Here is a 57,055-nt window from a genome sequence, read left to right on the forward strand (position 1 = left end):
CTTTGGACAGGCAACTGCCTGGAAAGATTGCGGCGGCGTTGGACAAGCAACTGCCCGGGAAGATAGAGGAGGCCTTGGATAGGCAGCTGCCCGCGAAGATTGAAGAGGCCTTGGACAGGCAACTGCCTGGAAAGATTGCGGCGGCGTTGGATGAGCAGCTGCCCGGGAAGATTGAGGCCGCGTTGGACCGTCGGCTGGATGCCGCTCTGGAAGAGAAGTTTGAGAAGGTGTGGCTGCCGCGCATTGAGCGCATGATGGACGCCAGGTTTGCGGAATTCAAGCAGATGTTGGTCGACTTCGCGGAGGGCATCTCACGGCAAATTGAAGACCTGCGGAAGGAAAACTCGCGACTTTGGAGCCAATACTCATCCTTTCGCGACAGCACCGAAGGGAATGTGCTGCGCCATGAAAAGCGCCTGAATGACCACAATTGCCGCTTGGCAACCTTGGAGGAGGAGATGCGCCTGGCGCAGCAGGGCTAGTGCCCAGTCTTGTCGACACGGCGCCGTGTCTGCCCTGTTGTCTCGGGTCTTGCTCCGTCGGTCGAATTGGCTTGGTGCAGCCCCATCTCGACCAGCGGGATGGGGCCGCGATGTATGTTATCGGCCTCGAATCCTTAGGATTCGCCGCCGCTGGCTCGCGAAACAGGGCCCGCCGAGCCTCGCGGCCACACGTGATCCCCTACACAATGCGCACCTTGTAGTCGCGCAGCCAGCGGTCTATCTGCACCAAGTAGTGGAACATCTGGGCGGTCCCCGCGATTTGGCCGTACCAGGGATGGTGCTCGCCCTTCTTATAGCTGGACGCGGCCAGCTGACGGATGGCGTCGGTGTCAATCAGCGGGCGAATCGGAGCGTTTGCGTCCTCCAGCATGGCCAGGGCCAGGGAGCGGGTCGTCTCCAGGTAGCGCGGGTTCGGATCGGACGGGTAGGGACTCTTTTTGCGGGAGAGCACGTCGTCCGGCAGGTAGCCGCGCATCGCCGCGCGCAGCACCCCTTTCACCTGACCGCCGATGGTTTTCAGGTGCCATGGGATGTTGAACACGTATTGCACCAGCCGGTGGTCGCAGAAGGGAACGCGCACCTCAAGGCCGGTCGCCATGCTCATTCTGTCCTTCCTATCCAGCAACGTGGCCAAAAACCGGGTGATGCTCAGGTAGCCAATTTCCCGCACGCGCGCTTCGCGGGTGTTTTCTCCGGGCAGCTTCGGCACCTCGGTGAGCGCGTCCCGGTACCTGTCGGCCACGTATGCGACCGGGCGGATGGTCGTTTGCAGCTCCGGCGACATCACGCGGACGCGTTCGTCCAACTGCAGCGACCAGGGGAAGGTGTGGGCTGTCAAGGCCTCTTCCCGGTGAAACCACGGATATCCGCCAAACACTTCGTCGGCCGCTTCCCCCGACAGCGCGACGGTGGCGTCTTGCTTGATGGCCTTGCAGAACAGGTACAGCGACGTGTCAATGTCGTACATCCCCGGCAGGTCGCGGGCGGCGATGGGCGTGAACAGGTGCTGCAGCTGTTCCTCCATGCCGAACACGACGGGGTGGTGCCGGCTGCCGATGAACTCGCTGACGCGGCGCGCCCACGGGGCGTCGATACCGGTTTGAAAGCTATTGGCCTCGAAGTTTTCCGCCATATCGACGAAGTCGATGGAATAGGTGTCCAACGGCGGCAACCCGCGCCGGCGATAGGCTTCGGCGGCGATGGCTGACACCGCGCTGGAGTCGACCCCTCCCGACAGGAACGTGCACACCGGGACATCGGAGACCAGCTGCCGGTTGACGGTGTCCACCAACAGCTCCCGCACCTTGGCGACAGTCGTCTCGGCGTCGTCGGTGTGGGGCTCTGCGGTCAGTTGCCAGTAGGGATGCTCGCGCGCATAGCCCTCGTTGGCCAAAAGGTAGTGTCCGGCCCGCAGCTCCTTGACACCGTGGAATACGCCGTGTCCGGGCGTGCGGCCCGGTCCGATCAAAAACACCTCCGCCAGCCCTTCCGCGTCCACGACCGGATCGACCAATGGGTTGGCGAGCAGTCCCTTCAGTTCGGAGGCAAACAACAGCCCGCGCCCCCGCTGCGCGTAGAAAAGCGGTTTGACGCCCAGCCTGTCACGGGCCATGAACAGGGTGCGCGCGGCTTCATCCCAAATCGCGTAGGCGAAGATGCCATTGAGCTTTTCCAGCGCGGCGGGCCCCCACTCCACGTAGGAGAGGAGCACTACCTCGGTGTCGGAGTACGATTGAAACCGGTATCCGCGGGCCGTCAGCTCCTGGCGCACCTCGTCGGTGTTGTACAGCTCCCCGTTGTAGGTGATGGTATAGGAGCGTTCTCCAAAGCGGCGCGTCATGGGCTGCCTGCCGCCCTCCGGATCCACCACAATCAGGCGGCGGTGGGCAAATGCGGCCGACTGGCTCAGCCACACGTCCGAAGCATCCGGGCCGCGGCAGGCCATCGTCTCTCCCATCGCGCGGATGGTCTCCAGCTCTCGGGTGAGGTCCCGTTCCCAGTCAACCCAACCAGCGATTCCACACATCGGCAGGCCTCCCCGCTTCGTGTTGTCAAGTCAGGGTAACCTATGCGCGACACGCCCAGGGGGTGCAAACGCCCAGAACGTCACCCGCGCGGAGGCTGGATGTTGTCCGCTCGTGCGGCCGAACCCTGAAAAACAGGGCAGCTGAATGCGGCAAAAAGGTATACACTAGGAGTACAGTCGCGCCCTCACAATTCGGCTGCAGGGCGGGAGGGGTGTACAGTGTCTTTGTACAATGTGACCGAAATGCTCGCCCGCATGGTGTTCGACCAGGCGCTCGCGGGCCACGGCAAGTTGGCCTGCGAGTGTCCGCGCTGCCGGGACGACATCCTTGCCTACGCGCTCAATCGCCTGCCTTCCCGGTATGTGACCAGCGATCTCGGGCAGGCGTACGTGAAGGCCCAATACCTGGATTCGCAGATGCAGCTCGACCTGTTGCGCGAGCTGACCATCGCCGCCCTCGCGGTCGGGGCAAACCCGCACCACGAAATCCCCCGGGAAACACGGACAGAGGCGCTGCCGGAGGCGTGCCGGACGGGGGAGGCGGGCGGATCGTGAAGCGGAGTGGGGATGAACACTACATGTCGTTGGCGGTGGAGGCCGCACGCAGGGCGGCCGCGCTCGGCGAGGTGCCCATTGGCGCCGTCATTGTGCAAGGCGGCGAGGTGGTCGCCACGGCCCACAACCTGCGCGAAACCTGGGCCGATCCGACCGCCCACGCGGAGCTACTGGCGTTGCGCGCGGCGAGCCGGCGCCTCGGAACCTGGCGGCTGGCGGAGTGTGACCTGTATGTGACCCTGGAGCCGTGCCCCATGTGCGCGGGGGCGGTTATGCTGGCGCGGGTGCGGCGCTTGATCTATGGGGCGGCCGATGCAAAGGGCGGGGCTGTCCAGTCGAAGCTGTCTGTGCTTCAGCCGGGGCTGTGGAATCACCAGCCGGAAATTTCCGCTGGCATCCTGGCAGAAGAATGTGGTATGATACTCAAGGACTTTTTCCAAGGCCTGCGCAGGAACAATCGGTCTGCCGCGGTGGCGGACGAGTCCTGCGGATGAGGATGCGCACACAGGTCGAGCATGGAGAGATGTCCGAGTGGTTGAAGGAGCTCGCCTCGAAAGCGAGTAGCCCTGCAAGGGGCTCGTGGGTTCGAATCCCACTCTCTCCGCCAGCCGCGAAAGCGGCAAAGTGACCACCGCGTTTGGCGCAACGCGGGAGCCGTAAGGCTCGGACTCGGCGCAAATGGCTCGTTGCCATTTGCGCTTTCCTCCTGAAATTCTCCCATGACAACCGGACCCAGGCCTATTCAGGCGCGCCTTGTGGTCAGGAACCAAATTGGGTCCCATGCGGCGAAACCTTCCGAACCGTGTCAGGTCCTGGCGGAAGCAGCACTAAGGAAGTGCTTTCGGGCGACGTGGGCGCACCTGGTTTGGTTCCTGGTCAGAGGGCGCGCTTTTGCGTATGGGCTGCATCGTCGAGGTCTGTCGAGTGCATAGAGGTTTTGTCGAGCGTGCAGGAAATCTCCGGCTGGCGGGGAATAGCTACACAACTGCACAGCCAGCAGGAGGGAACCGCGATGCACGACAACACTGAGCCTGGGGCACAATGGCCGGATCAACTGACCAAGCTGCTTGACAGCATGCCGCTGTGGGCGCGCGCGATGAATGCGGGGCTGCTCTATCTGGATGAAGATTTGGACGTATTTGTGCTGAACGATGTGGCCCGGGAACTGCTGGGAGACCGGCTGGAGGTGGGCGTGGCCGCCCGCTTGTCGGACTGCCTCCCGGCGGACCGGGACGCGTATCGTCTGCTGATGGATACGGTGCTGACGCGGGAGCCGTTGCGGGATCGCCTCGTGGCCTGGGAGTCGCACGGGCAGCTGCGCCATCTACTGGTGGACAGCTATCCTCTGCAGAGTTCCGGCAATCGACCGGGTGGCATGCTGGTGATGGCGAAGGACCTCGGCAGCCTGACGGCGATGGAGCAAAACATGCAGCGAACAGAAAAGCTGGCTACGGTAGGAAAAATCGCCGCTGGCGTCGCGCACGAGATCCGCAACCCGTTGACGACGGTCCGGGGATTCCTGCAGATGCTCAGCGAGCGCCTGGGCGCTTGTGGCCTGCAGGAGGAAATCGGATACATCGAACTCATTATGGAAGAGATTCAACGCATTAATAACCTGGTCACCGAGTTGCTGCTGCTGTCCAAACCGCGGCGGATGCGGAAGGAGCGGTGCACGGTTGCGGCGGTGTTGACGGACCTGCAGCCGGTGATAGCCGCCGATGCGCTGTTGCGCGGCGCAGAATTCACGCAACATTTGGAGGATGATGCCCGCCGGGCCTGGATCTGGGCGGACGTGGCGATGCTCAAGCAGCTCATCATGAATCTGGCGAAAAACGCGCTGGAGGCCATGGAGAACGGGGGCCGGTTGGGCATCAGGGCGACGGTGGAGGGAGGATGGCTGCGCCTGGATGTGTCCGACACCGGGCCGGGCATTCCTCCTTACCAGACGGACAAGATATTCGAGGAGTTTTTTACCACCAAGGACAAGGGCACCGGTCTCGGACTGCCCATCTGCCAACGGATTGTCGCCGATCACGGCGGGAGCATCCGCGTCTTTTCCAAAGGCTTTGGCACCACCTTTTCCGTCTTCTTGCCGCTGGAAAGCGACGCGCGCAGCGCCTCGGCGCCGTCAGCCTGTGCATCGGCCGATGCGCGCTCTGCGAGCGCCAGCTGAGCCGCATTGTGGGTTTGTCTGGCCCCTTTTCCTGTGCTACCTTTAAGGGAGTTCTCAAGGCCGATGCCGATAGGGATAGCGGTGTCCTATGCAGTAGGGGGTGGTGGGGTGTCGTACCAGGCCATATACCGGGCGTGGCGCCCGCAGACGTTTTCGGATCTGGTTGGCCAACCGCACGTGCGGCAAACGCTGACGAACGCCATCCTGCGCGGCCAGGTGGCCCACGCCTACCTATTCTGCGGGCCGCGCGGCACGGGCAAGACCAGTGCCGCCAAAGTGCTGGCCAAGGCGGTCAACTGTGAGGCGCTGGTGGGGGCGGATCCCTGCAATCGCTGTGAGGCGTGCGAGAGTATCAATCAGGGGACGAACGTCGACGTGGAGGAGATTGATGCGGCTTCCAACCGCGGTGTGGACGAGATTCGCCAACTGCGCGACAAGGTGCAGTACGCCCCTGCCAGTCTGCGGCGCAAGGTCTACATCGTGGACGAGGTGCACATGCTCACGACCGAGGCGTTCAACGCCCTGCTGAAGACGCTGGAAGAGCCGCCCGCGCATACGCTGTTTGTGTTGGCCACTACCGAGCCGCATAAGATTCCGGCGACCATCATCTCGCGCTGTCAGCGGTTTGACTTTCGCCGCATCGAGCCAGAGGCGATTGTCGAGCGGTTATCCGAGGTGTGCGAGAAGGAAGGCTGGCAGGCGGAGCCGGAAGCCCTGTGGCGGATTGCGCACGCGGCGGACGGAGGCCTGCGGGACGCACTTGGCCTCTTGGAGCAGACGGCCGCGTTTGCTGCCGGGGCCATCCGGGCCGCCGACGCCGCGCACGTGATGGGCGGTGTGGAGACGGAGGGGCTGCTGGGCCTGGTCACGGCGCTGGCGCAAGGCGACGTGGCGAAGGTTTTGGCCGACTTGGCGGGATGGTACCGGGCCGGGAAGGACCCGGGACGGATTGTGCATGACCTGCTGCAGACCCTGCGCGACGTGTTTGTCGTCAAGCTGTCCGGCGGCGATGCGCAGATGGGACCGCTGTTGGGCGCCTATCAACAGGCGGCGGTCGGTTGTTCGCAGGCGTGGCTGTTGACGGCGGTGAAAAAGCTGGGGGAAACGTACACCAGTATGCGCTATGTTGAACAGCCGCGGCTGGCGCTGGAGGCGGCGTTGCTGACGGTGGCCACTGAGCAACCGCCACAGACGGTGCCGGAGCGGGCCGACGGGACGCGGGCTAGGACGGATATGCCGCGCCCGGGAGGAGCAGGCCCAAGCGCCGTGGATGCGGGGGATGCTCCCGCCGGGCGCGCGCCGGTCGCCCGTGCTGGGGACGAATCCGCCGGGCGCGCGCCGGTCGCCCCTGCTGCGGACGCATCCACAGAGGGAGACACGGGTGGCCGCGGCGCCGACAGCGCGCCGGCCCCCAGGCGCTCGGCTGCCGGGCAAAGCCGCAAGATGCAGGTGCTGAAGCAGTTGGCGGCCGCGGCCAACGCGGATGTGCTGACGCGTGTGCAGGCGGCCTGGCCGGACGTGCTTCAGTGGGTGCGCGGGCAGCAGATTCAGGCGCACGCCTGGCTGATGGGCGGCGAACCGGTGCTGGCGACCGAGGACACGGTGGTCATCGCCTTTGCCAGCCGCATCCACCGCGACGCGGTAATGAAGCCCAATGTCCGCACGCTGATTGAACAGGCGCTGTCCGAGGGGTGCGGCGCGCCGCTGCGCTTTCTCGCCCTGCACCGGCCGGATTGGGAGGCGTTTTCGGCCGAACAGAAGCGTGGCCTTGCCCAGGCGGCCGGGGACGACGGCCAGAGCTTGGTGGCCAAGGCGGTGGAAGTGTTCGGCCAAGATGTGTTGGAGATCATCGATGGAGAGTGAATACGCGTGAAGAACATGAATCAGTTGATGCGTCAGGCAAAAAAGCTGCAGGACGAGATGATGAAGGCACAGGCGGCGCTGGCCGAGCGGGAGATTGAGGGCAGCGCGGGCGGCGGCGTGGTCAAGGTGCGCATGAACGGCCACAAGGAGCCGCTGGCGATAGAGATCGCCAAGGACGTGGTCAACCCGGATGACGTGGAAATGCTGCAGGACTTGGTGCTGGCCGCTTTGCAGGACGCGCTCAAACAGGTCGACGAGCTGGCGGAATCGGAGCTGGGGAAATACACGCGCGGTCTCAACCTGCCCGGGTTGTTCTAAGCGATGCAGAGTTACCCGGCGCCGATTACACACCTGGTTGAGCAGTTCATGAAGCTGCCCGGCATTGGCCCGAAGACGGCCAGCCGCTTGGCGTTTCACGTTCTCAGCATGGACCTGGCGGATGTTGAGGAATTCGCGGCGGCGCTGCGCGAAGTCAAGCTGAACCTGAGCGAGTGCTCCGTCTGCTGCAACATCACCGACGTCAATCCCTGCCGCATTTGTTCCGATCCTTCGCGCGACGAAACCGTCCTCTGCGTCGTGCAGGACGCGCGGGATGTGGCGGCGATGGAACGGACCAACGAGTACAACGGCCGCTACCACGTGCTGCACGGCGCCATTTCCCCGATGGACGGCATCGGCCCCGGCGACATCCGGATTCGCGAATTGGTGCAGCGCCTGGCCGACTCCAAGGTGCAGGAGGTCATCCTCGCCACTAATCCGAACGTCGAAGGCGAGGCCACGGCCATGTACATCTCGCGTCTGCTCAAGCCGTTTTCGCTGAACGTCACCCGCATCGCGCACGGCCTGCCGGTCGGCGGCGACCTGGAGTACGCCGACGAGGTCACCCTGGCGAAGGCGCTGGAGGGGCGCCGCCAGGTGTAAAGGCGTGGCCGACCGGCCGCCAGCGTGTGCAGCGGCGCGGATGTTTGCATCCGTCCCCGCTCAGGAGCGAGTCATATTGTCCCACTCTCTTGCCTATGATCTACTAATTCAAGCGACAAGGGAGATGGGAGCGGCATGAAGGGGAACGCCCATCAGCCACAGGTCCATGGGCACCGCATCCGCCAGCTGCAGAGTATGGACGGACAGCTCGATGCCGACCTGCTCATCCAGGAGCTGGTCCTCGCCAAACGCGAGATGGAGATGGCGCGCAGCCAGTTTGACCACGTGGTGGATCCGCGTTTGGTCGACCACACGGTGTTTCGGATGGGGGCGGCGGAGCAGCAGTTCCGATACCTGCTCAACTTGGCGAGGGAGCGGGATATCCGCGTCACCGGGCTGAACTGGCTGTGGGCCGAGTCGGACCCACCCGGGCCGTGAGGGTTGTCCATGCCGCCTCAGCCCCTGAGGGGAGGAGCGCATCCACATGTCGCACACATCGTTGTATCTGTGGGCAGCCCTCGGTCTGATTGCCGTCATCGTGCTGGCCCAGGCCGCCCGTCACCCGGGGCAGGTGCTGGGCAAGCTTATCCGCAGCGCCGCCGCCGGCTGCCTGTTTGTGCTGGTGGTGAATTGGCTGGGCCACTATGTGCAGTTTCACCTGCCGTTCAATCCGTTCACCGCGCTGACGGCCGGGCTGCTTGGCATTCCGGGCGTGTTGGCGCTGGTGGTGCTGCACCTGTGGGTGGTGCCCGGGTGACGCCCGCCCGGGTGCCTGTACTGAGCTGCGGCCTTCGACCACTCGCATCGCCGATGTCTGCCCGCGCCGCCCAGAAAATGGGGCCGGTGCGGGCTGTTTTCATCTGTGTCGATGGGTTGATCTGGACGACGATCCGACCGTCGATCCGGCCGTGACCCGCGCGGGCTGCAGCCGCGCGGCCAGACGGGTGAGGCGAGAGCCCACTAGCGGCAGGCTGCCCAGCTCGTCGGGCGTCACCGCCCGCAGCCGGATGCCGGCCAAGAGATACGCCACCGCGCCCAGTCCCAGCGCCACCACGAGCTCTATCCAGGCCACCAGCACGGTGTGCCGACCGGCCAGCGCCACCCCCAGCAGGTACCCCAGCCAGGAGCCTGGAAGCAGGACCAGGCAGCAGACCAGGGAGGCCGCCAGCGCCGGCGCCATCTCGCGCACCAGCGAGAAACGGATGTCACCGTACTTTTTCACCGCCAGCACGTTCAGGCAGGAGGAACACAGGTAGCCGATGGTGGACGCCACGGCCGCTCCAATGACGCCCAGCGGAAGAATGAGCGCCAGGTTGAACAGCGTCTTGATGGCGACGCCGATAAACATGTTGCGTACCGGCCGATACATCGCGCCCAGCCCTTGCAGCATATAGGTCGAAATCAGCTCCAGGCCGCTAAGGACGCTCATCACCGAGACGCTGGCGATGATCACCCAGCCGCTGTGCGTGCCGTACAGCGCCAGGTCGATGGGGCGGGCCAGGGTCAACAGCACGGCGGCCGTGGGAAACGTGATGAACATCATCGAGCGGATCGTGCCGGCGATGTTGCGCTCGACTTTCCGGCTGTCGCCCAGCGCGCGGGCGTGGGCAATCGCCGGCATGACGGACGCGCCGATGGCGTAGGCAAACGACAGCGGGATGTTGATGAGCGGCAATGCCTGCCGGGTGAGGATGCCGAACTGGCTGGTCGCCTGGTGAAACGTGTCGCCGCCCCACATGAGAAAGTTCTGCACTGTCAGGGAGTCAATCTGCCCGGAGATCGGCACAACCATGGCGCCCAGGCTGACCGGCAGCGCATAGCGGTAGAGAACGGCCAGCGACTGCCGACGCGACTCGCTGACCCGCCAATCGCCCCGCTCTTGACGAAGGCGGCGCCGCAGCGGGATGACGGCCGCGGCCAATAGCACCAGTCCAGCCAGGGCGCCGGTGAACGCCCCGAACGTCGCCGCCGCCGCACCGCCGGCGATGTTGCCCGGATCCCACACGTCGACCACCAACCAAGCCCCGACGACGATGGTCAGGACGCGGACCAGCTGCTCTACCGCCTGGGAATAGGCGGACGGCGCCATCTGTTGAAATCCCTGCATATAGCCGCGCAGGGTACTGAGCGAAGGGAGAATCAACAGACTTGGCGCGAGCGCGCGCACCGACCACACCACCTGCCCGACCCCCACGTCGGCCGCCTTCAGCGCCACCAGGTGAGCGTAGAGCGGCGCCCCAAACCACATGAAAAAAAAGCAGCACACGCCAAATGTGTTCACCACCAGGAGTGTGGTGGAGAACATCTGCTCCACATCCGCGTATCGCTTTTTCGCGCGCAGTTCGGAGATCATGCGGCCAAGGGCGGTTGGGAATCCGGAGGTGGAGACCACAAGCAGGATGTTGTAGAGCGAATAGGCGACGGAGTAGATACCCAGGCCCTCTGGGCCAATCAGATAGTTGAGCGGGATGTTGTAGATAAGGCCCAGAAACTTCGCGAGCGCAACGCACGCCACCATGATGGCGGCGCCTCTTGCCAGGGTCGACGTGGCCGTGGGGACACACCTCCAATCGCAAGGCAACAGCATTATAGCACAAGCCGCTCCCTGCCACGCCTCGTGCAGCCATCCCCGGACGCATCGCCCGGTGAGCAAACGGCCCTTCGGCAGAAACAGCGACAAGCAGGGCGTCATAAGGTGTATCACAGACCGGAGGTGTCGCCCGATTGGATTTGCATCTTGTCACCGTGGCTATGATTGCCGTGGCGTCCAATCTCGACAACGCCGGGGTCGGCATCGCCTACGGCGTGCGCGGGATTCGGATCTCATGGCTGGCGAACCTGGTCATCTCCCTGATGTCCGGCGTGATGACGTGGGCGGCCGGGAGCTTGGGGCACGCGTTCAGTCGCTACCTTCCGGTGCGCGCCGCCGCAGCCCTCGGCGGCAGCATCATCATCTTGGTCGGGCTGTGGGTGCTGTTGGAGCCCATTCGCAGCAGCCGCGTGGACAGCGGCGGACGTACGGTGGTCACGCAGATTCTGCGCGATCCGGTCAAGGCAGACCTGGACCGGTCCCAGACCATCAGTCTGCGCGAGGCGGCGATTCTCGGCGTCGCGCTGGGGCTCAACGCAATTGCCGGCGGGTTTGATGCAGGCATCTCGAATATCGGTGTATGCACCACCGCCGTCGCCGTCGCCGCCGTCGGTTTTCTCCTCTTGGCCGTCTCCGCTTGGGTGGGCCGCCGCTTTGCTGCCCCCTACGTGGGCAACCACGCGGCGTATCTGGCCGGCATCCTGTTGCTGGCGGTCGGGATTCATCAGATTTGGTAGGGTATAGGGCGGACCGCGGCTTCCCATAATGGTAGGAGAAGTAGTGGGAGAGTCCATCTACTGCACAGCTTCTGCAGCGGGCGCCCGCCGCCATTCAGGGCACAGTGCGAGGTTGGTGAGAGACGGTGGCAAAGCGAAAGAGTCCGGGACAGCGCTGCATCATCTGTGACCGGATGCGTGAAATCGGGATTGTGGTGTGGGGGCGGTTTATCTGTGCCGAATGCGAGCAGGAGATTGTCTCCACGGACACCTCTGAACTGCGCTATCAATACTACGTGCAACGGTTGAAGCGGCTGCGCCCAGGCAGCGCGGATGATTCGCTCTCCGAGGCGCAGCGCACCTACCTGTGAACGGCTTATTCGGCGCCCTGCAGTGCCAGCGGCGACTCCCGGCGGGCGACGCCCGACTTGTAGGCCGCCTCGGCCACGGCGCGGCTGACCGCCTTGACGACGTGGCGATTGAAGACGCTGGGGATGATGTACTGCTCGTTTAACTGATCATCCCGCACGCAGCTGGCAATCGCCTTGGCTGCCGCCAGTTTCATCGCTTCGTTGATGTCGCTGGCGCGCGCGTCCAGCGCCCCGCGGAAGATGCCGGGGAAGCACAGGACGTTGTTGATCTGGTTGGGATAGTCCGAGCGTCCGGTCGCCAGGATGCGCACGTAGGGTTCCGCCTCCTCCGGGGCGATCTCCGGCACCGGGTTGGCCATGGCGAACACGATTGGGTCCTTGGCCATGCGCTGGAGGTGCTCCACCTTGAGCACGCCCGGGCCCGAGACGCCGATGAACACATCCGCGCCCGCAATCGCATCGCCCAGGTCTCCCGTGCGCCGCTCTGGGTTTGTGTTTTCGGCGTACCAGTTCCACATCGGGTTGTCGTAACGACGTCCGTATTCAATGATTCCGGCCCTGTCCACGCCGACGATGTTGCTCACGCCGGCTGCTTGCATCATCTTCGTGCAGGCAATGCCGGCCGCCCCTATGCCGACCACCACCACCCGCAGGTCCTCCAGCTTTTTGCCGACCAGCTTGACCGCGTTGAGCAACGCGGCCAACAGCACGACCGCCGTGCCGTGCTGATCATCGTGGAACACCGGAATGTCCAGTTCTTCGCGCAGCCGTGACTCGATTTCAAAGCAGCGCGGCGAGGAGATGTCCTCCAGGTTGATGCCCCCAAAACTCGGTGCAATCGCCTTCACGACGCGGATGATCTCCTCCGGGTCTTTCGTGTTCAGGCAGACCGGGAAGGCGTCCACGTTGGCAAACTGCTTGAACAGCATAGCCTTGCCTTCCATCACCGGCATCGCCGCCTCCGGTCCGATGTCGCCGAGTCCCAGCACGGCTGTGCCGTCGCTGACGACAGCCACCGTGTTGCGCTTGATGGTCAATTGAAACGCTTTGGCCGGGTCTTCATGGATGGCGGTGCAGACGCGGGCCACATCCGGGGTGTACACACGCGAGAGGTCGTCGCGGTTTTTCACCGGCACTTTGGCGTGCACCTCAATCTTGCCGCCCAAGTGCAACAGGAACGTGCGGTCGGACACGTTGATGATAGAGATGCCGTCCTGCGCCGACAACGCGCGAATGACCCGTTCCCGATGAGCCTCGTTGTGGACGTTGACCGTCACGTCACGAATGACGTATTCTTTTCCAACATGAATCACGTCCACGGCGATGATGTCGCCGCCGGCCTCGCCAATCGCCGCCGCGACCTGGCTAAAGCCAGAACTGCTGTGGATCTTCAGCCGCAGGATGAGGCTCAAACCCGCATTCTGCTGGATGGACATGCCCATACCTCGCTTCCCGTTTTCGAAGGTTGTGGTCATCATTGTATCATAACAGTGGATGAGGATTGTCTGATTGTGCGGATTTCAGCGGTTGGGATACGCGGCTTGTTGGATTGGGGGTAGATTGGCATCGCAGAAACGCCGATTTTGGACGCGTTGGTTCAGCACATTCAGTTGGAGTACGCCAGTCTGCACATCCCTGGCCACCAGCAGGGTCGTGTGGGCTGGGAGGCTTTTCTCTCCTTTCTCGATCGCGGCCTCATGCTGGACCTGACCGAGCTGCCGGGGCTTGATGACTTTCACAACGCCAAGGGGTGCATCGCCCGTTCGCAGCAATTGGCGGCTGTGGCGTACGGATCCGACGCGTGTCTGTACAGCGTCAACGGTTCTACCGCCTGTGTCATGGCGGCGCTCAAGGCGGTGGCCTGTCCCGGCGACGCCGTGCTCCTGGCCGGCCCGTTTCACCAAAGCGCCTGGCGCGGGCTCGTCTGGTCCGGCGCGCGGGCGTGTCTGGGGCGGACCGGCTTTGCCTCCGACCGCCAATTGACGCTCCCGCCCACCGCCGACGAGGTGGCCGCCTGGCTGGATGCCGGCGACGCCGTGCAGGCGGTGTTTCTGACCTCGCCCATCTATCAGGGGCTGGCGGCCGACGTGCAGGCCATCGCCCGGGTGGTGCACGCGCGCGGGCTGCCACTGATTGTCGACGAAGCCCACGGCGCCCACTTCGGCTTGGTTCCCGAGTTTCCTCCGCACAGCGTGGCGGCGGGGGCGGACGTGGTCATTCACAGTGTGCACAAGACGCTGCCCGGGCTGACGCAGACTGCCTGGGTGCACGTGCAAGGGCCGCGCGTGGACCGCGAACGGCTGCGGGAGGCGCTCTTGTTCCTGCACTCCACCAGCCCTTCCTACCTGCTCCTGGCCTCCCTGGACGCGGCGCAGGCCTGGCGGGAGGCGGAAGGGCCCGACAGCGCGCGCCGGACGCTGGCCCGGCTCGCCGCCTTTGACCTGTTGCCGGCAGAGGGGGGCGATGGCTTTCGGATCGATCCGCTGCGCCAATGGCTGCCAACGGGCGATAGGGCAGCCAGCCGGCGCCTGGTGCAGGAACTGGCGGCGCGCGGCCTGTTCCCTGAATATGCCGATGGCCAGGGGGTGCTGTCGGTGTTTGGGCTGGGGGTGGGCGAACGCACGCTCGCCCGCTACCAGGAGGCGGTGGCGCGCTGGCGGACGGATTTTCAGCCCCAGCCCGATGCGTCCGAAAGCGGGCTGTGGCAGGCTCTGGCCCGGGCGCATGCGGTATTGGATGTGGCGCCGGCGGAAGCGGACTCGGCTGGCTGCGAGTGGGTTCCCATTGCCGCCGCGGTCGGTCGTCTTGCCCAGCGCATGGTCACCCCATACCCGCCCGGCGTGCCGCTCATCCTGCCTGGCCAGCGGATTGGGCCCGAGCATCGCGACCTGCTGGCGGCGGTCTGGGGAAGCGGGTACGATGTACAGGGAGTGACGGATGACGGGGAGATTGCGGTCATCTGTTGACGATGGAGGAGGTGGACGCCGGTGTTCATCAGCTTTGAAGGTATCGACGGGGCGGGCAAGACGACCCAGTGCGACCGTTTGGCGGCGAGGCTGCAATCGCTGGGGAAGCCGCTCACGCGGGTGCGAGAACCGGGCGGGACGCCGCTCGGGGAACGGATTCGCGCCCTGCTGCTGGACGTGAACGAGGCGCCGGCGGCGGCGACCGAGGTGCTTCTGTACGCGGCCTCCCGCGCCCAGCTGGTACAGCAGGTGATTCGGCCGGCCCTGGCCGAGGGGCGCGTCGTCCTGTGCGACCGGTTTGTCGACGCGAGCCTCGCCTACCAGGGGGCTGGGCTTGGCCTCGGCGTGGAGCCGGTGCGCGCCGTCAATGAGATGGCCACCGGCGGTTTGCTACCCGACGTAACTTTCCTGCTGGACCTGCCGGTTGCCGTCGGGCGGGCGCGGTTGGCGGCGTCCGGGCAACCGCGCGACCGCATGGAGCAGCGGGATGAGGCGTACTTTGAGCGGGTGCGTGCAGCGCTGCTCGACATCGCCGGCGCGGACAGCCGCCGTGTGCGGGTGGTCGATGCCACTCAACCCGAAGACGCGATAGAGAAGGAGATATGGAACCATATCGCGAATTGGTTTATATAGCTGAGTATTGCCGGAAACCTCGGCACAGGCCTGGATGCCAAGCACCCTGAGCCATGCGCCCCAAGCGGGCTGGCGGGAGACGGCGGCCGCGCATCCGGGCGCATCGGACAGGGGGGACAGCGACGATGAAGATGGTCATCGCGGTCGTGCAAGACAAGGACAGCCCCAAACTAGCGCAGAACCTGGTCAAACATGACTTTCGGGCGACCAAACTGGCCAGCACCGGGGGCTTTTTGCACGCGGGCAACACCACCTTCCTCATCGGCGTGGAGGACGAGCAGGTGCAGGACGTGCTCGACGTCATTCGGCACAGTTGCCGCTCGCGCGACCAGGTGGTTACGCCGATGGCGACACTGGGCAGCCAGTTGGAGTCGTACGTTCCATATCCGGTCTCGGTCCAGGTTGGTGGGGCGACAGTGTTTGTTCTCGACGTGGAGCGCTTTGAGCAGTTTTGACCGCGCGCTCCGGGAACACCGGCAGACAAATGGGGAGTGGGCGATGGGAGTGCTTGCGCCGTTTTCGGCTTGGCCCTTCCAGAACGAGGGGCTGGCGAGCTTGTACGAGCGGATCGCCGACGGGCGGGTGCCACACGCCATTCTCTTGACCGGTTGGAGGGAGGCCACGGCGCCGTTGTCGGAATTTTTGGCAAAGACTCTGCTGTGCTCGGGGGAACCGGCGCCTTGCGGAGTCTGCGACTCCTGTCAGCAGTTCGCGGCCGGCAGCCACCCGGACTATGCGCTGCTGGACGGCGCCCGGGAGGGCATTCGCACTGGTCATGTGGAGGCGTTGCAGCAGCAGCTGATGGTGCGCGGACACGGGCAGCGGGTGATATACGTGCTGCGCGAGGTGGACCTGGCGACGCCGATAGCGGCCAACCGGCTGCTGAAGACCCTGGAGGAACCGGCCGCCCCGATTGTCGCCATCCTCACCACCGCGTATCCGGAGCGGGTGCTGTCCACGATTCGGTCCCGCTGCTTCGCCTTTCCGGTGGCGGGCGCGGAGGCAGGCCAGGACCCGTGGCCGCGGGCGCTGACGGCGGGGGATGGGGAGAATCCGGAGGCGGGAGCGGTTGCCAGCGATGCCCAGTCGCCGGAGGAAGACAATCCGGAGGCGGGCGGCCCGGGTGCGATGGGGCACGCCGCCGACAACCCGGCGGAAAAGGGGTTTGCCACGCTTCTGCCGCCAGTGATACAATGGACGCAAGCTTGGCTGGATGGCGAGGAGCCGGCCTTGCTGTTGGCAGAACGCTTACAGAACATGGCGGCCGATGCGCCCGGCGAGGACGCATGGTCGCACGTTTTATGGATTCTTTCGGCCTGGTGGCAGGACCTCCTGCACACCAAGGTCGGCCAAGGCCCCATCCGGTTTGCGGACCACCCCGGCGCGCTGAAGCGGCAGGCGGAGTCCGCGGATATCGGGCAGTTGACCGAGGGCATCCAGTTGTTGTTGGACGCCCAAACGCGGCTGCGGTCGCACGTGGCGGCCGCGCTCAATGCGGAGCAGTTGTGCATCCGATTGCGGCGCCTGCGGCCGTGACCCGCCACAACCAGGGTTGGCCCGCGGCCGGGTGACGGCACCGGGGGGCGAATGGAGTGTACACCGTTGTCGGCGTTCGGTTTAAATCGGCCGGAAAGATTTATTACTTTGACCCCGGGGATTATCAGGTCGCGAAGCATGATCACGTCATCGTCGAGACGGCGCGTGGCGTCGAGTACGGAGAAGTGGTGGTGGGGCCACAGCAGGTCAGCGCAGACGATGTGGTGTTGCCGCTGAAAAAGGTCGGCCGTGTCGCCACCGCGGCGGACGCCGAGCAGGTGGTGGAGAATCAGCGGCGGGCGAAGGAGGCCATCGCGGTCTTCAAGCAGAAGATTGCGGCGCATCGCCTGCAGATGAAATCGGTCGACGCGGAGTACACGTTTGACCGCGCCAAACTCATCTTCTACTTCACCGCCGACGGGCGTGTGGATTTTCGCGAACTGGTGAAGGACCTGGCGTCCGTCTTTCGGGTTCGGATAGAATTGCGCCAGATTGGCGTCCGCGACGAAGCCAAGATGCTCGGAGGCATCGGGCCCTGCGGACGGCTGTTGTGTTGCAGCACCTGGATGGGCGAATTTGATCCCGTTTCCATTCGGATGGCGAAGGACCAAGGCCTTTCGCTCAACCCGACGAAGATTTCAGGCCTATGCGGCCGGCTGATGTGTTGTCTGAAGTTCGAGAACGATGTCTACCAGGAACAGGGGACGTTGATCTAACCGTCATGGACAAACAGTCGCTGTTTGTGCAGGTCGCAAACCTGGAGGAACGGATCGGCGAGCTGTATGTGGAGCTGGGATCGCTCAAACAGAAAATCCAGACCCTGATTGAGGAAAACCAGCAGCTGGAGCAGGAAAAGGAGCGCTGGAAGCGGCTGGCGACCGGCGAAGAGTTGGAGACCGTATCCGGGCTGGATAACCTGTACCGAATTTATAAGGAAGGCTTTCACATCTGCAATGTGAAGTATGGCAGCCTCCGCACCGAGGGGGAGTGCTTGTTCTGTCTCGGTTTTTTGGACAAAAGCTGAGCCCGTGCAAGGGGCGGCCGCGTGCCGCCCCTTCTCTGTTCGGGCGCCCTGCCGGCTCTGGGGCGGGCAGGGGTATGGGAGGGCGTCGATGGTTTTCGTACAGGACAGCTTTGCATCGGAAAGGCCGTGCCTGTGGGTGTGCAGCACGCCCATCGGCAACCTGGATGACGTGACCCTGCGGTTGCTGGACGTGCTGCGCGCGGCGGACATCATCTGCGCGGAAGATACACGGCAGACGCGCAAGCTCCTGGCCCGCTACGAGATCCACGGCAAAACGCTGGTCAGCTATCACCAGCACAACGAGACCGCGCGCCGCGCGGCCTTGCTGCGTTGGTGGGCAGAGGGAAAGCGGGTGGCGCTGGTGTCGGACGCGGGCACTCCGCTTCTGTCCGATCCGGGCGAGGACGCGGTGTCGTTGGCGCTGACGCGGGCGGTTCCGGTCATCCCGGTGCCCGGGCCGAGCGCGCTCCTGGCAGCATTGGCGGCGAGCGGCGAATCGCTGGTGCCGTTCACCTTCGTGGGGTTTTTGCCGCGGCGGGAGCGTGACTTGGAGGCGGCGCTGGCCGACATCGCACAGCTTCCGGGCAGTGTGGTCTGTTATGAGGCGCCGCACCGCCTCGAGGCCACGCTGCGCGCGCTGGCCGCCTGGTTTCCTGGGCGCCGGGTGGTCATCGCCCGCGAGTTGACCAAACGCCACGAGCAGTTTGTCCGCGGGACGGTGGAGGAGGTATTGGCCTTCGTGCAGGAGCAGGGGGTGCGGGGCGAGTATGTGCTCATCCTCGAGGCGACGCGGTGGCTCGGCGCGTTGCGCCCGGGCTCCGACGGCCCCGCGGGCGGCTCGGCTTCACCCCCATCCGGCGCAGGCGGGGCCGATACGGTGGCCATGGGTGACGGGAGCGACCGGATGGCCGCCGCCATCTCCGATGTTCAGGCGCGCATGGCGGCCGGAGCGACGCACACCCAGGCGGTTCGCGAGGCGGCGCAGGCGCATGGCGTCCCGCGGCGGCCGTTGTACCAAGCGACCCTGCCGCGGGGCGGGGCTTGAACGACGCCTCTTCTCTATCCGTTCTCTCCGTCTGGAAACTGCGGGGGAATGTCAGGTGATGGGATGGGCGCCGTGGATTCACGGTGGCTCGCGACAGGTATGGGCGCATATCAGACCGGGCCGCCGGCGAGACGTTGCCGCCCACCAACGGCCCGGATTGGGGAGAGATCAGGAACTCATCTCCGCGATACAAGACGGACAGATGTTCTTGCCCTTGAAGTGGATGATCTCATCCGCCTGTCCGCAGAAAATGCACGCCGGTTCATACTTCTTGAGGATGATGCGGTCCCCGTCCACATAGATCTCCAACGCGTCCTTCTCCGCAATGCCGAGCGTCCGTCGCAACTCAATCGGAATCACCACGCGCCCAAGTTCGTCCACTTTGCGGACGATGCCGGTCGACTTCATGGGGTCATCACTCCTTTTTTCGATTCCCAAAGAATGAATTCGACACCAATTTTTCGGATTTCCAGTGAATCACTCACTGATTTGCCAAATGGACAGGCAAGAACGGTATAGATCTGGGCCTTGATCTGTCGTTTTCATCGTCCCGGTCCGTCCAAATGACGTACTGAATTACTGTAACTATACATGATAGCAAGATATTTGCATAGATCTACTTGTGATGAAGTCGTGAAAAATTCCAGGCCTCCCGCTATTCGGACGTTCTGGGCGTGAAAACACTCCCATCCTCGTCGTGAAATCTCGATAGTTGTGGGAGAAACGCCGAGATTCGCTTTCTTTTTCCATGTCACATGGATGTTACAGGAATAACTGTAATCTCGCCGGACCATTTCTACGATACTCTTGATTTACGATACCAGTCAATACAAACTTTGTCGATTTTGTGTCCGGTTGATGGCCGATTCGATTTGACACTCCGTGGACTTCTTGCTATATTTCAGGCATTCCAATCGCATACAATCGTCTGTGAAGGAATAGAGCTTCGGGGGCCCCGCACGCCAGCGAGTCGGAACGGTGGGAGCCGATGTGCGGTCCCGGGGCGGTATGGTTCTGGAGACTCGCGTGTCGATACGGCCCAAGCGGCTGAGGTAGGCGCGCGCGGAGGTCCCCATTCGCGGGGGTTCCCGTTATCGAAACGAAGGTGCATGGGCGCTTCCGCTTCGCCGCCCGATGCGCAAATTTGGGTGGTACCGCGGGTTCAAGGCTCGCCCCAATTTGGGGCGGGCCTTTTGTGAATGGTCGCGCTGGCGCGCGGGCTCCTTCAGCGCCGCGGTGCGAAGACGCAATCAGGGAGGTAATTGATATGGGGAAACCGACGTTTTACATCACGACGCCCATCTATTACCCAAACGACAAGCTGCACATCGGCCACGCCTATACCACGGTCGCGGCGGACGCGCTGGCGCGCTACAAGCGCCTGCGCGGTTTCGATGTGATGTACCTGACGGGCACGGACGAGCACGGCCTGAAGATCCAACAGCGGGCTGAGAAGGCGGGCCAGGAGCCGTTGGCCTACCTGGACGACATCATCGCCTGGATTCGCGACCTGTGGGACAGGCTCGACATTTCCTATGATGATTTCATCCGCACCACCGAGCCGCGCCATACCCGGGTGGTGGAAGAGATTTTCGAGCGGTTGATTGACCAAGGAGACATCTACCTCGGCCAGTACGAGGGCTGGTATTGCACGCCCTGCGAATCCTTTTGGTCGGAGCGCGAGCTGGTCGACGGCAAGTGCCCGGACTGCGGGCGCGAAGTGCAGTATGTCCAGGAAGAGAGCTACTTCTTCCGCATGAGCAAGTATGTGGACAGGTTGCTCGCATACTACGAGGAACACCCGGAGTTCATCCAACCCGAGTCGCGCAAGAACGAGATGATCAACAACTTTATCAAGCCGGGGCTGCAGGATTTGTGCGTCTCGCGCACATCGTTCGACTGGGGCATCCATGTGCGGCGCAATCCAAAGCACGTGGTGTATGTTTGGCTCGATGCCCTGACCAATTACATCACCGCGCTCGGCTATCTCTCGGACGATGCGGGCAAGCGCGCCCGGTTCGAGCGCTACTGGCCGGCCGACGTGCACTTTGTCGGCAAGGACATCGTCCGTTTCCATGTCATCTACTGGCCCATCATCCTGATGGCGCTCGGCCTGCCTTTGCCCAAACAGGTGTACGGGCATGGCTTTTTCATGATGAAAGACGGAAAGATGAGCAAGTCCAAGGGCAACGTCATTGACCCTAAGCTCCTGATTGAGCGCTACGGCAGCGACGCCATCCGCTATTACCTGCTGCGCGAGATCCCGTTCGGCCAGGACGGGGTGTTCACGCCCGAATCGCTTTTGCAGCGGCTCAACTTTGACTTGGCCAATGACTTCGGCAATTTGGTGCACCGGACGGCAGCGATGCTCGGTCGCTTCAACGGCGGCGTCATCCCGCACCCGGGGCCGCGCCAACAGCTGGAGGAGGACATGGCGAAGCTGGCGGCCGAGACGATTCCTCAGGTCGAGGATGCGATGGACAGCCTCCAGTTCTCGGTCGCCCTCGAACACATCTGGCGACTGGTGCGCGCTGCCAACAAGTACATCGACGACAGCGCGCCGTGGGCGCTGAACAAAGCAGGGGAGCGGGAGCGCCTGGGCACCGTGCTGTACACGATGTGCGAGGCCATCCGCGTCGCGTCGATTTTGGTGCAGCCGTTCCTGCCGCGGGCTGCGGCGACCATCCACGCGCGCTTTCACTTGTCTCCAGACGAGACCAGCTGGGAGAGCGCGCGCCGTTTTGGCGCCTTGGTCTCCGGCAAGCGGGTGGAAACCGGGGAGCCGCTGTTCCCGCGTCTGGACGTGGCGGCCGAGGTGGAGGCGTTGGCCGCCGCGACCCAGGCCACCCAGAGCACCGGGGTACAGACGGGCGATGCTGCCGCCGCGACATCCGTCGCCGGGGCGGAGGCTGGGGCCGTTGCGGCCACCGCCGCGCAGGCTCAGGCCAGCGGCGGGACGAGCGCGCGGGCCGGGAGCGGACAATCCCATATGGACAAGGATGGAGGATCCCCCATGAGTGAAACACAGGTTCAGGGCAAGCCGCAGATTGGCATCGACGTGTTTGACCAGGTGGAACTGACTGTCGGTCAAATCCGCGTGGCCGAGCGGATTGAGGGCGCGGACAAACTGCTGCGTCTGGAGGTTGACCTGGGCAGCGAGGTGCGCCAGGTGGTTTCGGGCATCGCCCAGTATTATCAGCCGGAGGAGCTGGTCGGGCAAAAAGCCGTTGTGGTCACCAATCTCAAGCCGGTCAAGCTGCGCGGCGTCCAGTCCAACGGCATGATCTTGTGCGCGTCCGAGGGCGACCAGCTGAAACTGGTGTCGGTGCCCGAGTCGATTCCCAACGGCGCGGTGGTCAAGTGATGCTGTTTGACAGCCACTGTCACCTGTTTGACGACCGCTTCCGCGACGACTTGGATGCGGTCCTGAAGCGCGCGCGGCAAGCCGGCGTGACCGGGTTTGTGGTCCCGGGTGTGGACCTGGCCACCGGGGAGCAGGCGTTGGCCCTGGCGCGTCAGCACGGCGACATCTACGCAGCGGTGGGCCTGCACCCCGAGTCGCTGGCCGAGGCGTCGCTCGCCGATGTGCCTGCAATCGCCGCGCTGACACAAGATGAACGGGTGGTCGCCGTTGGCGAGATTGGCCTCGACTATTACTGGGACACCGCACCCCGCGACGTGCAGCAAGAGGTCCTTCGGGCACAGCTGCGCCTGGCCAAGGAGCGGCGCCTGCCGGTCATCATTCACAACCGCGACGCCACCCTGGACACCGTACGTCTGCTCGAGGAGGAGGCAGCGCCCGAACTCACCGGCGTCATGCACTGTTTCAGTGCGGATTGGCCGGCGGCCGAGCGCTGCCTGGCCATCGGGTTTTACATCTCCTTCGGCGGGCCGGTCACCTTCAAGAGCAACAAGGTGCTGCAGGAGGTCGCCGCGCGCGTCCCGGATGACCGGCTGTTGGTGGAAACCGACAGCCCCTACTTGTCACCGCACCCGCTGCGCGGCAAGCGCAACGAGCCGGAGCGTGTCCGATTGGTGGCCGAGAAGCTGGCCGAGTTGCGCGGTCAGACCGTGGACGAGGTGGCCCGTCTCACCACAGGCAACGCCAGGCGCCTGTTCGGCATTGAAGATGGTGCGAAGGCACGGGAGGATGGCCCCCATGTGCGCCTCTGATGCGGCATCGCGGGCCGCCAGGCCGCGACTGGAGGACGTGGTTGTGGTTGAGGGCCTGCACGACCGGCACAAGGTCGAGAGCGCGGTCGACGCGGACGTGTTCGTCGTCGGAGGGGACAGGATAAGCCGCCGCCTGCTGCAGCAGCTGCAGCGAATCCGGCGCACCCGCGGCATCATCATTTTGACCGATCCGGACGGACCGGGCGAGCGCATTCGCCGCCGTATCGACGAACAGGTGCCGGGCTGCAGGCACGCGTTCATCCCGCGCGCGGCGGCGACGGACGGGCGCCGCGTCGGGGTGGAGCTAGCGAGCGTCGAGGCGATTGTCGAAGCGCTGCTCCACACCCGCGGCGCCGCCGCGTCTGCCGCCGCCCCAACCGCGCGCGCACCCGTGTTCTCGCTTGCCGATTTGGTCGTCGTCGGCTTGGCTGGCTGCGCAGGGGCGGCCGAGCGGCGGCGGCAGGTGGGTGAGCGGCTGGGCATCGGATCGGCGAACGCGAAGGCGTTTGTCCGCAAGCTGAACCTGCTCGGTGTTACGCGCGCCGAATGGGAGGCGGCTCTGGCCGGTTTGGTCGGGGATGGGGCACCGGCCGCAGCCTGGGAGACCTCTCTGTCGGCCGACACGAGGGGAGATGGCGCCGGTGGATGAGGCCGTCCACCTGGCAAGGCCTGGGGAGCTGAAACAGTTCTTGGCCCGCCACGGGTTCGTGCTCAAAAAAGGTCTCGGCCAGAACTTTTTGATTGACGAACGGGTGCTCCGCAAGATTGTGGAGGCGTCTGGCATCAGCGAGCGTGACGGCGTGCTGGAGATTGGCCCCGGCGCAGGGGTATTGACGCAGCGCCTGGCGGCGCGGGCAGGCAAAGTGGTGGCCGTGGAGAAGGACGCCGCCCTGCAGCCCCTGCTGGCGGAGTCGCTGCGGACGTTTCCGCGTGCCGAGGTGATCTACGCGGATGTGCTGGATGTGGACCTGCAGGAACTTTGGGCGCGGTTTGCCGGCTGCCCGCGCGTGCACGTGGTGGCCAACCTCCCGTACTATGTGACGACGCCCATCCTGTTTCACATCCTCGAAGCGGACGTGCCGGTGGACAACGTCCTCGTCATGGTACAGAAAGAGGTGGCCGACAGGCTGGCGGCCGCCCCCGGCAGGAAGGCGTACGGCGCACTGTCGGTGATGGTTCAGTACAGGGCCGAGGTGGAGCGCATCGTCTCCGTGCCGCCGTCCTCATTCCTGCCGCCGCCTGGGGTCGATTCGGTGGTTGTCCGTCTGTCCTGCCGTCGCCCCCGCTATCCTGTACGCCACCTTCCGGACCTGCGGCGAGTGGTGCGTGCCGCCTTTGCCAGCCGCCGCAAGACGCTGGCCAACTCGTTGGCCGGCGGGTTGGGCTGGGACCGGGATGAGACGCGTCGCCTGCTGATGAGGGCCAGGATAGACCCGAATCGGCGGGGGGAGACCTTGTCTCTGCAAGAATTTGTCCGACTTGCCGATGTATACAGCGAACGGGTGGGCCGGGGATGACCCCGGCCAGTGGTCGTTTTTGGCTCTGGAGCCAGGAGGTCAGCCTTTCTTCAGGGGGCTGCTTGGCATATACTGTAGGCGGGACAATTGCCGGAGTGTTCATAACCTGGAGATGTGCGACCTGACGAGGTTGGCAGGGAGGTGCGCGCAGTGTGGAGGTTCTTCAACCCGACGCGCGGCACGATGGACATCGACGAGGTGGTCGATGAGTTGGTTCAGGAAGCGAAGAGCCATCCGCACGACGCGTTCCGCATCATCATTGGCACCGATTCGCAGCCCAAGCCCCACGACCAGTCCGTGACCTTTGTCTCCGCGGTGATCTTTCACCGGTTGGGCAAAGGGGCGCGCTACTTCGTGCACCGCGAGCGACAGCCGTTCATGCGTTCGCTCCGGCAGCGAATGTTCAGCGAGGCAGGGTATTCCCTGCAATTGGGGGCGCAGCTGTCGGAGCAGCTGAAGGCTCGTGACTGCGATTGGCAGATTGAGGTGCATCTGGACATCGGTGAAAAAGGGGCGACCAAGCAGCTCATCCGCGAGATTGTCGCGTGGATCACAGCCAGTGGCTACGAGGCGCGCATCAAACCCGATTCCTATGGGGCGTCGAAGGTTGCTGACCGATACACCAAGGTGTGACAAGGCCGCTTGGTGGGCCAGCGTCCATCCGAGCGCGTGCCGGTAGGGGAATCGGGCGGGCGGTGGCCGGCCGTCCACTGCCTTCACGGCGGGAAATGGATGGTCTGGGCCAACGCGGCCAACAGGTCAGTGCGCCGCTGCCCGGCCAGCCCGGGGTACTGGCGGCCGCGCCAGCTGCGCTCAGGCCTGCGGCCCAAGAGTAGGTACGCCGCCTCGGCGGCGTCGCCAATGAGGGTCTCCCGCATCGCCCGCTGCTGCGGCGCTGAGCGCGTGCGGTCGCCGCGGACGAGCGGATCGAACACCGTGCGGGGGATCACGACCATCCTCACCCCTGCCAGCAGGCAGCGGGCAAACCACAATCCGGGCTGGTGCAACCACCAGGGCGAGACGCGGTCGAACGCGTCTTTTTGTACATACAGCGGCGTTTCGGGCACGGCCGCCTGGGCCAGGTGAGGGGCCAGGCGGGCTGAGGCGGCCCGGTAGAGGGCCAAATCCAGGCGGCTGGCATCGGGCCGCGCCTGCGCGTACGCCACCAGCGCCGGGTCCCTCTGCGCCCTGTCGAGAAACGCGGCCAGGCTGGGGCCGAAGCCGCCGGCCCAGTCGCCGTCTACGAACACGAACCCCTTTGCCTGCCGGGCCCAGCGCAAACCCAGGTAGGCCGCGTAGGCACGGCCAACATCCGGCCCCAGCGCCGCTGCTACCTCAATCACCCTGACACGGCAGGCACCTTGCGGCCAACGGGCGGCAAACCGCCGGGCCGCGGCGGCCGTCTCGTCGTGGCAGCCGTTGGCCACCACCAGGCAGCCCGCCGCTCCGGCGCGCGCCAGCTGCGCCAGTACCGGGCCGATGCGCGCCGCTTCGTTGCGGGCCGCAATCAGCGCGTAGATGGGTTCATTCAGCGAAGGTGTCAAGCTGCCGCCTCCTTGCCTCGTGTCACGCGCATCCCGCCGGTCATATCCTGAAATCAGACACGGCCCCGATACTACGGGAGGGGATTCGCGTGGCCAAGACGGGAGATTACGTGGCGCGCAAATCGTACGGAAAGGACCTGTGTTTCGTCATTGTGGAGATTGACGAAGAAACCCAGACCGCCATCCTCAAAGGCATCGACGTGCGGTTGATGGCTGATGCTCCGCTCTCCGACCTGGAGGTCGTGAGCGACGAGGAACGGCAGCAATTTGAAGCCTACCGCCATCACTTGGAGTCTGAGTGCGTACGCCTGATTCGCTCGCGGCGAGAGAAGGAATCTGAGAAGCTGTCCCTGCGCAAGGAGGCGCGATTCGATTCCCGGCCCGATTTTTTTGAGCGGCCCGGGCGGGTTCTCCACCTTGACGGCGACGGCACCTACCTGCAAAAGTGTCTGGCCATGTACAGGGAACTCGGCATCCGGGCGTTTGGCGAACATATGGCGGAGTCACGCATGCCCGAGGCGGTGCGCGCCCTACTGGAACAGTATGAACCCGACATCCTCATCATCACTGGCCACGACGGCGTCATCCGCAAAGGCAAGGACCTATCCGACATCCGCAACTACCGCAACTCTCTGAATTTTGTCCGTACCGTGCAGAACGCTAGACGCCACTCGCGCAGCATGGATGATTTGGTCATCATCGCCGGGGCCTGCCAGTCCCACTTCGAATCATTGCTCGACGCGGGCGCCAACTTTGCCAGCTCGCCGCAGCGCATCATGATTCACGCGCTCGATCCGGTGTTCATCGCGGAAAAGGTGGCCTACACGCCGATCAACCAGACCGTCAACGTGTACGACGTGGTGCAATCGACGTACACCGGCACCGACGGCATCGGCGGGCTGGAATCTCGTGGCAAATACCGTTTGGGGCTACCGAAATCGCTGTATTGACCCATTGACAATGAAAATCGACCCTTGTTATAATGATTAACCTGGTTGACGTATATCCTCTTCCATGGTATAATGGCCAATGGAAAGAGGTGGTGTGTGTTGGCCAGGAATGCGCTCCACGACATTAAGAGCAGCCTCGATGAACTTATCGGGGAGAAGGTTTTGCTTCGGGCGAACGGCGGTCGACGCAAGACCATCGAACGCAGCGGAGTGTTGGAAGAAACGTATCCGTCTGTGTTTGTGGTTCGCCTGGAACCATCCGATGGTTCGTTTGAACGGGTCTCCTACAGTTATGCGGATTTGCTGACGGAGACGGTCGAGTTGATGGTGTGTAAAAACGGGGATAACGTGAAAATCACGTATACACGGTCACAATAAATCGGGTCCCGCAGAGACGGGGGATGAGGACGGCCGCAGGGCCGTCTTTTTTTTGTCAGGATTTGCGTGTTTGCCGCGGCAAGCGGGAGCGGACACTAGGGATTGGCCGTCAATCACGCAGCTTGAACCCAGGCTCGGCTGCGATGAGGAGGGTGTTGAACGATGGGGCGACGCAGGGGCACCATGTCGGATGAGCTGAAGCTGGAACTGGCGAAGGAACTCGGTTTCTACGACACGGTTCAGCGTGAAGGGTGGGGCGCCATCACCACCCGGGACGCCGGCAACATGGTCAAGCGCGCCATCGAGATTGCGGAGCAGTCTTTGTCCGAGCACAAGCGCTAGGCAAGACCCGTGACATCCACGGCACCGACGGCCACCGGGGGCGTTGCTGCCCCCGGTTTTTCTGCATACCGGATTTTTCGCGCGGACAGACTAGCGCGTGTGTGTTCCATCGGTGAGGAGGGACCCCATGTCGCACAAGACTGGCCCATTGGTCATCATCGGCGGAGCTGAGGATAAGCAGGGGGAGTGCAGAATCCTGCGCGAGTTCATGCGGCTAGGTGGAGACAAGCACGCACAGGTGCTGGTCATGACGGTGGCCAGCGAAACGCCGGTCGAGGTCGGCATGGAGTATGTCGAGGTGTTTCGGCGCCTCGGTGCCGCCGATGTGCGTACCTTGGACGTTTCCCACCGCGCTGCGGCCGACACCGACAGCGCAGTCCAGTTCATACAAGACGCCACCTGTATTTTTTTCACAGGCGGGGATCAGCTGCGCATCACCAAGCTGCTCGGGGGCACCCGAGTCGACGCGGCACTGCACAACGCGCTGGCGCGCGGAGTGCCGCTAGGGGGGACCAGCGCCGGAGCGTCGATGATGTCGAGCACCATGATTGTCGACGGGGAAGCTGAGACCAATCCCCGCATCGCTGTGGTCGATATGGCTCCGGGTATGGAATTTCTCGACGGCGTGGTCATTGACCAGCACTTTGCCCAACGCGGCCGTCTGGGGCGACTGGTTTCTGCCGTTGCCCAGTACCCGCACCACCTGGGCCTTGGCATCGACGAGGATACGGCCGTGATCGTCGAAAACGGCGCCTTCCGCGTGCTCGGCCGCGGCGCTGTCAGCGTGGTGGACGCCGGCGGTGTGAAGTATTCCAACCTGGACGTGGTGGAATCCGATGAGGCGCTGTGCCTGTGCGGCATTCAACTGCACATCCTGTCGCAGGGGTACGGGTTTCACCTGCGCGACAGGAGACCGATAACGGACTGGGCAGCGTACCAGTCCGAGGCTGCAAGGAGCTGAATCCATGAGGATTTGTTCGGTGCGCCACATAGACGGGCCCAATCTGTATCTCTATCGACCGATTCTGATTGCCGATATGGACCTGGAAGACCTAACCGAACGCGAAAGCCGCGAGTTTCCAGGCTTCAACGAGCGGTTGTTGGCGGACTTCCCGGGGCTGCGCGAACACCACTGCGCCAAGGGAGAGCCGGGCGGGTTCGTCGAGCGTCTCGAGGAAGGCACGTATTTTGGGCACATTGTCGAGCACTTGGCGATTGAGCTGGCCTGCTGCGCTGGCCTCGATGTGCACTACGGCAAGACGCTGTACGCCGGTCGGCCCGGCCAGTACGAAGTGGTCATCGAGTGCAAGGCGTTCCGCTGTCAGCGCTTCTTGCTGCAGGCGGCCATGGAGATTGTCGAGTCCATGCTGGCCGACTGGGCATATCCGCTGCAACGGGTGTTGGCGGAGGCGGACGCCATCCTGTCTGAGACGGCCCTTGGTCCGAGCACACAGGCCATCGTCGACGCCGCCCATCGGCGCGGGATCCCGGTGCGACGGTTGAACGAAGGCAGCCTGGTGCAACTGGGGTATGGCTGCAAGCGGAGGCTGGTGCAGGCGACCTTGACCGACCGGACCTCCGCTGTGGCGGTGGACATCGCGTCCGACAAACCGTTGACCAAGGACATCCTCGGCGCCGCCGGCATCCCCGTGCCGTACGGTGGGGTGGCGGCGGACGAGGAGCAGGCGGTGGCCGAGTTTCACCGCCTCGGCGCACCGGTGGTCGTGAAACCGTACAACGGCAACCAGGGTCGCGGCGTCAGTCTCAATCTGGCCAACGAGGAGGAGGTGCGGCGCGCCTATCAGTTCGCCAGCCGCTACAACCGGCGCGTGATGGTGGAGCGGTACGTGGAGGGCAGGAACGTCCGCCTGCTCGTCGTCGGTGCCCGCCTGATTGCCGCCAGCGAGCGCATCCCGGCGCACGTTCACGGAGACGGGGTGCACACGGTGCGGCAACTGATTGAGGCGGTCAACGCCCACCCTGACAGAGGGATACACCACGAGAAGCCACTGACCCGCATTGTCGTGGACGAAATTGCCCGCCAGGTGCTCGCCCGCCAGGGTCTCTCCCTGGACGACGTGCCGGAGGCGGGCCGCGCTGTGTTTTTGCGCGACAGCGCCAACCTCTCCACCGGTGGCGAGGCGGTGGACATCACGGGGCGATTGGACGAGTCGTACCGGCTCATCGCCGAGCGGGCGGCACGTCTGATTGGTCTGGACGTCTGCGGCATCGACATGATTGTTCCGGCGGTGGACCGCCCGCCGTGCGAGGGCGAGGCGTGCGCCGTGGTCGAGGTCAACGCCGCGCCCGGCATCCGCATGCACCAGCACCCGTCCTACGGCGCGGCGCGAGAGGCCGGGAGGGCGATTGTGGATGCGCTGTTTCCCGACGGCGATGACGGCCGCATTCCGCTCATCGCGGTCACCGGCACCAACGGCAAGACGACCACCACTCGCCTGATTGGCCACGGCCTCGCCAGCACCGGGCGCACTGTCGGCATGACCACCACTGGGGGGGTGTTCATCGGCGGCAAGAAGGTGGTCGAGGGGGACACCACAGGTCCGGCTAGCGCGCGCATGATCTTGGCGGACACATCCGTCGAGGCGGCGGTGCTGGAGACAGCGCGCGGCGGCATCGTGCGCGGCGGGCTCGCCTACGACAAGGCGAATGTGGCGGTGCTGACCAACATCACGCTGGACCACATCGGCCAGGACTGCGTGGAGTCGATTGAGGACTTGGTGCACATCAAATCCCTGGTGGCCGAGTGTGTGTTCGAGGACGGTGCGGTGGTGCTCAATGCGGAGGATAAGCACCTGGTCGAGCTGTCGCGGCGCTTGCGGGCGAAGGTGGTGTTTTTCGCGGCCAGCCCCGACAATCCGGTGCTGCGCCGGCACCTGGCCCGCGGCGGCGTCGGCTTTTTCCTGCAGCGGGGTTGGCTGACCGAGGGGCGGGGGAACCTGTCCTGGGAGATTGCCTTCGCTCGCCAGATTCCGGTGACCCTGGAGGGCACCGCGCGGTTTCAAATTGAGAACTGTCTGGCCGCCGCGGCGGCGCTGCGCTCCATCGGGCTGACCCGGCGGCAGGTGGCTGACGCGCTGCTGTCGTTTCGGCCGGACACGGACAACCCAGGCCGCCTGATGACTTACCGCATGCCGGGCGGCGGTTACGTGGTGCTGGATTACGGTCACAATCCGGACGGCTTCCGCCGCGTTGGTGAATGGCTGGCGCGGCTGGGCAGCAAACGCCGCATCGGTGTGGTCGGGGTGCCGGGAGATCGTTCGGACGTGGTCATCCGCGAGGCGGCTGCGGAACTGTCCGGCTGGTTTGACGCTTTCCTTGTCAAGGAAGACGAGGACAAGCGCGGCCGTCGCGAGGGTGAGGTGGCCGAGATCATGGCCGCGGAAATCCGCCGGCTGCACCCGGAGAAACCGTGCCGGGTGGTGCTCTCCGAAGAGGAGGCGCTGCGTCAGGCGATTGCCGAAGTGAAACCCGACGAAGTGGTCGCGATGTTCTACGAGCGTCTGCCGCGGCTGTCCGCCCTGATTGAGGGGATGGGCGGAGTCCTGGTGCCTTCCCCGATGTTCGAGCCGAGCGGGCGTGCCGTGGCCGGCATAACTTGACGAGCCGCCCATTCTCGACCATGCTAAAAGGGTCGAGGTGGGGGACTTGTTAGTGGAACGGGCGTACGCCAAAATTAATCTGACACTGGACGTCATCGGCCGCCGGCCGGACGGGTATCACGACGTCGATATGGTCATGCAGGCTATTGACCTGTCAGATTCTGTGCTCTTGGAACGGAGCGACGCAGAGGGGATAGAACTGGATTGCAACGCCAGTCAGGTGCCGCTGGACGAGCGCAACCTGGCGCATCAGGCGGCGTCTGCGTTCTTTCGCCACACCCACCGCCGCGGCGGGCTGCGCATCAAGATTGACAAGCAGATTCCCGTCGCCGCCGGGTTGGCGGGCGGATCGTCTGACGCGGCGGCGGTGCTGCGCGGGCTCAACCGACTGTTTGGCACCGGCCTGTCGTTGGCGGAACTGGCGGAGATAGGCAGCGAAGTGGGATCAGACGTGCCGTTTTGCGTGTATGGAGGCTGTGCGGTGGCGACGGGGCGGGGCGAGCGGCTGCAACCGGTGGGGCACAGCCTGCGCGCTTTTGTTGTCCTCATCCGTCCTCCTGTGCACGTTTCGACGGCTGCGGTGTATCAGGCGATGGAGGGCTACACGGTGCGCAGCGAGCCGAGCAGTCGGGCGATGCTGGCCGCTTTGGCGGCGGGGGACGTGAACGCCGTCCGTCAGCGCATCAGCAACGATTTGGAGCCGGTCACGATGCGGCTGTATCCTGGCTTGGCCGACTTGAAGCGGCGGATTGAGGCGGTGGCGCGGGTGCCTGTGCATATGTCCGGCAGCGGACCCACCCTCTATTGCCTGATGGGCACGCAGACAGCGGCGCAACGCCTCTACAACGCCCTGCGCGGCTTCGTCCGCGAGGTCTACTTGAGCCGCATCGCCTGACGCCCTGACGCCTTAGGGCATGGGCAGGGCGGGCGTTGCGGGGGCATGCCGCACCCATGGCCGGTTGTGGCGGGGCCCTGCGAGTGCAGTGGGTGTTGGCGGCAGTTGAGGGCAAGGAGGTGATGGGGACGCGGCGGGCGGAACGGTTGATTCGCGTGACACAGGCACTCTTTGAGCACCCCAGCCAGGTGTGCTCGTTGTCCGACTGGGCGCAGGCGTGGCAGGCAGCCAAGTCCTCCCTGAGTGAAGACGTGACGCTTTTGCGCCAGGTCGTCGAGGAGGACGGCAGCGGTCGCATCGAGACGTACCCGGGGGCGGCCGGCGGGGTGGTGTTTCGCGCCCAGGTGCCGCCGGCTCGGCAGCGTGCGTTCGTGTCCGAGATGTCCGACAAGCTGTCGGATGCGTCGCGCATCTTGGCCGGCGGGTTTCTCTACATGTCCGATGTGTTGGGGGACGCGGACGTGCTGGACTTGGTCGGGCGCTGGTTTGCCTCAGTCTATCAAGACAAACACGTGAGCGTGGTTGTGACGGTGGAAACCAAAGGGATACCGTTGGCGGTGTCCGCGGCCCGCTACCTGCACGTGCCGGTCGTGATTGCGCGCCGCGAGCACCGCCTGACCGACGGGCCCGCCGTAAGCCTGCATTATGTGTCCGGATCGGAACGGCGCATCCAGACCATGTCCATCTCGCGGCGGGCGATGCCGGAGCAGGCGCGGGCGCTCATCGTCGACGATTTTATGCGCGCGGGGGCCACGGTCAAGGCGGTCTCCACGCTGCTTGGCGAGTTTCGCGCCGAGGTGGTCGGAACGGCGGTCTTCATGGCCACGCGGGAGCCGGTGAAAAAGCTGGTGGAGCCATACTTCTCGCTGTTCACGCTGGAGGATTTGCAGGAAGGCGAATGGGTTAAGGTGCGCCCCTCGGCACCCATATTGGGCCAGACGGATTTCGGGTGAGTCGGCTCTGAGCGAGCCGCTGCCATACAGAAGCTAACAAAAGGGGTCGTGAGCCATGCGAATCATCGCGACAGAGAAAGCGCCAGCGGCGATTGGGCCGTACTCGCAGGCGGTGGAGATTGGCGGGGTGGTCTACACCTCCGGCCAGATTCCGCTGCGGCCGGACGGGACGCTGGTGGAGGGAGACGTAGAGGAGCAGGTCAAGCAGGTGTTGGCCAACCTGGACGCCGTGCTGGCCGCGGCCGGGGTGCGCCGCACGAACGTGGTCAAGGCGACGATTTTCCTCACCGATTTGGCCGACTTTGACACGGTCAACGAGGCGTACGGCGCCTTTTTCGGTGATCATCGCCCGGCTCGTTCGTGCGTTCAGGTGGCCGCGCTGCCCAAAGGCGCCAAGGTGGAGATTGAGCTGGTAGCGGTGCGGCCGGCCACCTAGGCCATACGCCTTGGCTGGTGGCCGCGGCGAGCCAGCCCTCGCCGGCGTTCGCAGCCAGCGCGGGCTCTCCCGCGCACGGGGCGTGGCGGCACGGTAGTCGGAACCAAGCGGTCGTCCGTTGGTGGGCAGATTCTGGGGGCCGGTTGCGGCGCAGCTGTGCTGGCCCCACACCACGCATAGGGAGTGTGAGTCTGCATGAGCAACTTTTTGACACCGGCCGAGATTGCGGCCGCTGCGGTCAAGGCGGGAGAAGAAAAAGCTCGCACATCGGTTGGCAAGCTGTTGGTACTCGGTTTTTTGGCGGGCGCGTTCATCGCGTTCGGCGCCCTGTTCGACCTGCGTGTGACGGCCGGCATGCCCGATTCCAGCGGCACGTTGAAAGCGCTTGTAGGCGGCGCCGTGTTCCCGATTGGCCTGATGTTTGTTGTCATCTGCGGCGGGGAACTGTTGACCGGCAACATGATGACGGTGCCCATCGCGGTGCATGCCAAGCGGGCATCATGGCTGGGTTTGATCTACAATTGGTGGTGGGTATTGATTGGCAATCTCATCGGCTCCTTGTTTGTCGCCTGGGTGTTCGGCGTCGGCGCCCACATGCTCGACCAGCCTCCGTACGACAAGGCGACGATAGCCGTCGCGGTGTCCAAGGCGACGCTGCCGTTTGGCCCGACCATTCTCTCGGCCATCGGCTGCAACTGGCTGGTCTGCCTGGCGGTTTGGATGTCGCTCGGGGCGAAGGACATCGTGGGCAAGATTTTCGGCATCTGGTTTCCCATCATGGGCTTCGTGGCTATCGGGTTCCAGCACGTGGTGGCTAACATGTTCTTCCTGCCGGCAGGCTATTTCGTCGGCGCGCCCATCACGTGGGGGCAAATCATCGTCGAGTGGATTGGCGCTTTTATCGGCAACGCCATCGGCGGCTGGCTGTTTGTGGCGACGGTTTATTGGTACGCGTTCCTCAAGGGCCGCACCGCGCCCAGCGACTCGGTCCATGCGGCCCCGCGCGGCATGGTGAGTGAGGACGTGGGCAACCAGTCGTGACCTGAGGTGCGGTGCCCGCCTCGGTGGCGGGGGGCTGCCATGGCTCGCACCCTGCCGAGACATACCGCCGGCTTGCCCGGGCACTCGCCGGAGGTGGGTGTCCCACCGAGATCGGAATGGAGGGGAGAACCGAATGGAGATGGATGTACAGCCCAAATGGGACGCACTGGCGGCGGACGGAAGCCGGGTGCGTCTGTACGTGGATGGCAATCCGGTCGAGGCGCCCGCTGGCGCCAGCCTGCTCGACGTTCTCCTGGAGCATCAGCCTGACTTTCCCCACATTTGCTACCATCCGGCATTGGGGCCGATTGAGACATGCGACACGTGCCTGGTTCAGGTGGGGCATGAACTGCTGCGCGCCTGTTCGACCCCCGTGAAAGCGGGGATGATGGTGCGGACCCAAGCGCCGGCGGCCCGCTTCGCGCGCAAGCAGGCGATGGACAGACTGCTGGTCAACCATGAACTGTACTGCACGGTCTGCGACAACAACAACGGCAACTGCGTCATCCACAATACCGCTATGGCGATGGACATCAATGAGCAGGCGGAACCGTTTGCGCCCAAACCGTACGCCGTCGATGACAGCAACCCTTTTTACCGGTACGATCCGGACCAGTGCATTCTCTGCGGCCGTTGCGTGGAGGCCTGTCAGAACCTGCAGGTCAGTGAGGTGCTTTCCATCGATTGGGAGCGGGATCGGCCGCGTGTGATCTGGGATGGCGATGTGCCCATCAACGAATCGTCCTGTGTATCCTGCGGCCATTGCGTCACCGTGTGCCCGTGCAACGCGCTGCAGGAGAAATCGATGTTGGGGGAAGCCGGTTACCTGACCGGCTTGGAAAAGAATACCCTGCGCGGCCTGATTGACCTGACCAAGCAGGTGGAGCCGGGTTACGGGCCGATTTTCGCGGTCTCGGAAGTGGAGGCCAAGCTGCGCGAGGCGCGCATTCGGCGCACCAAGACGGTCTGCACCTACTGCGGCGTCGGTTGCAGCTTCGACATCTGGACCAAGGACCGCAAGATCCTCAAGGTCGAGCCGCAGATGGAGGCGCCGGCCAACCAGATCTCCACTTGCGTCAAGGGCAAGTTTGGCTGGGACTTTGTCAACAGCTCGGAGCGCCTGACCAAACCGCTCATCCGCCGCGGCGACGCCTTTTATGAGGCCTCCTGGGAAGAGGCCATAGAGTACATCGGCCAGCGCCTCACCGACATCCGCGGCCAGCACGGCGACGACTCCATCGCCTTCATCTCTTCTTCCAAGTGCACCAACGAGGAAAATTACTTGATGCAGAAGCTGGCGCGGGCGGTCATGCACACGAACAACATCGACAACTGTTCGCGTTACTGCCAGGCGCCGGCGACGGAGGCGCTGCGGCGGACGATGGGGCTCGGGGGAGACACCGGATCGATCTCGGATTTAGGCTTGGCCGACTTGGTCATCGTCGTCGGTGCTAATACGGCCGAGTCGCACCCGGTGCTCGCCACGCGCCTGCGCCGCGCCCAGAAGAAGCACGGGCAGAAGCTGATTGTTGCCGACCTGCGCAAGAACGACTTGGCCAGCCGCGCGAATCTGCACCTGCACCCAAAGCCGGGAACAGATTTGGTCTGGTTGAACGCGGTGGCCAAGCTGCTGCTTGACTCTGGACGTTATGACGAGGCGTTTGTGCGCGAGCGGGTGGAGGGGTTTGACGAATACGCCCAATCGCTGGCCCCGTACACCCTCGAGTACGCCGAGCGTGTCACCGGCTTATCCGCGCAAGAATTGCAGCAAACGGCGGACATGATTGCTAACGCCAAGCGGCTGTCCATCTGCTGGGCCATGGGCGTCACCCAGCACCGCGGCGGCACGGAGACCAGCACGGCTATCTGCAACCTGCTGCTCTTGACCGGCCAGGTCGGGCGGCCGGGCACCGGCGCTTATCCGTTGCGCGGGCACAACAACGTCCAAGGGGCGGGCGATTTTGGCTGCGCCCCGGCCTTTCTGCCTGGCTACGAGCGGGTGGACGACGCGCAGGTGCGCGCCAAGTGGGAGGCGGCCTGGGGTGTCACGCTGCCGACGAGCAAGGGGTTGGACAACCACGAAATGGTGGATGCCATGCACGACGGCCGTCTGCGGGCGATGTACCTGGTCGGCGAGGACATGGCGGTGGTGGACTCGAACGCCAATTACGTGGAGGCGGCGTTTGAAAAACTCGATTTCTTCGTCGTGCAGGACGCGTTTTTCAGCAAGACGGCGCAGTTTGCGGACGTCATCCTGCCGGCCTGCCCAAGCCTGGAGAAGGAGGGCACCTTCACCAACACCGAGCGCCGCATCCAGCGTCTCTACCAGGCGCTGCCGCCGCTGGGCGACGCCAAGCCGGATTGGCAGATCATCCAACTGGTCGCCAACCGCTTGGGCGCCCACTGGAACTACACGTCGCCGCGCGAGATCTTTGAGGAGGCCTGCAGCACCACCGAACTGATGAAGGGCGCGACCTATGAGCGGCTGGAAGGCTACCGCAGCCTGCAGTGGCCGGTTGCCGAGGACGGGCGCGACATGCCGCTTTTGTACACCGAGCAGTTCGCGCTGCCCGGCGGCCGGGCGCGGTTCTGCCCGGTCACATGGCAGGAGCCGGTAGCCTACGAGGAAACTTTCGACCTGCACCTGAACAACGGCCGCATGCTGGAGCACTTCCACGAGGGCAACCTCACCTACCGCGTCCGCGGGCTGCGGGACAAGGTGCCGATGACCTTTGTCGAGGTCTCGCCCGAGCTGGCCGCGGAACGCCGAATCGAGGATGGCGCGCTGGTGCGCCTGGTCTCCCCGTACGGGAGCGTCAAGGTGCGCGCTGTGGTGACCGACAGAGTCGCCGGCCGCGAGTTGTACATGCCGATGAACTCGCCCAAGGACGAGGAGGCGGTCAACCGCCTGACCAGCAGCGAGTCGGACGTCACCACCCATACGCCCGCTTACAAAGAGGTGCGGGTGCGGCTGGAGGTGCTCGGCGACAAAGGCGCCTCGCCGCTTGGCCGTAACAACCCAAGACGCCACCAACCGCATCCCAAGCCGGGGGTCGAGGTGGAGAAAAAGTGGGCCCGCGCCGATTATCGCCCGCTCGTCGGCAAGCTGGCGGCGAATGAGGCGGAGAGGGAGGCGGCAGCATGGCAAAACCTGTGACCACCGTGGTTCCAGCGCAGACGGATGAGGCGGAGGCCCAGGCCAAGGCGATGGAGCGCCTGCAGCAGATGGCCGCGGCGGATGTGGACGCCCTGGCCGAAGTGTTGCGGCTGGCGCGGGCCCTGCATGATCGCGGGTTGCTCACTCTGGCCGCCGCATTGCTGGAGCAGGCCGACGACGTGTTGCGCATTGTGGTGGACTTGGTCAACCAACCAGGCGCCGTGCGCGGACTGAAAAACCTGGTGACGGCCGCGCAGGCGCTGGGGGCCGTCGACTTGGAGGCATTCAGCCGCTTGGCCCAAGGCGCCGCGGCCAGCGTCGAGGAGGCCAAGGCTGACCGTAAGGCTCTGGAGACGCCGCTTGGCTTTTTCAAACTGCTGGCCTACTTGGCCGATCCGGACGTCAGCGCGGCCATTCGTCTGCTCCTGGCGGCTTGCAAGGGCGTCGGCCGAGCGCTGCGTGCCGAGGCGGAGTCGGAGGCAGAGGGAGTCTAAAGCAAGAGGCCTCAAGCAAGGAGCCGCCCGTCGCCATCCTGCGGGAGTTGGTCGATGGGACCCCACTCACCAGCCGCCGGATAGACGGAGTGCGCGGCGCAGGGCCTAGGGGAGCCCGGCGGAGAGAGCGCGTGGCCCCCTCTTGCTGCCCGTTTGTACCGGCACCTGCCGTGTTCGCCAAGAATTCGTGAAAATTCTCAAACACCTAGCAGGATTTTTCCCGAACCTGTGGAATATCCAAGTAAGTTCTCCACGGGTCGCAAGAGGGTGGTGAGAAGGATGCAGATCACGGATGTCCGACTGCGTAAAGTCAGTACGGAAGGCCGCATGAAGGCGATAGCGTCCATCACGATTGACAGCGAGTTTGTCGTCCACGATATCCGCGTGATCGACGGGAACAACGGGATGTTTGTGGCAATGCCGAGCAAGAAGACGCCCGATGGAGAATTTCGCGATATCGCGCATCCCATTTCCTCCGTGACCCGTCAGAAAATCCAGGATGCGGTGCTGCGTGAGTATTACCGTAGCGAGACGCTTCAGGAACCGACCGCTTGACGGCTCGGCAGCGGGACAGGAAGGTACAAAAACATGGATTCACTGCTTGCCGCGACCGTGGTTCCTCGCGGAGCTGTCCGGGGAGGACGACGGCGGTTTTTTGTCGCCCTTCCCGCAAGCGCTTTCTCGTCCGTTCGTCCTTCCCTTCTTATGCCCCATTTCAGTGTTCCAGATTCCGACGCAGATGGCGGACAAGACCCGATTGAACCCCTGCATTCCTTTGGATACACTGGGGTTGCACGAATATGGAGGCGATGTTGTGGCTCGAACCGCCATTGTCTTGGCCGCGGGTCTGGGAACCCGAATGAGGTCGAAGAAACACAAAGTGTTGCATGAAGTGTGTGGCAAACCGATGATCCTGCACATTCTCGACGAACTGGAGAAACTCGCGTTGGATCAGGTCATCGTCGTGATTGGACAGGCGAGGGAATCCGTGAAGCAGGTCGTAGGCGGTCGGGCGGAGTTCGCGGTCCAAGAGGAGCAAAAGGGCACCGGGCATGCTGTCCAGTGTGCGTGGCCGCGGTTGCGCCCGGACGCCGACACAGTGCTTGTCCTGTACGGGGACGGGCCGCTGGTTCGAGCGGAAACGTTGCGTGGAATGTGCGAGGAGCGGGAGCGGCGAGACGCGGCGGCGGTGTTGCTGACGGCCGAACTGGAGCATCCGGACGGGCTGGGGCGCGTGATTCTGGCCGCAGACGGGACGGTGGAGCGCATTGTCGAAGAGAAGGACGCGACTCCCGAGCAGCGGCGGATTCGCCAGGTGAACACTGGCCTGTACGCGTTTGCGGCGGCGGATTTGGGCGAGGTGTTGGCCAAATTGTCGCCCGACAACAAGCAGGGAGAATACTACCTGACCGACGCAGCCGCCATCCTGCGTGAGCGCGGGCGGGCCGTGTACCCGCTGGCCGTGGGCGATGTCGAGGAGATTGCCAGTGTCAACGACCGTCTCCAGTTGGCGGCCGTGGAACAGATCATGCGCCGGCGCATTTGCCGCCGCTGGATGCTGGCGGGAGTCACTTTTATCGATCCCGACAGCACCTACGTGGGCGCGGATGTCACCATCGGCCCCGATACGGTCATCTACCCGGGCAGTGTGCTCGAAGGTCATACTATCATCGGCGAGGATTGTGTGATTGGCCCTAACACCCGGCTGGTCGACGCGGTGGTGCACAACGGGGCGCGGGTCGAATCGTCGGTCGTGCTCGAGAGTGAAATCGGACCGGATGCCAGCGTGGGACCGTTTGCCTACATCCGTCCCGGCAGTGAAATCGGAGCGCGGGTGAAGATTGGCGACTTTGTCGAGATCAAAAAGTCGGTCGTGGGCGAAGATACCAAGGTCAGCCATCTGACTTACATCGGAGACGCGGAGATTGGTCGGCGCGTGAACATCGGCTGCGGCGCGGTGACGGTGAACTACGATGGTGAGAAGAAACACAAGACACGCGTGGGGGACGACAGCTTCATCGGCTGCAACGTCAACCTGGTGGCGCCCGTGAGCGTGGGGGACGGAGCGTATGTGGCGGCCGGATCGACCATTACCGACGCCGTGCCGGACAATGGCTTCGCGATTGCGCGTGCCCGCCAGGTGACGAAGCCGGACTACGTGCGGGCATGGAAAGAGCGGCATGCCGGAAAATCGCGGCGGGGGGAAACAGAGTAGAATGGCACGTGACGGGGATCTCAAACTGTTTACAGGGAACGCGAATCCGGCCTTGGCGCAGGAGATTGCCGACCACATCGGTGTAGTTTTGGGGGATTGTCGAGTCGGGCGGTTCAAGGATGGGGAAGTGCACATCCGGCTCGGCGAGAGCGTGCGCGACTCCAACGTATTCGTCGTCCAGCCGACCTCGGCGCCGGTCAACGAGAACCTGATGGAGCTTTTGATTATGGTGGACGCGCTTAAGCGCGCTTCAGCCCGCAGCATCAACGTGGTGATTCCGTATTATGGCTACGCGCGCCAGGACCGCAAGACGCGCGCCCGAGACCCGATTACCGCCAAGCTGGTGGCCAACCTGTTGGAAAAGGCGGGTGCTACCCGCATTATCTGCATGGACCTGCACGCCGGACAGATCCAGGGCTTTTTCGACATCCCGCTGGACCACCTGATTGGCCTGCCGATTTTGGCCAATTACTTCTTGGATAAGCGGTTGGACAATCCTGTCGTCGTCGCCCCGGATATGGGCGGGGTGACGCGAGCCCGCCAGTTGGCGGAGCGGCTGGGGGCGCCCCTGGCCATCATCGACAAGCGCCGCCCGGACGTCAATGTGGCCGAGGTGATGAACATCATCGGCGACATTGCGGGCAAGACGGCGATTCTCATCGATGACATGATTGACACCGCAGGCACCATCACCGCTGGGGCGAAGGCCTTGCTGGAGCGCGGGGCCAACCAGGTCTACGCCTGCTGCATCCACCCGGTGTTGTCCGGGAACGGTGTGGAGCGTCTGCGCGATTCAGAGATTGAGGAAGTTGTGGTTACAAATACCATCGCTTTGCCTCCCGAGAAACGAATTGATAAAATTAAAGTATTGTCTGTCGCGGAGTTAATAGCCGAGGCCATCCTGCGCGTGCATACGCGCCGTTCCATCAGCGAACTGTTCGACTGACTCCGCACGGGTGCCCCGGCGGTCACAGGCCCGCCCGGTGGACAAGCGGTGGCGGCGGGAACCACCCGCTTTGCATGCAGTGGAAGGGAGATGCTTGACATGGAACAGATTGTGCTGGAAGCGACAGCTCGCGACACGTCCCAGCACAGCACGGTCAGTAGTCTGCGACGCCAGGGTCAGGTGCCGGCGATTGTTTATGGGCGGAATCAGGAACCGGTCGCCGTCGCGGTATCCGAAAGGCTGTTCCAACAGCGCGGAGCGCTGGCCAAATCGCTGGTCGAGCTGCACATGGGCGGTGAGGAAAAAGTGCACGCCATCGTGCAGCAGATTCAGCGCGATCCGGTCACGCGCCGTATCCTACACATCGACTTCTACCGGGTGGAGATGGACAAACCGGTGACTGTCAGCGTGCCGCTGCACGTGACTGGCGTGCAAGAGGTCGAAAAGCGCCGCGGGGTCGTGCAGATTCAGACGCGCGAGATTGAGATTGAAGCCCGTCCGGTGGACCTGCCGGAAGTCATCACGGTGGATATCAGCGGCTTGCAGCCCGGCGAACACCTGTCTGTCGGGGAGGTCCGTCTGCCCGACGGGGTTACGCTCAAGTCGGAGCCGACCGAGGTCGTGGTGAGCGTGCTGGTGGGCAAGCAGGCGGAGGATGCGGACGCGGATGCCGGGGAGGCGACCGAATAAGTCCGTGCTGGTGGGCCGCGCTTTCCGGATCGCGGAGGGCGCGGCTTTTTGTGCGAGTGCCTCGGCATACCGATGTGTCTTTTCACACCGTCTGGGGGATTCAAGGATGAAGTTGATTGTGGGCTTGGGCAATCCGGGGGCTCTGTACGCCCATACCCGCCACAACGTGGGGTTCTGGGTGGTGGACCAACTGGCGCAGTCAGTGGGGGCGGACTGCCGCCATGCCAAATGGCGGGCGTTGATTGACGAGTGTCGCCTCGGCGGCGAAAAGGTCATACTCTGCAAGCCTCAGACCTATATGAATAGCAGCGGCGAAGCGGTGCGGCAGATCCTCGACTTCTACGCGGAACTTGAGCCGACCACGGACCTGATTGTCGTCTACGACGACCTGGATTTTGCGCCTGGGCAGTTCAAGCTGCGCCAGAAAGGCAGCGCTGGCGGGCACAACGGGGTCAAGTCCATCATCGCGCACGTGGGCACCGACGAATTTCCGCGCATCCGCGTGGGCATCGGCCGGCCCGCGAAGGGAGATCTTATCTCCTACGTCTTGGGTCGGTTTCAGCCGGAGGATGAGGCCAAGGTACAGGAAGCTGTCCGTCTGGCCGCGGAGGCGCTGCAGTATGCGGCCGAGCATTCGTTTGCCCAGGCGATGAACCGCTACAACGCCGCCCGCTAGCGGATCGATTTCAGAGATTTGCAAGGCTACGCCGCAGACCGTATCCTGTTCAGAGAACTTGGCAACGCGCGGTGGGTGATGGAGCTCGCCATAACCGCCCGCGCAGACGCCAGGATAATGGCTCCTGTGTGATGCGTCATGATGATGCGTCGTTCGCAGGAGCCATTTTGTGTGCTGCCGGAGCGGACGTGGAGTGTTGCGAATAGGTTAGTGGCAAGCCTGCTGTTCGGCGGCATTTGGTTGATCTGGGTAACTGGGTGGATTTTGGGATGAAACAGCCCGGCAGCCATGCGTATGAGAACGGCGTATCTCCCGCATACTGGGTAGGAGGGATGGCTCAGCTTGGAAACGTTGGACCGGGGAGGGGTTCCATGCGCGTGGAGTATGTGTGCCGGCACTGCCACCACCGAGTCGGCGAGCTGGAGAATCCGTTGTGGAACGTATCCGATGTGGAGCAGGTCTGTGGTTTCTCCTCCCTGGACGCGGTGGAGCGCAGGGAGCATATCGCATATAATGAAGATTGCAGTGTCGTTTACGTGCAGGTGGTGTGCGAGCACTGCCAACGGGCCCTGGAAGCGCACCCAGAGCTATTGGTTGAAGGCAAGCTGCTGCAGTAGCCGACTGGGCAGCGTGCCAGGAGTGCGCATAAACGGGATACGGGCAATGCAAGGCCTTGGCGGATGCGCTAAGGCTCTTTTCGGCGTAGGACGAGGAGGGGTAGTGTGATAGAACTGGTTCGCCGACTGGCAGCCGATGAGGAGTTCCGAGCCGTGGCAGAGGGACTCCAGGGGGATGGCATGGACCGGCTGGTCACCGGTCTGGGCGGCAGCGCCCGCCACGCCTATTATGCGGCCTTGTACGATTTTCACAAGCGAGAGAAGGGATACGCGGTCCCTTTTTTGATTGTTACGCACGCGCCGGCGCAGGCGGACGCCATCGCCGACGACCTGCGGGAACTGCTGCCGGACGAACCGGTGTTTGTGGTGCCGGAGCGAGAGCGGGCGGAGCTGGACGTGACAGCCGCCAGCCCCGACCTCATCGCGCTCCGGCTTTTGGCGCTTGATCACCTGGCGGCCGGGCGGGCCGGCATCGTGGTGACGACGCTGCCGGCGGCGGTGCAGCCGCTCACCCCGCGGCGCGTCCATGAGAAGGCGATTCTGAGGCTCGCTGTCGGGGATACGATCAATCCCAGCCAGGTCTTAGAGCGCCTGCTGGCGGCCGGTTACGAACGCGTGGACATGGTGGAGGGCAAAGGGCAGGTCTCGGTGCGAGGCGGCATCCTGGACGTCTATCCGGTGACTTCCGAGCATGCGCTGCGCATCGAGTGGTTCGACACGGACGTCGACTCGATTCGCACCTTCGATGTCAGCACGCAGCGCTCCCTGGAGAAGCGGCTGTCGGCCGAAATCGGTCCCGCCACCGATATGTTGCTGCCCCCATCCGTCATGCAAGGGGTGGCGGAGGAACTGGATCGACGGCTGACCGCCCGGTTGAAGACCGTGACCGAGATGGACATGCGGGATCGCCTGCAGACGCACGTGGCTGCCGACGTGGAGCGATTCCGCGCCGGCCTGCCGTTCCCGCGCCAACTCCGCTACACGCACCTGTTTCAGGAGCATGTGCGAAACCTGCTCGATTATTTTCCACGCAGGTCCATCATCTGCATCGACGAGCCGACGCGACTGCAGGAACGCCAGAAGGTATTGACCCAAGAGTACTCGGTATGGGTTTCGGAGGCCCTGATGCGCGGTGAGTTGTTGTCGGACACCCTGGATCTGCCGAATTTTGACGCGCTCTGGCAGCACACCGGCTTCACAGCGCTGCACTTTTCCATGTTCGCTCGCTCGTCGTCCGGCCACCGCTTCGTCCAGGTCACCAGCGTGACGGCCAAGTCGATGCAAAATTTCCATGGCCAGATGCACGTGTTGAAAAGTGAAGTGCAGCGTTGGCAGCGCAGCCACACCGACGTGGTGCTGCTGGCAGGTGACGAGAAGCGGGCCGATAGGCTGCAGAGCGTGCTCGCCGATTATCGGATTGAGACGGTGCGCAGCGAGCGGTTCATTCGCTCGGACAAACCGGTGATTCTGGTTGCCAGCCTGTCGGCCGGGTTTGAACTGCCGCTGGCGCATCTAGCGGTCATCGTCGAGGGAGAGGTGTTCGCCAAACGCAGGAAAGGCCGCCGGGCGCGCATGCAGATGTCGGACGCGGAACGCATCCGAAGCTACCAGGAACTGAAGCCGGGTGACTATGTGGTGCACGTGAACCACGGTATCGGCAAGTACCTGGGCATCCAGACGCTCGACATCGACGGCCGCCACAAGGACTACCTGCACCTGCAGTACGCGGGCAACGACAGCCTGTACGTGCCTGTGGAGCAGATAGACCAGGTGCAGCGGTACATCGGGGCAGAGGATAAGGAACCGAAGGTCTACCACCTGGGCGGCGGCGAATGGAACCGTGTCAAGCAGCGGGTCTCCCGCTCGGTGCGCGACATCGCCGAGGACCTGGTCAAACTCTACGCGGCGCGGCAGGCGACGCCGGGGCACGGGTTTTCGCCGGATACGCCGTGGCAGAAGGATTTTGAGTCTCGCTTTCCTTACGAGGAGACACCGGATCAGGAGCGGGCCATAGCGGAGATCAAGCGTGACATGGAGAAGCCGCGGCCGATGGACAGACTGCTGTGCGGGGATGTGGGTTACGGCAAGACCGAGGTCGCCATCCGCGCCGCCTTCAAGGCGGCGATGGACGGCAAGCAGGTGGCGGTCCTGGTGCCGACAACAGTGTTGGCGCAGCAGCACCTGGAGACGTTTCGCGAGCGGTTTGAGGGCTTCCCCATCACGATTGACGTGCTCAACAGATTCCGCACGCGCAGTGAGACGCAGAAGGTGCTGCAGGGGCTGCGTGACGGCAGCATCGACATCATCATCGGCACCCATCGCCTGCTGCAGAAGTCGGTCCGATTCAAGGACTTGGGCCTGCTCATCGTCGACGAGGAGCAGCGCTTCGGCGTGACCCACAAAGAACGGCTCAAGCAGCTGCGCACCAACGTCGATTGCCTGACTTTAACGGCAACTCCGATTCCCCGCACCCTGCACATGTCCCTGCTTGGCGTACGTGACCTGTCGGTGATTGAGACACCGCCGGAGAACCGCTTCCCAGTGCAGACGTATGTGGTCGAGTTCAACGAGGCCCTCATCCGCGAGGCCATCCACCGGGAGTTGTCGCGCGGGGGCCAGGTGTACGTGGTGTACAACCACGTCAAGGGGATCCGCACGATGGCCGACCGGGTGGCGCAGCTGGTGCCGGAGGCGGCCATTGGCGTGGCGCACGGACAGATGCCGGAGGACGAGCTGGAACGGGTGATGCTCGACTTCTTGGAGGGCGAATTGGACGTCCTGGTCACCACCACCATCATCGAGACCGGGCTCGACATTCCCAATGTGAACACACTCATCGTCTACGACGCGGACAAGCTGGGATTGGCCCAGCTGTACCAACTGCGCGGCCGCGTCGGGCGCTCCAATCGGATCGCCTACGCCTATTTCACCTACCAGCGGGACAAGGTGTTGAGCGAAGTGGCTGAGAAGCGGCTGCAGGCGATCTCGGAGTTCACCGAGTTGGGCAGTGGATTCAAGATTGCCATGCGCGATTTGGCCATCCGCGGTGCCGGCAATCTGCTCGGCGCGGAGCAACACGGATTCATCAACTCGGTCGGGTTTGACCTGTACAACGACATGCTCGCCGAGGCCATCAAGGAGTTGATGGGAAACCGCGAACCCGCGGCGCCGGAGGCCACCCTCGACCTGGCCATAGAGGCCTACCTGCCGGACGAGTTTATCCCGGACGCGGCGCAAAAGATTGCCATGTACAAGAAATTCCGGCACGTGCAGACTCTGACAGACGCCGACGACTTGGAGGAAGAGCTGGAGGATCGGTTTGGCGATTTGCCGGAACCGGTGCGCAATTTGCTGGACATCACCCGCATGAAAAGTTATGCTGTCCGATATGGGCTAGAGTCCATCACGGCCGCATCGGGTGAGGCCACGTTGCGCCTGCGTCCGGACGTGACGACCAACATCGACGCTGGCAAGCTGTTCTTGCTGTCCAAGCGCTACAGCGGTCAATTCAGCAAGCGTGGCAACGGCAGCCTGCAGGTTGTGTTGCGCATCAAAGGGCTTCCGGACAGAGATGTTTGCGCCCGCCTGCTCCAGTTTCTGCGGGATTTCGCGGATGTGGTCAAGGCCGGCGAGGAGGTAGAAGAATTTGCAAGGTAACAGAAAATGGGCCACGGCAGCGGTGGCGGTCGCGGTGGCGTTGGCGGCGGCCGGGTGTTCGCAGGGCACGACCGGCAACCAGACGAATTCCACGGCCAACCAGACGGCCGCGAAGTTACCGCCCGAGCCGAAATACAGCGGCCCGGTGGTGGCCACCTACAACGGCGGCAAATTGACCAAACAGGAGCTGGATGAGCAGTACAACCTGCAGGTGGTGCTGCCCAAACAGCAGAGCAATGAGTCGAAGAAGCAGTTTACCAGCGACTACATCATGTACTACAAGTATCTGTACAATAAGGCCCTGCAGGACAAAAAGGCGGCACCGGACGCAAGCACGGCGCAGCAGTACGCCAATGAGGCCATATCGCAGCTGTACAGCGCGCAGGGTGCTCCCTACAAGTCCAAGGAGGCGGTCCTGAACGCGATGAAGAAGCTGGGCCTGACCAAAAACGATTTAATCCTGTATTTCGCCAAGTACGAGCGGCTGCAGAACTATTTTCAAGACCAGATGAGCAAGGTCAAGCCGACGACGAAACAGATGCAGGCTTATTACAACCAGCACAAGTCCGATTACGTGCAGGTGACGGTGGATACCATCCTGCTGAATAAGCTTTCCACCGCCCAGAGCGTGGAGAAGCAGTTGAAGGCCGGTGCCAGCTTCAAGAAATTGGCGGACAAATATTCCAAAGATCCGTCCGTGAAAGACAACCACGGCCACTTGACCAATCAACTCGTGTCCCAGTTCGTGGCGCCGTTTGCCAAGGCCTGCCGTACCTTGCCGATTGGTCAGATCAGTGACCCGGTGAAAAGTAATTACGGCTACCACATCCTCAAAGTGGACAAGCGGACCCAGCTGTCGTTTGCCAAGGCCAAGTCCACCATTGAGCAGCAGCTGGCGCAGCAGCTGCAGCAGCAAAAGCAGCAGCAGATCCAACAGGATGCGCTGAAAAACTCGAACATCAAAATCCTGGTCAAAGACAAGGACCTCTGATGGTCCCCCTCACACCCCTGGGGCCGCGCGCCGCATATCGGGCGCGCGGCCCCTTCTCTGCCATTCGCCCATTCGCCGCTGCAGGCGCAGCGCCTCATTCGTCCAACCGGACTGCGCAGCCACCTGCGGCGTGGCGAGACGCCCCAGTCTGGCTTCGCCTGCTGCCAGTGCCGGGTTTTCCGGCCTCTGGCCGGCTTTCTCCTGCCCTGGTGCATAGAGGAATCCGCCCCGTAACATAATAGGTGCGCGTACCCCCGGGGTCTTTACACAAGCAGCCGTCATGGCGAAAGGTTGGCTCTCTGTCGGTGGATGTACAGCAAAGTGGGGTGTTTGGTGTCACAGGGTGTGCCTACCATCAAACATGAGGGTGAGGGTCAAACGTGAAAGCAACGGGCATCGTGCGTAGAATTGATGACCTCGGTCGTGTTGTCATTCCGAAGGAAATTCGACGGACGCTGCGGATTCGTGAGGGAGATCCGCTCGAAATCTTTGTGGATCGAGATGGCGAAGTCATTCTCAAGAAGTACTCCCCTATCGGCGAGCTGGGTGACTTTGCGCGCGAATACGCGGAAGCCATCGCGGACTCCACCGGGCATATTTCGATGATTGCGGATAGGGATGTCATTATCGCTGTGGCGGGCGGATCGAAAAAGGAGTTTTTGGACAAGCCCGTCAGTGAAGACGTGGAGCAGGCGATGGAAGAGCGTCGGACTGTAGTCGACTCCAATCCGACCGAGACGGCTATTGTACGCGACCGCAGCGAGTACTTCACCTCGCGCGTGATTGCCCCGATTATCGCCGCGGGTGATCCGATAGGCGCCGTGATTCTGGTCTCGCGCGAGGAAAACGTGCGCATGGGCGAGTTGGAGCAGAAGATTGCCGAGACGGCAGCCGGATTCTTGGGCAAGCAGATGGAGCAATAATCTCACACCCGTGCCGTGCAGGGCCGCTTGGTGGGCTGGGAGCCGCCAGGCGGCCCTTGTTGTCTTCATCCCCGCCCGCGGAAGGACTATTCGGCCTCTTTGATCCATAATCATGGATAGCAGGGTTGTCCGGAGTCGAGCTTGGCAGGTGGGGGGAGAATCGGTTGTCACAAACACGCGGGTTCGTGCACGGCGCCATGCTGCTGGCGGGAGCCGCCGCGTTGTCCAAACTGCTCGGGTCTGTGTACACCATTGTGCTGCAGAACATCATCGGCGACCGCGGCATGGGGCTGTTCCAGATGGCCTATCCTATCTACGCGACGCTCTTGGCCATCGCGACGGCCGGCTTCCCGGTCGCGATTTCCAAACTGGTGTCCGAGCGGCTAGCGGTCGGGGACGCCGACGGGGCGCGCACGGTGTTTCGGGTCGCTGCGGCGATGCTGAGCGCGGCGGGTATCGTCTGCTTTCTCATCCTGTTCTTCGGCGCCCGGCCCCTGGCCGCGATGACGGGGGACGCGGAGGCGGCCTGGGCCATCCGCGCCATCGCCCCGGCGCTGCTGTTGGTGCCGATGCTCAGCGCCTGGCGCGGCTACTTCCAAGGGTTTCAATGGATGGAGCCGACGGCCGTCTCGCAGGTGCTCGAGCAGCTGGTGCGGGTTGTGACCATCATCCTGCTCTCGGTCTGGCTGACGAATGCTGGTTACGGCCAGCCGCGGGCGGCGGCGGGGGCGGCGTTCGGCGCGGTCACCGGCGCCCTGGCGGCGTTTCTCCAGCTCCTGTACACGTGGTGGCGCCGCCATCCGCAGCTGCCGGTGGTGGCCGATGCCCCGCGCTCCAGCGCCTTCGGGCTGTCCAAGCGGATTGTCTACTACGCCTTTCCCATCAGCCTGGGCGCGATGGTGGTGCCGCTGATGAACAACATCGACGTCATCACCGTCGTCAACCTGCTCAAACACAGCGGCTTCAGCCAAGCCAACGCGACCACTCAGTTCGGACTGCTGACCGGCCGGGCCTTCAAGTTGATGATGCTGCCGACGACGTTGGCCGCGGGCATCGGCATCGCTGTCATGCCTGCGGTCTCGGAGGCGTTTACCCTCGGCTTCCGCCGTCTGGTTTGGGATCGGATGGACATGGCCATCCGCTTGACCATCCTCCTCGCGCTGCCGGCGGCGGTCGGACTGACGCTGCTGGCGGCGCCGGTCGACATCACGTTGTTCAAAGACACCAGCGGCAGCAGTGTGATTGAGGTGATGGCCGCAGCCACGGTTTTTGCCAGTCTGCAGACGACGGTGGCGGCGGTTTTGCAGGGCTGCGGCTATGTCTACCTGCCGGTGCTCAACCTGTTGGGAGCGGCGGTGGTCAAACTGGCAGCCAATCTGTTGCTGGTGCCGCTGTACGGCATCCGCGGCGCCGCCCTGGCGACGGTGGTCAGCTACCTGGCGGCCGCGGTCCTCAACTTCGTCGCCCTCACCTCCTGTCTCCAGGTGGGCTTCGCTTGGCGGCGTTGGTTTTTGCGTCCAGCGGTCGCGGTGTTTATTATGGGAGCGGTGGTCTATGCCGCCGCTCGACAGTGGCTGGCCTGGGACGGGCTCGACTGGACGCGGACGGCCACAGCGGCCGCGCTGGCGGGGATGATTCTCCTCGGCGGTGTGGTGTACGGATTGGCGCTCTTGTTGACGGGCAGCCTGGAGGAGCAGGAACTGGCCTCCATCCCGAAGGTGGGGCCGCTGCTGGCCGCCTGGTGCAGCCGCCTCGGGCTCCTGCGCTGACGGCGGCCGAGCCCTGGCGGGGCGCTCTGGGGGTGTGAGGATGGCAACCATTTTTGTCGAAGGATTGGGGCCCGGGGACACGTCGGGATTGCCGCTGGGAACCTGGCGGCGGTTAACTTGCGGATTGCCAGTGGTTCTGCGAACGCGTGTCCACCCGGTGGTCCGGGCCCTGGACGCCGAGGGCGTGGCTTACGAGACCTTTGACGAGGTGTACGACAGCGGCGAAAGCTTCGCGCAGATTTACCGTGAAATGGCGCAGCGCCTGAAGCGGTGGGCGGCGGAGCGGGGGGACATCGTCTACGCCGTTCCCGGCCACCCGCTGATGGCGGAGCAATCGGTGCAGGAACTCTTGGCTCTGAGCGCCGGCGACACGGGCCTGCGCGTGGAAATAGGGTCCGGGCAGAGCTTCTTCGATCCGGTGTGCACAGCGCTCGGTATCGACCCGATTGACGGCCTGTGCCTGTTGGACGGCACCCTGCTCCAGGAAGATCAACTCCGTCCTGATCTGCATCTGCTGATTGCCCAGGTGTTCAACCGCGCGGTGGCGTCGGAAGTCAAGCTGACGCTGATGGAGGTGTACCCGGACGAGTATCCGGTCACCGTCGTCCGCGCCGCGGGGGTGGCGGGAGAGGAGCGGATCGTCCAGGTGCCATTGCACGAATTGGACAGGCTCGACTTTATCGACCACCTGACCAGTGTCTTCGTCCCCCGCGCGGACGAGGAGCCGCTGCGGCGGCGGGACCCTTGGCACGTCACCGCGCTGGTCCGCCGCCTGCGCCATCCGGAGGACGGCTGCCCTTGGGACCTGAAGCAGACGCACAGGACCCTGCGTCCTTATGTCATCGAGGAGGCGTACGAGGTCGCCCACGCCATCGATCAGGGCGATCCGGACGTCCTCGCGCAGGAGTTGGGAGACCTGCTGCTGCAGATTCTGCTGCACGCGCAGATCGCCAGCGAGTTTGGCGACTTCACCGTGCGCGACGTGTACCAGGCCCTGGCGGACAAGCTGGTGCGCCGGCACCCGCACGTGTTTGGCGGCGACACGGCCCGCTCGGCGGAGGAGGCGGAGCAGTCCTGGCAGAACGCCAAGGCGGCTGAAACGAAGGATATGCCTGGGCTCCTGGACGACGTGCGCCAGGGCCAGCCTGCTCACGCCATCGCCCGCGCCTACCAGGAACGGGCGGCCAAGGTCGGATTTGAGTGGTCGGATATCGGCCAGGTGTTCGACAAGCTGCGCGAGGAGGTGGCAGAACTCGGGCAGGAGCTGGAGGTTTCCAACCGGGACCTGACGCTTGCGGAGATGGGGGACGTGCTGTTTGTGATTGTAAACCTCGCCAGGTGGTTAGACTTGGATGTGGAGGAGGCCCTCTCCGCGGCCAACAGGAAGTTCTACCGCCGTTTTCAGCATGTCGAGCGACGGGCGCTGGCGGCTGGCGGCTGGGCCCAACATGACCTGGCCGCCTTGGATGCCTATTGGGCGGAGGCGAAAGCCCTGGTGGACGACCGTGTGCCGTCCGAGCACGCCGGATCGCCATCGCAGCAACCCGGCCAACCGGTGAACCGACGGTAATTTACGGCGGGGTTAGCAGGAATTCAGGAAGGAAACACGAATATCTCAACGGACACCGCCACAAAGGGGGCTATCGATTTGAACAAGATGGAGCTGATTAACAAGGTCGCGGAACGCGCCGAGTTGAAGAAGAAAGATGCCGAAGCGGCAGTCAATGCTGTCTTCGATATCATTGCCGAGGCGCTGAAGGACGGGGACAAGGTGCAGGTCATCGGTTTTGGCACCTTCGAGACGCGCGAACGTTCGGCTCGTTCCGGGCGCAATCCGCAGACCGGGGAGACGATTTCCATTCCAGCGTCCGTTGTGCCGGCTTTCAAGCCGGGTAATCGGCTGAAGGAAGTCATCCGCTAATTGCGGCTCGACAAGTTTCTCAAGGTCTCGCGTCTCATCAAGCGCCGCACCGTGGCGAAGGAGATCTGCGATGCGGGACGGATTGAGTTGAACGGACGCGTGGCAAAGGCGGCGTCCGAGGTGAACGTCGGCGATGTGGTGACCATCCATTACGGTCAGAAGACGACCGAGGTGCGGGTGGTGCGCCTCTCGGAGACGGCCAGGAAGGACGCGGCCGGTGACCTATACGAAGTCGTCCGGGAGAGTGTGCGTGAACCCCAATAGCTTCCGGGGAGCGCGCCCGCATTCCCGGCAGACGCCGGAAACGGCGCCAGGGGGAGAGGATTGCCTCTCCCCTTTTGTTCTACCCACTGTCCTGTTCGCATACACTGGCATTGACATCGGGACAGGTTTGGGGGGAGAACGTTGGCGAGCGTGGATGGGCACGACATCACCATCAAAGGCCGCAAGTTCATCGAGGTCACAGGCGTATCCAGCGTGGAGAGCGTGGATGTGACAGAGTTCCTGCTGACAACCAGTGGCGGTCCCCTGCATATCCAGGGCTCCAACCTGCACATGAAGCACCTGGATCTGGAGGCGGGCCTTGTGTTGATAGAGGGCACCCTGCAGGGCCTCGCGTATGTCCCGGAAAAGGGCAAGAAAAAGCTTGGCGTCGCCAAACTGTTCCGCTAGGTGTCGGCCATGAATCCCGTCAGCTATATGGAGTGGCTGCTGGTGTGCGGGGGCCTGATGGGCGCGGTGTTTGACATCTACAACACGGTGCTGGCTTCTTCCCGCTGGCTGCGTTGGCTGCGTCCCGTGCTGGACTTGGCCTTTTGGCTGGTCGCCGCGGCGGTCGTCTTCTATGTGACATTTGTCACCGATTTCGGCCGCTTTCGCGTCTATACGTTCGCCCTGCTGCTGATAGGTTGGCTGGTCTACCGTGTGACACTCCACCATACAGTGGTCAGCAGCGCCTTTGCCATCATGCGGATGGTACGCGCCGTCGCGCTTTTTTTTGCCAAGATGGTGGACTGGCTCTTGCTGCGTCCGCTGCGTTTTCTGCTGCTGACCGTGTGGGTGGTGCTGACGCGCCTGTACTGGCTGCTGTGCCAAGTGGAGAACGGGTTGTTCTGGGTGGTGCGCTTCTGGTTGTCCATCCTCGCTTGGCCGCTGCGCGGCCCCTGGCAGCACAGCGCCGCCCTGCGGGGGCAAATTCGCGCGCGCTGGGAGGGAATCTGGGAGCGCGCGTCGAATTGGATTTTACGAGACCACCATTCGGAACGTTTGTGAGAGGAGCCATGAGGGTGCCCGTTCCCGCCTCGACTCGCATGTCTGTCGGTTCTCTGCCGCGCACGGCCGAGCGGCCGCGCCGTTGGCGCTTTTTGAAGCTGCGCTATGTAGGGCTCGCCCTGGTGGTGGCATGGGGCGCGTATGACTACCTGTACGTGGAAAAGCCCCGGCTCGATGCGTTGTCTCACCAACAGGCCCAACTGCAGACGCATCTGCATCGATTGCAGCAGGAGCGGGCAGATTTGAAGCGGCAGATTCAGGAGTTGCACGACAAGGATTACATCGCACGCGAGGCGACGCACGAATTTCACCTGGTCGCTCCTGGAGGGGTGCCGTTCTCGGTGGAGCATTGACGGATTCGTGGCATGTGCGTATATTATATAAAGGCATTTTCAAACCCTAAGGAGGCAAATGTGCTGTATGTCCATTGAGGTCGGCAGCAAATTGGAGGGCAAGGTTACCGGAATTACCCACTTTGGGGCGTTTGTTTTGCTGCCGGGTGGCGTGACAGGACTCGTTCATATTTCCGAAATTTCGGATAAATATGTAACGGACATTCACGAGCACCTGAAGGTGAACGACCAGGTCACGGTGAAGGTCATCAACGTGGACAAGGATGGCAAGATAGGGCTGTCCATCCGCCAGGCAGATCCAAACTGGCAGCCGCGTCCGTCGCGGGGGCGGGGCCGCTCGTATGGGGGCGGATCGAGACAGTCGTTTGAAGATAAAATGTCGCGCTTCCTCAGAGACAGCGAGGAGCGCCTGCAGGCGCTGCGCCGCAGCGAGGCCAAGCGCGGCGGTCGCGGCGGTCGCCGCGGCTGACAAACGGCCTCCCTCGCCGCATGGCCAGACAAAGATAATCCCTCACAAGGGCAGCCGGGACCGCTGGCTGCCCTTGTTGTGAGGTCATTCCTCAACGCGCGAGCGTTGATCGCATGTAACGCAGAACCTGCAGGTCGACGACGAAATCCTCCCGCCATCGCTCTTCAAAGTTCTCCGTCTGGTAGTACGCGCGCAGGGCTTCTTGGTCCGCCCTGGTGACATCCGCGCCCGTTCCGGGCTGATACCCGGCACGGCGCAGCAAATTCCGCACCTCGTGCAGCGTCTCCCCGGTCAACGGGAGCAAATCCTCTGGCCGCGGCCGCTCAAAATACAGGCGGTGCAGACCGAGCAGCCGCTGCAGCTCTGCGATGGGCTGGGCGCTGTCATCCACACGCAGGTCGATGTAGCGGTCGTTGAATCCGCCATAGCCGCCGTTTGGTTTCGCGATGTACAAGGCGGCTGATTGCATGCCGCGCCGGTCTCCGCCCGCCGCTTGCCCGGCCGCCAGGGCGGCGAGCAGCCGGTCGGCCAGCGGGCCGCCTGTCCGCAGGAAGGTCGTCTCCATCGCCTCCACCACGGCGGCGCCCGCCAGAATATTGCCCTGGCAGGCGTAACCAGGGCCGCAAACCCCGCCGGCCCATTCAAAACACTCCTGACCGGTGAAGGTCGCGCTGCGGCCCTGCATATCCACGATGCCGACTTGGCGCGATTCCCGATGCGGGTCTGCAGCCAACAGCTCGGTCAGCACCTGCTCCGGATGCGCGCCCCGGCGCAGCGCCTCCAGCCCGCGCGGCCCGAAACTGGTGTTGGCCCACGACTGCGTGGCCACCGCCCCCGCATCGGCCGCCACCCACGGCACGGCCGACCCGACCGCTAAGAACTTCGACTGTACCGCCACGCCAATCTCCTGCGCCTGTGTATCCACCCCGACGATGGAGAACGTCGAGATGGCCGGGAGTTCCCCGCGGTAGATGTATCGTGCCACCCCATTCACCTCCGTCCTCATTATACTGTGCATGCCGCGTGCCCACAGGAACGAGGCCGCCCTCAGCCCAGATGGTGATCCGGCCTACAGCCGTCTGGTGTGCTTTATCGCAGCTATGCATCACCGCGGCGTTGTCATGAAGGAGTTTTCTTTATATGGATAAATAAGGGGTTACGATTTCTTGATAAATCTTGATATACTTTAGCTTGGCTTAATAAAAATAGCCTGCCTGCGGAGGGGGTTTCTTATATCGCGACCGCCTCATAGAAGGCGCTGAGAAAGAAGGGACATAGGTGGGGAACATCCTTGAGGTAGAAAACCTGAACATCCAGTTCAGGTTGGACGAGAAATACTATACAGCAGTCCAGGATGTGAGTTTTTCCATCCGCGAAGGAGAGACGCTCGGGCTGGTGGGAGAGTCCGGATGCGGCAAGAGTGTCACCTCGCTCTCTATCATGCGCCTGTTGCAGCCTCCCACGCAAATCTCTGGACAAATTCGCTATCAGGGAAAGAATCTGCTTGATTTGCCGGAAAAGCAGATGCGGTCGATTCGCGGCAACGAGATCAGCATGATCTTCCAGGAGCCGATGACCTCCCTAAACCCGGTGCACAGGATTGGGACGCAGATCAGCGAGAGCCTCATCCTGCACAAGGACCTTTCCGGCAAACAGGCGCGCCAGGAGACCATCCGCCTCTTGCAGTCGGTCGGCATCCCGCGGCCTGAGCAGATTGTGGACGAGTTCCCCCATCAGCTCTCCGGCGGCATGCGCCAGCGTGTGATGATTGCCATCGCGATGGCCTGCAAGCCGCAGCTGTTGATTGCGGACGAGCCTACAACGGCGCTCGACGTGACCATCCAGGCGCAGATTCTCGATTTGATGCGCAAGGTGGCGCGGGAGAACCGCACGTCTATCCTGCTCATCACGCACGATTTGGGCGTGGTGGCCGAGATGTGCGACCGGGTCGCCGTCATGTATGCCGGGCGCATCGTCGAAGAGGGCCCGGTGCGGCAGATCTTCCGCAACCCGCAACACCCGTACACGCAGGGTCTGCTCGCGTCGCTGCCAAAGGTCGACGGGCCGCGCACGCGCCTGCAGCCCATCGAGGGCAATGTGCCCTCGCTCAAAAACATGCCGCAGGGCTGCCGTT

Annotated in this window: 57 protein-coding genes, 1 tRNA gene, 1 other RNA gene, 2 pseudogenes and 1 riboswitch (1 of these 62 cut by a window edge); of the genes and pseudogenes, 54 read left to right on the forward strand and 7 right to left on the reverse strand. The window is 63.5% G+C overall.

The window, feature by feature from the left end:
• Nucleotides 1–482, forward strand: a 482-nt coding sequence (locus tag ASH01S_RS18850) for a hypothetical protein (RefSeq protein WP_217996307.1), incomplete at its 5' end; no start/stop codon positions are given.
• A gap of 199 nt (nt 483–681) precedes the next feature.
• On the opposite strand, the gene asnB is transcribed toward ASH01S_RS18850, so the two are convergent.
• Nucleotides 682–2,529: an asparagine synthase (glutamine-hydrolyzing) gene (asnB, locus tag ASH01S_RS08125; RefSeq protein WP_067926297.1), complete on the reverse strand. Its 1,848-nt coding sequence runs from the start codon at nt 2,527–2,529 to the stop codon at nt 682–684.
• 219 nt (nt 2,530–2,748) lie between these two features.
• Here asnB and ASH01S_RS08130 point away from each other — a divergent pair, with 219 nt between their 5' ends.
• The 10 genes from ASH01S_RS08130 to ASH01S_RS08175 all read left to right on the forward strand — a co-directional run bounded on the left by ASH01S_RS08130 (nt 2,749) and on the right by ASH01S_RS08175 (nt 8,798).
• Nucleotides 2,749–3,084 carry a late competence development ComFB family protein gene (locus ASH01S_RS08130; RefSeq protein ID WP_083516944.1) on the forward strand — a complete coding sequence of 112 codons (336 nt, stop codon included), beginning with the start codon at nt 2,749–2,751 and terminating at the stop codon, nt 3,082–3,084.
• Nucleotides 3,078–3,578 (forward strand): tRNA adenosine(34) deaminase TadA, encoded by a 501-nt coding sequence (gene tadA, locus ASH01S_RS08135; protein WP_174520724.1) that lies wholly within the window; start codon nt 3,078–3,080, stop codon nt 3,576–3,578. The genes ASH01S_RS08130 and tadA overlap by 7 nt, the downstream gene beginning before the upstream one ends.
• Before the next feature lie 23 nt (nt 3,579–3,601).
• Nucleotides 3,602–3,691: transfer RNA gene (locus tag ASH01S_RS08140), tRNA-Ser, on the forward strand.
• A gap of 162 nt (nt 3,692–3,853) precedes the next feature.
• An RNA gene (ffs, locus tag ASH01S_RS19850) (signal recognition particle sRNA small type) lies at nt 3,854–3,953 on the forward strand.
• A 143-nt stretch (nt 3,954–4,096) separates the two neighbouring features.
• Nucleotides 4,097–5,257 (forward strand): two-component system sensor histidine kinase NtrB, encoded by a 1,161-nt coding sequence (locus tag ASH01S_RS08150; protein WP_067926299.1) that lies wholly within the window; start codon nt 4,097–4,099, stop codon nt 5,255–5,257.
• A gap of 108 nt (nt 5,258–5,365) precedes the next feature.
• Nucleotides 5,366–7,120 carry a DNA polymerase III subunit gamma/tau gene (dnaX, locus tag ASH01S_RS08155; RefSeq protein WP_067926302.1) on the forward strand — a complete coding sequence of 585 codons (1,755 nt, stop codon included), beginning with the start codon at nt 5,366–5,368 and terminating at the stop codon, nt 7,118–7,120.
• Between the two features lie 6 nt (nt 7,121–7,126).
• Entirely contained in the window at nt 7,127–7,438 is a 312-nt protein-coding gene (locus tag ASH01S_RS08160; RefSeq protein ID WP_067926305.1) for a YbaB/EbfC family nucleoid-associated protein, read from the forward strand.
• Between the two features lie 3 nt (nt 7,439–7,441).
• Complete coding sequence (recR, locus tag ASH01S_RS08165; protein WP_067926308.1) at nt 7,442–8,041, forward strand: recombination mediator RecR; 600 nt, start codon at nt 7,442–7,444, stop codon at nt 8,039–8,041.
• Nucleotides 8,042–8,176: 135 nt separating this feature from the next.
• Complete coding sequence (locus ASH01S_RS08170) at nt 8,177–8,479, forward strand: YaaL family protein (protein ID WP_067926311.1); 303 nt, start codon at nt 8,177–8,179, stop codon at nt 8,477–8,479.
• A gap of 46 nt (nt 8,480–8,525) precedes the next feature.
• A complete protein-coding gene (locus ASH01S_RS08175; protein WP_067926314.1) occupies nt 8,526–8,798 on the forward strand; it encodes a pro-sigmaK processing inhibitor BofA family protein in 273 nt (90 codons plus the stop codon).
• A 435-nt stretch (nt 8,799–9,233) separates the two neighbouring features.
• On the opposite strand, the pseudogene ASH01S_RS08180 reads toward ASH01S_RS08175, so the two are convergent.
• Nucleotides 9,234–10,733: pseudogene (locus tag ASH01S_RS08180) on the reverse strand (putative polysaccharide biosynthesis protein); the annotation flags it as partial.
• A gap of 32 nt (nt 10,734–10,765) precedes the next feature.
• Between ASH01S_RS08180 and ASH01S_RS08185 the strand changes: the two are divergent.
• Together ASH01S_RS08185 and ASH01S_RS08190 are read left to right on the forward strand one after the other, a co-directional pair.
• On the forward strand, nt 10,766–11,368 hold the full coding sequence (locus ASH01S_RS08185; RefSeq protein WP_245628988.1) for a manganese efflux pump: 603 nt from the start codon (nt 10,766–10,768) through the stop codon (nt 11,366–11,368).
• Between the two features lie 125 nt (nt 11,369–11,493).
• The gene (locus tag ASH01S_RS08190; protein ID WP_067926316.1) at nt 11,494–11,718 is read left to right on the forward strand and encodes a sigma factor G inhibitor Gin; all 225 of its coding nucleotides are present in this window, start codon (nt 11,494–11,496) and stop codon (nt 11,716–11,718) included.
• A 5-nt stretch (nt 11,719–11,723) separates the two neighbouring features.
• Here ASH01S_RS08190 and ASH01S_RS08195 read toward each other — a convergent pair whose 3' ends face one another.
• Nucleotides 11,724–13,154 carry an NAD-dependent malic enzyme gene (locus tag ASH01S_RS08195; RefSeq protein ID WP_067926472.1) on the reverse strand — a complete coding sequence of 477 codons (1,431 nt, stop codon included), beginning with the start codon at nt 13,152–13,154 and terminating at the stop codon, nt 11,724–11,726.
• Nucleotides 13,155–13,301: 147 nt separating this feature from the next.
• Between ASH01S_RS08195 and ASH01S_RS08200 the strand changes: the two genes are divergently transcribed.
• From ASH01S_RS08200 to rsmI, 7 genes and pseudogenes are all read left to right on the forward strand, one after another.
• Complete coding sequence (locus ASH01S_RS08200; RefSeq protein ID WP_067926319.1) at nt 13,302–14,684, forward strand: aminotransferase class I/II-fold pyridoxal phosphate-dependent enzyme; 1,383 nt, start codon at nt 13,302–13,304, stop codon at nt 14,682–14,684.
• 21 nt (nt 14,685–14,705) lie between these two features.
• The gene (gene tmk, locus ASH01S_RS08205) at nt 14,706–15,317 is read left to right on the forward strand and encodes a dTMP kinase (RefSeq protein ID WP_067926322.1); all 612 of its coding nucleotides are present in this window, start codon (nt 14,706–14,708) and stop codon (nt 15,315–15,317) included.
• A gap of 125 nt (nt 15,318–15,442) precedes the next feature.
• Nucleotides 15,443–15,772: a cyclic di-AMP receptor DarA gene (darA, locus tag ASH01S_RS08210; RefSeq protein WP_067926325.1), complete on the forward strand. Its 330-nt coding sequence runs from the start codon at nt 15,443–15,445 to the stop codon at nt 15,770–15,772.
• Nucleotides 15,759–16,853 carry a DNA polymerase III subunit gene (locus ASH01S_RS08215; protein WP_169794207.1) on the forward strand — a complete coding sequence of 365 codons (1,095 nt, stop codon included), beginning with the start codon at nt 15,759–15,761 and terminating at the stop codon, nt 16,851–16,853. Before darA ends, ASH01S_RS08215 begins: the two co-directional genes overlap by 14 nt.
• A gap of 56 nt (nt 16,854–16,909) precedes the next feature.
• Nucleotides 16,910–17,548, forward strand: a pseudogene (locus ASH01S_RS08220) (PSP1 domain-containing protein); the annotation flags it as partial.
• Between the two features lie 26 nt (nt 17,549–17,574).
• Nucleotides 17,575–17,877, forward strand: coding sequence for an initiation-control protein YabA (locus ASH01S_RS08225; protein WP_067926335.1), 303 nt, complete (start codon nt 17,575–17,577; stop codon nt 17,875–17,877).
• A gap of 88 nt (nt 17,878–17,965) precedes the next feature.
• Nucleotides 17,966–18,922, forward strand: a complete 957-nt coding sequence (gene rsmI / locus ASH01S_RS08230; RefSeq protein ID WP_067926337.1) for a 16S rRNA (cytidine(1402)-2'-O)-methyltransferase — start codon at nt 17,966–17,968, stop codon at nt 18,920–18,922.
• A 168-nt stretch (nt 18,923–19,090) separates the two neighbouring features.
• Here rsmI and ASH01S_RS08235 read toward each other — a convergent pair whose 3' ends face one another.
• Nucleotides 19,091–19,330, reverse strand: a complete 240-nt coding sequence (locus ASH01S_RS08235; protein ID WP_026962249.1) for an AbrB/MazE/SpoVT family DNA-binding domain-containing protein — start codon at nt 19,328–19,330, stop codon at nt 19,091–19,093.
• Between the two features lie 859 nt (nt 19,331–20,189).
• Between ASH01S_RS08235 and metG the strand changes: the two genes are divergently transcribed.
• The 5 genes from metG (at nt 20,190) to ASH01S_RS08260 (ending at nt 25,245) form a co-directional block, all read left to right on the forward strand.
• Complete coding sequence (gene metG / locus ASH01S_RS08240; RefSeq protein WP_067926340.1) at nt 20,190–22,286, forward strand: methionine--tRNA ligase; 2,097 nt, start codon at nt 20,190–20,192, stop codon at nt 22,284–22,286.
• On the forward strand, nt 22,286–23,095 hold the full coding sequence (locus tag ASH01S_RS08245; protein WP_067926343.1) for a TatD family hydrolase: 810 nt from the start codon (nt 22,286–22,288) through the stop codon (nt 23,093–23,095). Before metG ends, ASH01S_RS08245 begins: the two co-directional genes overlap by 1 nt.
• Complete coding sequence (gene rnmV / locus ASH01S_RS08250) at nt 23,082–23,744, forward strand: ribonuclease M5 (protein WP_083516947.1); 663 nt, start codon at nt 23,082–23,084, stop codon at nt 23,742–23,744. Before ASH01S_RS08245 ends, rnmV begins: the two co-directional genes overlap by 14 nt.
• Nucleotides 23,737–24,612 (forward strand): 16S rRNA (adenine(1518)-N(6)/adenine(1519)-N(6))-dimethyltransferase RsmA, encoded by an 876-nt coding sequence (rsmA, locus tag ASH01S_RS08255; protein WP_373278554.1) that lies wholly within the window; start codon nt 23,737–23,739, stop codon nt 24,610–24,612. The genes rnmV and rsmA overlap by 8 nt, the downstream gene beginning before the upstream one ends.
• Before the next feature lie 150 nt (nt 24,613–24,762).
• Complete coding sequence (locus ASH01S_RS08260) at nt 24,763–25,245, forward strand: ribonuclease H-like YkuK family protein (protein WP_245628989.1); 483 nt, start codon at nt 24,763–24,765, stop codon at nt 25,243–25,245.
• A gap of 83 nt (nt 25,246–25,328) precedes the next feature.
• On the opposite strand, the gene ASH01S_RS08265 is transcribed toward ASH01S_RS08260, so the two are convergent.
• Nucleotides 25,329–26,156 (reverse strand): glycosyltransferase family protein, encoded by an 828-nt coding sequence (locus ASH01S_RS08265; protein WP_067926352.1) that lies wholly within the window; start codon nt 26,154–26,156, stop codon nt 25,329–25,331.
• Nucleotides 26,157–26,245: 89 nt separating this feature from the next.
• On the opposite strand from ASH01S_RS08265, the gene yabG reads away from it, so the two are divergent.
• The 19 genes from yabG to ASH01S_RS08360 all read left to right on the forward strand — a co-directional run bounded on the left by yabG (nt 26,246) and on the right by ASH01S_RS08360 (nt 48,214).
• Nucleotides 26,246–27,106, forward strand: coding sequence for a sporulation peptidase YabG (gene yabG / locus ASH01S_RS08270; protein ID WP_067926355.1), 861 nt, complete (start codon nt 26,246–26,248; stop codon nt 27,104–27,106).
• 99 nt (nt 27,107–27,205) lie between these two features.
• Complete coding sequence (gene veg / locus ASH01S_RS08275) at nt 27,206–27,484, forward strand: biofilm formation stimulator Veg (RefSeq protein ID WP_067926475.1); 279 nt, start codon at nt 27,206–27,208, stop codon at nt 27,482–27,484.
• Between the two features lie 162 nt (nt 27,485–27,646).
• Complete coding sequence (locus ASH01S_RS08280; RefSeq protein WP_067926358.1) at nt 27,647–27,826, forward strand: small, acid-soluble spore protein, alpha/beta type; 180 nt, start codon at nt 27,647–27,649, stop codon at nt 27,824–27,826.
• Between the two features lie 127 nt (nt 27,827–27,953).
• Complete coding sequence (locus tag ASH01S_RS08285) at nt 27,954–28,787, forward strand: cyanophycinase (protein WP_067926361.1); 834 nt, start codon at nt 27,954–27,956, stop codon at nt 28,785–28,787.
• A 4-nt stretch (nt 28,788–28,791) separates the two neighbouring features.
• A complete protein-coding gene (gene cphA, locus ASH01S_RS08290; RefSeq protein WP_067926363.1) occupies nt 28,792–31,446 on the forward strand; it encodes a cyanophycin synthetase in 2,655 nt (884 codons plus the stop codon).
• A 52-nt stretch (nt 31,447–31,498) separates the two neighbouring features.
• Nucleotides 31,499–32,341, forward strand: a complete 843-nt coding sequence (gene ispE, locus ASH01S_RS08295) for a 4-(cytidine 5'-diphospho)-2-C-methyl-D-erythritol kinase (RefSeq protein WP_306302857.1) — start codon at nt 31,499–31,501, stop codon at nt 32,339–32,341.
• A gap of 83 nt (nt 32,342–32,424) precedes the next feature.
• Nucleotides 32,425–33,294 carry a pur operon repressor gene (gene purR, locus ASH01S_RS08300; protein WP_245628990.1) on the forward strand — a complete coding sequence of 290 codons (870 nt, stop codon included), beginning with the start codon at nt 32,425–32,427 and terminating at the stop codon, nt 33,292–33,294.
• A 55-nt stretch (nt 33,295–33,349) separates the two neighbouring features.
• Nucleotides 33,350–33,730: a RidA family protein gene (locus tag ASH01S_RS08305; protein ID WP_067926369.1), complete on the forward strand. Its 381-nt coding sequence runs from the start codon at nt 33,350–33,352 to the stop codon at nt 33,728–33,730.
• A gap of 195 nt (nt 33,731–33,925) precedes the next feature.
• Entirely contained in the window at nt 33,926–34,771 is an 846-nt protein-coding gene (locus ASH01S_RS08310; RefSeq protein WP_067926372.1) for a formate/nitrite transporter family protein, read from the forward strand.
• A 139-nt stretch (nt 34,772–34,910) separates the two neighbouring features.
• Nucleotides 34,911–37,928, forward strand: a complete 3,018-nt coding sequence (gene fdhF, locus ASH01S_RS08315) for a formate dehydrogenase subunit alpha (RefSeq protein ID WP_067926481.1) — start codon at nt 34,911–34,913, stop codon at nt 37,926–37,928.
• Complete coding sequence (locus ASH01S_RS08320) at nt 37,913–38,422, forward strand: helical membrane plugin domain-containing protein (RefSeq protein ID WP_067926375.1); 510 nt, start codon at nt 37,913–37,915, stop codon at nt 38,420–38,422. Before fdhF ends, ASH01S_RS08320 begins: the two co-directional genes overlap by 16 nt.
• A gap of 279 nt (nt 38,423–38,701) precedes the next feature.
• Complete coding sequence (gene spoVG / locus ASH01S_RS08325) at nt 38,702–38,977, forward strand: septation regulator SpoVG (protein ID WP_067926378.1); 276 nt, start codon at nt 38,702–38,704, stop codon at nt 38,975–38,977.
• 259 nt (nt 38,978–39,236) lie between these two features.
• Nucleotides 39,237–40,637 carry a bifunctional UDP-N-acetylglucosamine diphosphorylase/glucosamine-1-phosphate N-acetyltransferase GlmU gene (gene glmU / locus ASH01S_RS08330; protein WP_083516961.1) on the forward strand — a complete coding sequence of 467 codons (1,401 nt, stop codon included), beginning with the start codon at nt 39,237–39,239 and terminating at the stop codon, nt 40,635–40,637.
• Between the two features lies 1 nt (nt 40,638).
• Nucleotides 40,639–41,583 carry a ribose-phosphate diphosphokinase gene (locus ASH01S_RS08335; protein WP_067926380.1) on the forward strand — a complete coding sequence of 315 codons (945 nt, stop codon included), beginning with the start codon at nt 40,639–40,641 and terminating at the stop codon, nt 41,581–41,583.
• A 99-nt stretch (nt 41,584–41,682) separates the two neighbouring features.
• Nucleotides 41,683–42,273, forward strand: a complete 591-nt coding sequence (locus tag ASH01S_RS08340; RefSeq protein ID WP_067926383.1) for a 50S ribosomal protein L25 — start codon at nt 41,683–41,685, stop codon at nt 42,271–42,273.
• Between the two features lie 106 nt (nt 42,274–42,379).
• Nucleotides 42,380–42,949 (forward strand): aminoacyl-tRNA hydrolase, encoded by a 570-nt coding sequence (gene pth / locus ASH01S_RS08345; protein WP_067926386.1) that lies wholly within the window; start codon nt 42,380–42,382, stop codon nt 42,947–42,949.
• 65 nt (nt 42,950–43,014) lie between these two features.
• Nucleotides 43,015–43,083, forward strand: a riboswitch (Fluoride riboswitch).
• Nucleotides 43,084–43,320: 237 nt separating this feature from the next.
• Nucleotides 43,321–43,566 carry an anti-sigma-F factor Fin gene (locus ASH01S_RS08350; RefSeq protein WP_067926389.1) on the forward strand — a complete coding sequence of 82 codons (246 nt, stop codon included), beginning with the start codon at nt 43,321–43,323 and terminating at the stop codon, nt 43,564–43,566.
• Between the two features lie 105 nt (nt 43,567–43,671).
• Nucleotides 43,672–47,223, forward strand: a complete 3,552-nt coding sequence (gene mfd, locus ASH01S_RS08355; protein WP_067926391.1) for a transcription-repair coupling factor — start codon at nt 43,672–43,674, stop codon at nt 47,221–47,223.
• Complete coding sequence (locus ASH01S_RS08360; RefSeq protein WP_067926394.1) at nt 47,213–48,214, forward strand: peptidylprolyl isomerase; 1,002 nt, start codon at nt 47,213–47,215, stop codon at nt 48,212–48,214. The genes mfd and ASH01S_RS08360 overlap by 11 nt, the downstream gene beginning before the upstream one ends.
• Nucleotides 48,215–48,223: 9 nt before the next feature.
• Here the strand turns inward: ASH01S_RS08360 and ASH01S_RS08365 are convergent, their stop codons facing one another.
• A complete protein-coding gene (locus ASH01S_RS08365) occupies nt 48,224–48,451 on the reverse strand; it encodes a hypothetical protein (protein ID WP_067926397.1) in 228 nt (75 codons plus the stop codon).
• A gap of 143 nt (nt 48,452–48,594) precedes the next feature.
• On the opposite strand from ASH01S_RS08365, the gene spoVT reads away from it, so the two are divergent.
• From spoVT to ASH01S_RS08410, 9 genes are all read left to right on the forward strand, one after another.
• A complete protein-coding gene (gene spoVT / locus ASH01S_RS08370) occupies nt 48,595–49,137 on the forward strand; it encodes a stage V sporulation protein T (RefSeq protein WP_067926400.1) in 543 nt (180 codons plus the stop codon).
• A gap of 164 nt (nt 49,138–49,301) precedes the next feature.
• On the forward strand, nt 49,302–50,906 hold the full coding sequence (locus ASH01S_RS08375; protein ID WP_067926403.1) for a putative polysaccharide biosynthesis protein: 1,605 nt from the start codon (nt 49,302–49,304) through the stop codon (nt 50,904–50,906).
• 40 nt (nt 50,907–50,946) lie between these two features.
• Nucleotides 50,947–52,476, forward strand: a complete 1,530-nt coding sequence (yabN, locus tag ASH01S_RS08380; protein ID WP_083516951.1) for a bifunctional methyltransferase/pyrophosphohydrolase YabN — start codon at nt 50,947–50,949, stop codon at nt 52,474–52,476.
• 42 nt (nt 52,477–52,518) lie between these two features.
• A complete protein-coding gene (gene hbs, locus ASH01S_RS08385) occupies nt 52,519–52,827 on the forward strand; it encodes a non-specific DNA-binding protein Hbs (RefSeq protein ID WP_439645090.1) in 309 nt (102 codons plus the stop codon).
• The gene (locus ASH01S_RS08390; RefSeq protein WP_067926409.1) at nt 52,828–53,091 is read left to right on the forward strand and encodes an RNA-binding S4 domain-containing protein; all 264 of its coding nucleotides are present in this window, start codon (nt 52,828–52,830) and stop codon (nt 53,089–53,091) included.
• Nucleotides 53,092–53,241: 150 nt separating this feature from the next.
• The gene (locus tag ASH01S_RS08395; RefSeq protein WP_245628994.1) at nt 53,242–53,499 is read left to right on the forward strand and encodes a YabP/YqfC family sporulation protein; all 258 of its coding nucleotides are present in this window, start codon (nt 53,242–53,244) and stop codon (nt 53,497–53,499) included.
• A gap of 9 nt (nt 53,500–53,508) precedes the next feature.
• A complete protein-coding gene (gene yabQ, locus ASH01S_RS08400; RefSeq protein ID WP_067926414.1) occupies nt 53,509–54,099 on the forward strand; it encodes a spore cortex biosynthesis protein YabQ in 591 nt (196 codons plus the stop codon).
• Between the two features lie 14 nt (nt 54,100–54,113).
• Nucleotides 54,114–54,452, forward strand: a complete 339-nt coding sequence (locus ASH01S_RS08405) for an FtsB family cell division protein (RefSeq protein ID WP_169794208.1) — start codon at nt 54,114–54,116, stop codon at nt 54,450–54,452.
• Nucleotides 54,453–54,519: 67 nt separating this feature from the next.
• Nucleotides 54,520–54,921: a S1 domain-containing RNA-binding protein gene (locus ASH01S_RS08410; protein ID WP_067926420.1), complete on the forward strand. Its 402-nt coding sequence runs from the start codon at nt 54,520–54,522 to the stop codon at nt 54,919–54,921.
• A gap of 91 nt (nt 54,922–55,012) precedes the next feature.
• On the opposite strand, the gene ASH01S_RS08415 is transcribed toward ASH01S_RS08410, so the two are convergent.
• A complete protein-coding gene (locus ASH01S_RS08415; protein WP_245628991.1) occupies nt 55,013–55,906 on the reverse strand; it encodes a DUF1028 domain-containing protein in 894 nt (297 codons plus the stop codon).
• A gap of 293 nt (nt 55,907–56,199) precedes the next feature.
• On the opposite strand from ASH01S_RS08415, the gene ASH01S_RS08420 reads away from it, so the two are divergent.
• Nucleotides 56,200–57,055: the 5' portion of an ABC transporter ATP-binding protein gene (locus ASH01S_RS08420; RefSeq protein WP_067926425.1), read on the forward strand. Its footprint extends 107 nt past the window's final position; 856 of the gene's 963 nt are visible here — the first part of the coding sequence; its start codon is at nt 56,200–56,202; the stop codon falls past the right edge of the window.

This window comes from Alicyclobacillus shizuokensis NBRC 103103 (genome assembly GCF_001552255.1).
Lineage (GTDB): Bacteria > Bacillota > Bacilli > Alicyclobacillales > Alicyclobacillaceae > Alicyclobacillus_G > Alicyclobacillus_G shizuokensis.

What these genes read in the sequence shown, in the direction of transcription:
- asnB (WP_067926297.1), bottom strand. Translation starts at nt 2,529, where the DNA reads ATGTGTGGAATCGCTGGTTGGGTTGACTGGGAACGGGACCTCACCCGA.
- ASH01S_RS08150 (WP_067926299.1), top strand. Translation starts at nt 4,097, where the DNA reads ATGCACGACAACACTGAGCCTGGGGCACAATGGCCGGATCAACTGACC.
- recR (WP_067926308.1), top strand. Translation starts at nt 7,442, where the DNA reads ATGCAGAGTTACCCGGCGCCGATTACACACCTGGTTGAGCAGTTCATG.
- ASH01S_RS08170 (WP_067926311.1), top strand. Translation starts at nt 8,177, where the DNA reads ATGAAGGGGAACGCCCATCAGCCACAGGTCCATGGGCACCGCATCCGC.
- ASH01S_RS08175 (WP_067926314.1), top strand. Translation starts at nt 8,526, where the DNA reads ATGTCGCACACATCGTTGTATCTGTGGGCAGCCCTCGGTCTGATTGCC.
- ASH01S_RS08195 (WP_067926472.1), bottom strand. Translation starts at nt 13,154, where the DNA reads ATGTCCATCCAGCAGAATGCGGGTTTGAGCCTCATCCTGCGGCTGAAG.
- darA (WP_067926325.1), top strand. Translation starts at nt 15,443, where the DNA reads ATGAAGATGGTCATCGCGGTCGTGCAAGACAAGGACAGCCCCAAACTA.
- ASH01S_RS08225 (WP_067926335.1), top strand. Translation starts at nt 17,575, where the DNA reads ATGGACAAACAGTCGCTGTTTGTGCAGGTCGCAAACCTGGAGGAACGG.
- rsmI (WP_067926337.1), top strand. Translation starts at nt 17,966, where the DNA reads ATGGTTTTCGTACAGGACAGCTTTGCATCGGAAAGGCCGTGCCTGTGG.
- ASH01S_RS08235 (WP_026962249.1), bottom strand. Translation starts at nt 19,330, where the DNA reads ATGAAGTCGACCGGCATCGTCCGCAAAGTGGACGAACTTGGGCGCGTG.
- metG (WP_067926340.1), top strand. Translation starts at nt 20,190, where the DNA reads ATGGGGAAACCGACGTTTTACATCACGACGCCCATCTATTACCCAAAC.
- ASH01S_RS08245 (WP_067926343.1), top strand. Translation starts at nt 22,286, where the DNA reads ATGCTGTTTGACAGCCACTGTCACCTGTTTGACGACCGCTTCCGCGAC.
- rnmV (WP_083516947.1), top strand. Translation starts at nt 23,082, where the DNA reads ATGTGCGCCTCTGATGCGGCATCGCGGGCCGCCAGGCCGCGACTGGAG.
- ASH01S_RS08280 (WP_067926358.1), top strand. Translation starts at nt 27,647, where the DNA reads ATGGGGCGACGCAGGGGCACCATGTCGGATGAGCTGAAGCTGGAACTG.
- ASH01S_RS08285 (WP_067926361.1), top strand. Translation starts at nt 27,954, where the DNA reads ATGTCGCACAAGACTGGCCCATTGGTCATCATCGGCGGAGCTGAGGAT.
- cphA (WP_067926363.1), top strand. Translation starts at nt 28,792, where the DNA reads ATGAGGATTTGTTCGGTGCGCCACATAGACGGGCCCAATCTGTATCTC.
- ASH01S_RS08305 (WP_067926369.1), top strand. Translation starts at nt 33,350, where the DNA reads ATGCGAATCATCGCGACAGAGAAAGCGCCAGCGGCGATTGGGCCGTAC.
- ASH01S_RS08310 (WP_067926372.1), top strand. Translation starts at nt 33,926, where the DNA reads ATGAGCAACTTTTTGACACCGGCCGAGATTGCGGCCGCTGCGGTCAAG.
- fdhF (WP_067926481.1), top strand. Translation starts at nt 34,911, where the DNA reads ATGGATGTACAGCCCAAATGGGACGCACTGGCGGCGGACGGAAGCCGG.
- ASH01S_RS08320 (WP_067926375.1), top strand. Translation starts at nt 37,913, where the DNA reads ATGGCAAAACCTGTGACCACCGTGGTTCCAGCGCAGACGGATGAGGCG.
- spoVG (WP_067926378.1), top strand. Translation starts at nt 38,702, where the DNA reads ATGCAGATCACGGATGTCCGACTGCGTAAAGTCAGTACGGAAGGCCGC.
- ASH01S_RS08335 (WP_067926380.1), top strand. Translation starts at nt 40,639, where the DNA reads ATGGCACGTGACGGGGATCTCAAACTGTTTACAGGGAACGCGAATCCG.
- ASH01S_RS08340 (WP_067926383.1), top strand. Translation starts at nt 41,683, where the DNA reads ATGGAACAGATTGTGCTGGAAGCGACAGCTCGCGACACGTCCCAGCAC.
- pth (WP_067926386.1), top strand. Translation starts at nt 42,380, where the DNA reads ATGAAGTTGATTGTGGGCTTGGGCAATCCGGGGGCTCTGTACGCCCAT.
- ASH01S_RS08350 (WP_067926389.1), top strand. Translation starts at nt 43,321, where the DNA reads ATGCGCGTGGAGTATGTGTGCCGGCACTGCCACCACCGAGTCGGCGAG.
- ASH01S_RS08365 (WP_067926397.1), bottom strand. Translation starts at nt 48,451, where the DNA reads ATGTTACGGGGCGGATTCCTCTATGCACCAGGGCAGGAGAAAGCCGGC.
- yabN (WP_083516951.1), top strand. Translation starts at nt 50,947, where the DNA reads ATGGCAACCATTTTTGTCGAAGGATTGGGGCCCGGGGACACGTCGGGA.
- yabQ (WP_067926414.1), top strand. Translation starts at nt 53,509, where the DNA reads ATGAATCCCGTCAGCTATATGGAGTGGCTGCTGGTGTGCGGGGGCCTG.
- ASH01S_RS08410 (WP_067926420.1), top strand. Translation starts at nt 54,520, where the DNA reads ATGTCCATTGAGGTCGGCAGCAAATTGGAGGGCAAGGTTACCGGAATT.